The 52,771-nt window shown below is 74.9% G+C and carries 42 protein-coding genes and 1 pseudogene; 22 read left to right on the top strand and 21 right to left on the bottom strand.

Translation table 11 applies throughout. The features are described from left to right. A partial coding sequence (locus SM793_RS28285) for a glutamate racemase (RefSeq protein ID WP_320441124.1) occupies positions 1 to 779 on the bottom strand: 779 nt, incomplete at its 3' end. A gap of 57 nt (positions 780 to 836) precedes the next feature. Between SM793_RS28285 and SM793_RS28280 the strand changes: the two genes are divergently transcribed. Together SM793_RS28280 and SM793_RS28275 are read left to right on the top strand one after the other, a co-directional pair. Next, positions 837 to 1,979: a glycosyltransferase gene (locus SM793_RS28280; RefSeq protein WP_320441123.1), complete on the top strand. Its 1,143-nt coding sequence runs from the start codon at positions 837 to 839 to the stop codon at positions 1,977 to 1,979. Positions 1,980 to 2,071: 92 nt separating this feature from the next. Then, positions 2,072 to 2,818: a class I SAM-dependent methyltransferase gene (locus SM793_RS28275; RefSeq protein WP_320441122.1), complete on the top strand. Its 747-nt coding sequence runs from the start codon at positions 2,072 to 2,074 to the stop codon at positions 2,816 to 2,818. A gap of 104 nt (positions 2,819 to 2,922) precedes the next feature. Here the strand turns inward: SM793_RS28275 and SM793_RS28270 are convergent, their stop codons facing one another. The 6 genes from SM793_RS28270 to SM793_RS28245 form a co-directional block, all read right to left on the bottom strand. Then, positions 2,923 to 3,798, bottom strand: a complete 876-nt coding sequence (locus tag SM793_RS28270; protein ID WP_320441121.1) for an alpha/beta hydrolase — start codon at positions 3,796 to 3,798, stop codon at positions 2,923 to 2,925. Between the two features lie 45 nt (positions 3,799 to 3,843). After that, positions 3,844 to 5,043 (bottom strand): glycosyltransferase family 4 protein, encoded by a 1,200-nt coding sequence (locus SM793_RS28265; RefSeq protein ID WP_320441120.1) that lies wholly within the window; start codon positions 5,041 to 5,043, stop codon positions 3,844 to 3,846. A 3-nt stretch (positions 5,044 to 5,046) separates the two neighbouring features. Then, positions 5,047 to 6,246 carry an ABC transporter ATP-binding protein gene (locus SM793_RS28260; RefSeq protein ID WP_320441119.1) on the bottom strand — a complete coding sequence of 400 codons (1,200 nt, stop codon included), beginning with the start codon at positions 6,244 to 6,246 and terminating at the stop codon, positions 5,047 to 5,049. After that, the gene (locus SM793_RS28255; protein WP_320441118.1) at positions 6,236 to 7,150 is read right to left on the bottom strand and encodes an ABC transporter permease; all 915 of its coding nucleotides are present in this window, start codon (positions 7,148 to 7,150) and stop codon (positions 6,236 to 6,238) included. The genes SM793_RS28260 and SM793_RS28255 overlap by 11 nt, the downstream gene beginning before the upstream one ends. Before the next feature lie 218 nt (positions 7,151 to 7,368). Further along, positions 7,369 to 8,055, bottom strand: coding sequence for a thiol:disulfide interchange protein DsbA/DsbL (locus SM793_RS28250; RefSeq protein WP_320441117.1), 687 nt, complete (start codon positions 8,053 to 8,055; stop codon positions 7,369 to 7,371). Between the two features lie 104 nt (positions 8,056 to 8,159). After that, positions 8,160 to 9,374: a glycosyltransferase family 4 protein gene (locus SM793_RS28245; protein WP_320441116.1), complete on the bottom strand. Its 1,215-nt coding sequence runs from the start codon at positions 9,372 to 9,374 to the stop codon at positions 8,160 to 8,162. 350 nt (positions 9,375 to 9,724) lie between these two features. On the opposite strand from SM793_RS28245, the gene SM793_RS28240 reads away from it, so the two are divergent. The 10 genes from SM793_RS28240 to SM793_RS28195 all read left to right on the top strand — a co-directional run bounded on the left by SM793_RS28240 (position 9,725) and on the right by SM793_RS28195 (position 24,552). Continuing rightward, the gene (locus SM793_RS28240) at positions 9,725 to 10,855 is read left to right on the top strand and encodes a glycosyltransferase family 4 protein (RefSeq protein WP_320441115.1); all 1,131 of its coding nucleotides are present in this window, start codon (positions 9,725 to 9,727) and stop codon (positions 10,853 to 10,855) included. Between the two features lie 558 nt (positions 10,856 to 11,413). Next, positions 11,414 to 13,384 (top strand): hypothetical protein, encoded by a 1,971-nt coding sequence (locus tag SM793_RS28235; RefSeq protein ID WP_320441114.1) that lies wholly within the window; start codon positions 11,414 to 11,416, stop codon positions 13,382 to 13,384. Continuing rightward, positions 13,381 to 14,607, top strand: a complete 1,227-nt coding sequence (locus SM793_RS28230) for a glycosyltransferase (protein WP_320441113.1) — start codon at positions 13,381 to 13,383, stop codon at positions 14,605 to 14,607. Before SM793_RS28235 ends, SM793_RS28230 begins: the two co-directional genes overlap by 4 nt. Before the next feature lie 97 nt (positions 14,608 to 14,704). Further along, positions 14,705 to 15,778, top strand: coding sequence for a GNAT family N-acetyltransferase (locus tag SM793_RS28225; protein ID WP_320441112.1), 1,074 nt, complete (start codon positions 14,705 to 14,707; stop codon positions 15,776 to 15,778). After that, positions 15,778 to 17,430, top strand: a complete 1,653-nt coding sequence (locus SM793_RS28220; RefSeq protein WP_320441111.1) for a hypothetical protein — start codon at positions 15,778 to 15,780, stop codon at positions 17,428 to 17,430. The genes SM793_RS28225 and SM793_RS28220 overlap by 1 nt, the downstream gene beginning before the upstream one ends. After that, positions 17,427 to 18,620, top strand: coding sequence for a DegT/DnrJ/EryC1/StrS family aminotransferase (locus tag SM793_RS28215; RefSeq protein WP_320441110.1), 1,194 nt, complete (start codon positions 17,427 to 17,429; stop codon positions 18,618 to 18,620). Before SM793_RS28220 ends, SM793_RS28215 begins: the two co-directional genes overlap by 4 nt. A 137-nt stretch (positions 18,621 to 18,757) precedes the next feature. Then, entirely contained in the window at positions 18,758 to 19,219 is a 462-nt protein-coding gene (mscL, locus tag SM793_RS28210) for a large conductance mechanosensitive channel protein MscL (RefSeq protein ID WP_320441109.1), read from the top strand. Between the two features lie 537 nt (positions 19,220 to 19,756). After that, positions 19,757 to 20,560 carry a DUF6643 family protein gene (locus tag SM793_RS36510; RefSeq protein WP_413816052.1) on the top strand — a complete coding sequence of 268 codons (804 nt, stop codon included), beginning with the start codon at positions 19,757 to 19,759 and terminating at the stop codon, positions 20,558 to 20,560. A 319-nt stretch (positions 20,561 to 20,879) separates the two neighbouring features. Then, positions 20,880 to 21,758 (top strand): MOSC domain-containing protein, encoded by an 879-nt coding sequence (locus SM793_RS28200; RefSeq protein WP_320441108.1) that lies wholly within the window; start codon positions 20,880 to 20,882, stop codon positions 21,756 to 21,758. 394 nt (positions 21,759 to 22,152) lie between these two features. Next, positions 22,153 to 24,552 (top strand): right-handed parallel beta-helix repeat-containing protein, encoded by a 2,400-nt coding sequence (locus tag SM793_RS28195; RefSeq protein ID WP_320441107.1) that lies wholly within the window; start codon positions 22,153 to 22,155, stop codon positions 24,550 to 24,552. Positions 24,553 to 24,663: 111 nt separating this feature from the next. Here the strand turns inward: SM793_RS28195 and SM793_RS28190 are convergent, their stop codons facing one another. Together SM793_RS28190 and SM793_RS28185 are read right to left on the bottom strand one after the other, a co-directional pair. After that, positions 24,664 to 25,770, bottom strand: coding sequence for a PLP-dependent cysteine synthase family protein (locus tag SM793_RS28190; RefSeq protein ID WP_320441106.1), 1,107 nt, complete (start codon positions 25,768 to 25,770; stop codon positions 24,664 to 24,666). A gap of 163 nt (positions 25,771 to 25,933) precedes the next feature. Continuing rightward, entirely contained in the window at positions 25,934 to 27,112 is a 1,179-nt protein-coding gene (locus tag SM793_RS28185) for an ROK family protein (RefSeq protein WP_320441129.1), read from the bottom strand. Positions 27,113 to 27,228: 116 nt separating this feature from the next. On the opposite strand from SM793_RS28185, the gene SM793_RS28180 reads away from it, so the two are divergent. The 3 genes from SM793_RS28180 to SM793_RS28170 all read left to right on the top strand — a co-directional run bounded on the left by SM793_RS28180 (position 27,229) and on the right by SM793_RS28170 (position 30,584). Continuing rightward, complete coding sequence (locus SM793_RS28180; protein ID WP_413816051.1) at positions 27,229 to 28,479, top strand: MFS transporter; 1,251 nt, start codon at positions 27,229 to 27,231, stop codon at positions 28,477 to 28,479. Positions 28,480 to 28,569: 90 nt separating this feature from the next. Next, positions 28,570 to 29,148 carry a HutD family protein gene (locus tag SM793_RS28175; protein WP_320441105.1) on the top strand — a complete coding sequence of 193 codons (579 nt, stop codon included), beginning with the start codon at positions 28,570 to 28,572 and terminating at the stop codon, positions 29,146 to 29,148. A 335-nt stretch (positions 29,149 to 29,483) separates the two neighbouring features. Further along, positions 29,484 to 30,584: a phage tail sheath family protein gene (locus SM793_RS28170; protein WP_320441104.1), complete on the top strand. Its 1,101-nt coding sequence runs from the start codon at positions 29,484 to 29,486 to the stop codon at positions 30,582 to 30,584. Positions 30,585 to 30,754: 170 nt separating this feature from the next. Here SM793_RS28170 and SM793_RS28165 read toward each other — a convergent pair whose 3' ends face one another. Further along, complete coding sequence (locus SM793_RS28165; RefSeq protein ID WP_413816053.1) at positions 30,755 to 31,666, bottom strand: esterase/lipase family protein; 912 nt, start codon at positions 31,664 to 31,666, stop codon at positions 30,755 to 30,757. 225 nt (positions 31,667 to 31,891) lie between these two features. On the opposite strand from SM793_RS28165, the gene SM793_RS28160 reads away from it, so the two are divergent. Further along, entirely contained in the window at positions 31,892 to 33,199 is a 1,308-nt protein-coding gene (locus SM793_RS28160) for a helix-turn-helix domain-containing protein (RefSeq protein WP_320441103.1), read from the top strand. Here SM793_RS28160 and SM793_RS28155 read toward each other — a convergent pair. Further along, the gene (locus SM793_RS28155) at positions 33,196 to 33,738 is read right to left on the bottom strand and encodes a GNAT family protein (RefSeq protein ID WP_320441102.1); all 543 of its coding nucleotides are present in this window, start codon (positions 33,736 to 33,738) and stop codon (positions 33,196 to 33,198) included. The two genes, SM793_RS28160 and SM793_RS28155, sit on opposite strands and share 4 nt — an antisense overlap. Positions 33,739 to 33,877: 139 nt before the next feature. Then, positions 33,878 to 34,636 carry an acyltransferase gene (locus tag SM793_RS28150; RefSeq protein ID WP_320441101.1) on the bottom strand — a complete coding sequence of 253 codons (759 nt, stop codon included), beginning with the start codon at positions 34,634 to 34,636 and terminating at the stop codon, positions 33,878 to 33,880. A gap of 204 nt (positions 34,637 to 34,840) precedes the next feature. On the opposite strand from SM793_RS28150, the gene SM793_RS28145 reads away from it, so the two are divergent. Then, entirely contained in the window at positions 34,841 to 35,599 is a 759-nt protein-coding gene (locus SM793_RS28145) for a maleylpyruvate isomerase family mycothiol-dependent enzyme (protein WP_320441100.1), read from the top strand. Positions 35,600 to 35,627: 28 nt separating this feature from the next. Here SM793_RS28145 and SM793_RS28140 read toward each other — a convergent pair whose 3' ends face one another. Continuing rightward, a complete protein-coding gene (locus SM793_RS28140) occupies positions 35,628 to 36,401 on the bottom strand; it encodes an enoyl-CoA hydratase family protein (protein ID WP_320441126.1) in 774 nt (257 codons plus the stop codon). A 204-nt stretch (positions 36,402 to 36,605) separates the two neighbouring features. After that, a pseudogene (locus SM793_RS28135) lies at positions 36,606 to 37,085 on the bottom strand (Uma2 family endonuclease); the annotation flags it as partial. Between the two features lie 147 nt (positions 37,086 to 37,232). Between SM793_RS28135 and SM793_RS28130 the strand changes: the two are divergent. Next, positions 37,233 to 37,655, top strand: a complete 423-nt coding sequence (locus SM793_RS28130) for a RidA family protein (protein WP_320441099.1) — start codon at positions 37,233 to 37,235, stop codon at positions 37,653 to 37,655. 59 nt (positions 37,656 to 37,714) lie between these two features. On the opposite strand, the gene SM793_RS28125 is transcribed toward SM793_RS28130, so the two are convergent. Then, on the bottom strand, positions 37,715 to 39,076 hold the full coding sequence (locus tag SM793_RS28125; RefSeq protein ID WP_320441098.1) for an MFS transporter: 1,362 nt from the start codon (positions 39,074 to 39,076) through the stop codon (positions 37,715 to 37,717). Between the two features lie 100 nt (positions 39,077 to 39,176). On the opposite strand from SM793_RS28125, the gene SM793_RS28120 reads away from it, so the two are divergent. After that, positions 39,177 to 40,169 carry a helix-turn-helix domain-containing protein gene (locus SM793_RS28120; RefSeq protein ID WP_320441097.1) on the top strand — a complete coding sequence of 331 codons (993 nt, stop codon included), beginning with the start codon at positions 39,177 to 39,179 and terminating at the stop codon, positions 40,167 to 40,169. 259 nt (positions 40,170 to 40,428) lie between these two features. After that, the gene (locus SM793_RS28115) at positions 40,429 to 42,741 is read left to right on the top strand and encodes a glycosyl hydrolase family 18 protein (RefSeq protein WP_320441096.1); all 2,313 of its coding nucleotides are present in this window, start codon (positions 40,429 to 40,431) and stop codon (positions 42,739 to 42,741) included. A 103-nt stretch (positions 42,742 to 42,844) separates the two neighbouring features. Here SM793_RS28115 and SM793_RS28110 read toward each other — a convergent pair whose 3' ends face one another. Further along, positions 42,845 to 44,092 carry a geranylgeranyl reductase family protein gene (locus SM793_RS28110; RefSeq protein WP_413816050.1) on the bottom strand — a complete coding sequence of 416 codons (1,248 nt, stop codon included), beginning with the start codon at positions 44,090 to 44,092 and terminating at the stop codon, positions 42,845 to 42,847. 224 nt (positions 44,093 to 44,316) lie between these two features. Between SM793_RS28110 and SM793_RS28105 the strand changes: the two genes are divergently transcribed. Further along, a complete protein-coding gene (locus tag SM793_RS28105; RefSeq protein ID WP_320441095.1) occupies positions 44,317 to 45,681 on the top strand; it encodes a dipeptidase in 1,365 nt (454 codons plus the stop codon). 209 nt (positions 45,682 to 45,890) lie between these two features. Here SM793_RS28105 and SM793_RS28100 read toward each other — a convergent pair whose 3' ends face one another. Both SM793_RS28100 and SM793_RS28095 read right to left on the bottom strand, forming a co-directional pair. After that, a complete protein-coding gene (locus tag SM793_RS28100; protein ID WP_320441094.1) occupies positions 45,891 to 46,673 on the bottom strand; it encodes a DUF4184 family protein in 783 nt (260 codons plus the stop codon). A gap of 251 nt (positions 46,674 to 46,924) precedes the next feature. Further along, positions 46,925 to 47,992, bottom strand: a complete 1,068-nt coding sequence (locus SM793_RS28095; RefSeq protein WP_320441093.1) for an NUDIX hydrolase — start codon at positions 47,990 to 47,992, stop codon at positions 46,925 to 46,927. 414 nt (positions 47,993 to 48,406) lie between these two features. Between SM793_RS28095 and SM793_RS28090 the strand changes: the two genes are divergently transcribed. Beyond that, positions 48,407 to 49,426 (top strand): PfkB family carbohydrate kinase, encoded by a 1,020-nt coding sequence (locus SM793_RS28090; protein WP_320441092.1) that lies wholly within the window; start codon positions 48,407 to 48,409, stop codon positions 49,424 to 49,426. Between the two features lie 118 nt (positions 49,427 to 49,544). Here SM793_RS28090 and SM793_RS28085 read toward each other — a convergent pair whose 3' ends face one another. From SM793_RS28085 to SM793_RS28075, 3 genes are all read right to left on the bottom strand, one after another. Further along, positions 49,545 to 50,513 (bottom strand): C40 family peptidase, encoded by a 969-nt coding sequence (locus SM793_RS28085; RefSeq protein WP_320441091.1) that lies wholly within the window; start codon positions 50,511 to 50,513, stop codon positions 49,545 to 49,547. A 239-nt stretch (positions 50,514 to 50,752) separates the two neighbouring features. Beyond that, positions 50,753 to 52,177: an acyl-CoA synthetase gene (locus SM793_RS28080; RefSeq protein ID WP_320441090.1), complete on the bottom strand. Its 1,425-nt coding sequence runs from the start codon at positions 52,175 to 52,177 to the stop codon at positions 50,753 to 50,755. 267 nt (positions 52,178 to 52,444) lie between these two features. Next, the coding region (locus SM793_RS28075) for an electron transfer flavoprotein subunit alpha/FixB family protein (RefSeq protein ID WP_320441089.1) at positions 52,445 to 52,771 on the bottom strand (327 nt) is incomplete at its 5' end.

Below are 52,771 nucleotides of genomic sequence, written 5' to 3'. Positions count from 1 at the left end.
ACCGGGGTCGCGGCCGGGGTGGCGCCGAGGAGGGCCGTGCCGGGGTAGGCCATGGCGATGGCGGGGAGGGTGGTCGGAGTGCCGGCGTGGAGGACGGTGAGGGTGGCGTTGCCGCGGCGGGCGGGGTCGGCGACGCGGCGGAGGGCCTGGGCGACGACCGGTTCGGCGGAGCCGTGCAGGGTGAGCGAGGGCAGGGCGGTCGGTGCGACGGCGGCGCGGATGCGCTCGGCGACCAGTTCGTAGTGCGTGCAGCCGAGGACGAGGGCAGCCGTGCCGGCCGGGGTCCGGGCGGCGGCATCCGCGACGGCCGCGTCGATCGCCGCCTGGTCTCCGTGGTCCACGGCGTCGGCGAGCCCGGGGCAGGCCACCTCGGTGACGGCGGCGGTTCCGGCGAAGTCGCGGATCAGTCCGCGCTGGTACGCGCTGCCGGTGGTGGCCGGGGTGGCCCAGATGGCGACCGGGCCGCCGAGCGCGGCGGCCGGCTTGATCGCCGGGACGGTGGCGATGACCGGGAGCGCGGGCTCCAGTTCGGCGCGGAGGGCGGCGAGCGCGTGGACGGAGGCGGTGTTGCAGGCGATGATCAGCGCGTCCGGTTCGTACGCGGCGGCGGCGCGGGCGCAGCCGAGGGCGAGTTCGGTGATCTCCTCGGGCGTCCGGGGGCCCCAGGGCATCGAGGCGGGGTTGGAGGAGAGCACCAGATCGACGTCCGGGCGCATGGTCCGGAGTACGCCGGCGGCGGCCAGCAGGCCGATTCCCGAGTCCATCAGTGCGATCTTCACGCTTCAAGACTTTAGTCGATGGCCCGCCGCGGGCCCCTGGTGCGGCAGACTGCCCGGGTGACCGTCCTGCTGTGGATCGCCGTTCTCTCCCTGCTGGTCTGGCTCTGGCTGGCGGGCTGCCACGGGTTGTTCTGGCGTACCGATGTGCGTCTGCCGCCGCGCCGTCCGCCCGCGCGGTGGCCGCAGGTGGCGGTGGTGGTGCCGGCCCGGGACGAGGCGGAGGTGCTGCCGCTGTCCCTGCCGAGCCTGCTGGCGCAGAAGTACCCGGGGCGGGCGCGGGTGGTGCTGGTGGACGACCACAGCACGGACGGCACCGGTGCACTGGCGCGTTCGCTCGCCGGCCCGGGGGGCCTGGAGCTGACGGTGGCCTCTCCTCCCCCGCTGCCGCCGGGGTGGACGGGCAAGCTGTGGGCGGTGCGGCACGGGGTGGAGCTGGCGGGGGCGGACGCCGAGTACCTGCTGCTGACGGACGCGGACATCGCGCACGGCCCGGACTCGCTGGCCGGGTTGGTGGCGGCGGCGGAGGTGAACCGGCTGGACCTCGTGTCGCAGATGGCCCGGCTGCGGGTCGAGACGGGGTGGGAGCGGCTGATCGTGCCGGCCTTCGTGTACTTCTTCGCCCAGCTCTACCCGTTCCGGTGGAGCAACCGGCCCGGTTCCCGGACGGCGGCGGCGGCCGGCGGCTGCTCGCTGGTGCGGCGGGAGGCGCTGGAGCGGGCGGGCGGGGTGGCGGCGATCCGGGGCGCGGTCATCGACGACGTGTCCCTCGCCCGGGCGGTGAAGGCCGCCGGGGGCCGGACCTGGCTGGGTCTGGCCGAGCAGGTGGACAGCGTGCGCCCGTACCCGCGGCTGGCGCAGCTGTGGCGGATGGTGTCGCGCAGCGCGTACGCCCAGTTGCGGCATTCGCCGGTGCTGCTGCTGGGGACGGTGCTGGGGCTGGTGCTGGTGTACCTGGTGCCGCCGGCGGCGGTGCTGGCCGGGGTGGCGGCGGGTGCCTGGCCGGTGGCGGTGGCGGGCGGGGCGGCCTGGGCGCTGATGACGGGGACCTTCGTCCCGATGCTGCGCTACTACCGGCGGCCGGCGCCGGCCGCGCTGCTGCTGCCGTTCACGGCGGCGCTGTACCTGCTGATGACGGTCGACTCGGCGGTGCAGCACTGGCGCGGCCGGGGTGCCGCCTGGAAGGGCCGTACATACAAATAGTCGTACGGACGGCGCGTACCGGCCGTGCGTACGGGCCGTGCGTACCGGTAAAGACCGGGACGGGCCGGGGTCGGGTGGGCCACACTGTCCGGATGGACCGTCAGACGATCTCCCGGCTCGCCCACGCCCATCACCCGATCGCCGCGCCGCTCTCCGACGAGGCCGTGGCGGCGCTGCTGGAGCGGGCGCTCGGCCCGGAGGAGGAGGGGCGGGTGCTCGACCTCGGCTGCGGGCAGGGCGGCTGGCTGCTGCGGGCGCTGGCGGCGAGGCCGCGCCGGCGGGCGGTCGGGGTGGACCTGGACGCGGGCGCGCTGACCCGGGCCCGGGAGTCGGCGGAGGCGGCGGGGGTGCAGCGGCGGTTGGGGCTGCACCATCTCGATGCCCGGGAGTTCACCGATCGCGAGCCCTTCGGGCTGGTCCTGAACGTCGGCGCGACGCACGCCTTCGGTGGGCTGCTGCCGACGCTGGCCGCCGCCCGGGGGCATCTGGCGCCGGGCGGCCGGGTGCTGGTCGGCGAGGGGTTCTGGGAGCGCGAGCCCTCGTCGGCGGCGCTGGGCGGACTGGGTGCCGCCCGCGAGGAGTACGCGGACCTGGCCACCACCGTCGACCGGGTGGTGGCGGCCGGGTGGACGCCGGTGTTCGGCCATGTCAGCAGCCCGGCGGAGTGGGACGACTACGAGTTCTCCTGGACGGGCTCGCTGGCCGCCTGGGCGCTGGACCACCCGGGGCACCCGGACGCGGCGGACGCCCGGGCGGCGGCCGACCTGCACCGCGCCGAGTGGCTGCACGGCTACCGGGGGACGCTGGGCTTCGTCTCCCTGGTGCTGCGCCGGGACTGACGGCTGACTCAGCAGTCCTGCCACCTCAGCCGGTCCTGCCACCTCAGCCGGTCCTGCCGCCTCCGGTACTCCTGCCGCCTCTCCCGCTGCTCCTGCCCCGCCTGCTACTTCTGCGTGCGGGCGAGGAAGTCGTCGATCAGCGGGGCGATCTCGGGCAGCTTCTCCTCCAGCGCGAAGTGCCCGGTGTCGAAGACGTGGAGTTCGGCGTCGGGCAGGTCGCGCAGGTAGGCGCGGGCGCCGGGCTCGGTGAAGAACGGGTCGTTGCGGCCCCAGAGCACCAGGGCCGGCGGCCGGTGGGTGCGCAGCCAGTCCTGCCAGACGGGGTAGAGCTCGACGTTGCTGTGGTAGTCGAGGGCGAGTTCGACCTGGATGTCCTTGCGGCCGGGCAGGTCGAGGTGGTGCTGGTCGAGGGTCCAGCCGTCGGGGGCGACGAGTGAGGGGTCGCCGGTGCCGCCCTCGTACTGGGCCCGGGTGATCTCCTCGACGAGGATGGCGCGGGCGCGTTCGGCGGCGCCCTCGACACCGGGGCGGTTGGCGATGAACTCGCGGGCCTGCGCGGAGAGTCCCTCCTCGTAGGCGTTGCCGTTCTGGACGATCAGGCCGGTGATCCACTCGGGGTGGCGGGTGGCGAGCCGCAGGCCGACGGGGGCGCCGAAGTCGAAGACGTAGAGGGCGAAGCGGTCGAGGCCGAGGGCCCGGCAGAAGCCCTCGACGACGTCGGCCAGGGTGTCGAAGCGGTAGCGGAAGTCCTCGGGTGCGGGGCTGTCGCTGTGGCCGAAGCCCGGGTAGTCGGGGGCGATCAGGCGGTAGCGGGTGCCGAGCGCGTCGAAGAGCCGCCGGAACTGGTGGGAGGCGGACGGGAATCCGTGCAGCAGCAGGAGTACCGGGGCGTCGGCCGGTCCGGTCTCGCGGTAGAAGACGCGCAGGCCGTCGACGTCGACGTGGCGGTGGTGGATGTGCGGGATCGTCAGCTCACTCATGCTAACCATTAAACACCCATGTACCGGTTAGGGGAAGAGTTGGCGTCACCGCCCCAGCAGCCGCAGGGCGGTCGGTTTGGTGAACTCGTACCTGGTCATCTGCTCCAGGTCCCTCAGCCAGCCGACCGTCCGGCCCGGCCGGGCGAGCACCCGGGCGTAGAGCTCCTCGAAGGCGCCGGTGACGCTCTCCAGCGAGAACCGGCCGACCACCCACTCCCGCCCCCAGGCGCCCAGTTCGGCCCGGCGCACCGGATCGTCGAGCAGACCCCGCAGCTGGGCGGCCAGCGCCTCGGGCGCGCGCGAGCCGTCCCCGAAGCCGTACATGCAGCGCGAGGCGTGCGGTTCGACCAGCGGACCCGGCTCGTGCACGGCGGTGTACCCGGCGGCGCCGTGCACCACCACCGGCTTGCCGAAGGCGAGTCCGCGCAGGGCGGAGCCACCCATGCCGAGGACGATGTCCGCACCCTGGTAGGCGGGGCGCGGATCGGCGAGCTGCCCTGGGACCAGCACCGCCGGGCGGCCGAGGGCCCCGTTGACCGCGGCCGCGCGGACCCGCAGCGGCTCCAGGCTGGGGCCGCTGCCGACGATCACCAGCCGGACCCGGGGGTCGTCCAGGTGCCGGACGGCGTCCACGGTGAGCTCCGCGCCGGCGTCCTTCTCCAGCGCGGGGACCAGCCGGGTGACGATGGTCAGCAGCAGTTCCTCGTCCCCGATGCCGTGCCGGCGGCGGAACGCGGCGCCGTCGACCAGGCCGGGGGCGTCCGTGGCGGTGTTCACCGGCGGTTCGATCAGGCTGACGTCCCGGTGGCCGAAGGCCCGGCCGTCGCCCAGCAGCGCGCCCAGGCCCAGCACCAGGGGCTGGTGCCGGGGCAGGCCGCGCAGCATCCGGATCCCGTAGAAGGTGGTCACCACCGGGATCCGGCCGTAACGGCCGGGCCCGAAGTAGGAGTTGCGGGCCGCCCTGACCTCCCAGGCGTGCAGCAGCTGGCTGCCGTGCTCGGCGGCCAGCCGGCGCAGCCGGCGCCGGATCTCGGAGTGCGGGGTGTCGGGGCCGCCCGCCACCACCACGTCCAGGCCGTGGCCGGCCGCGACCTCGACCAACGGGGCCGGGCCGTCCACCCCTTGGGCGAACAGCACCGGGTCGTGGCCCCGGTCGCGCAGGGTGCGGGCGATGTCGACGGCGTTCAACTGGGCGCCGCCCAGGGCGAGGTTGTTGAGATGGACGAGCACCCGGACCGTTCTCACGCCTCACTCCTCCCAGTGGTGCGGGACGAACACCGGCGCGGCCAGCACGACGGCGCGCGGCGGGGAGTCCAGCATCGGCCCGAACACGTCGAACTGGCCGACCGAGTGCCAGCTCATCAGCGTGCCGCCGTCGGTCCGGCCGATGCTGTAGACGCCGGCCCAGAGCGTGTACCGGCCGCGCGGCAGCGGCAGCCGGGGGACCACGCAGGCGACCCGGCGGTCGCCGCCGGTGAGCCGGATCTCGTGGCTGATCTGGAAGATCGGGCTGGAGGTCCCCTCGCTGACCCCCAGGTGCAGGGTCGCGTCGCCCCGGTACTCGCCGCCCAGGGTCAGTTCGACCGTCATCGGCTCGTCGGTGGTCAGACTCTCCCGGTCCTCGCCGCGCACCTCGTGCTTGAGCAGTTGGAGCGGCTCGCCGGTGCGCCCACCCGCCTCGGACTGCGCCTCGATCGAGTCGCGGTAGCCGGCCATCGCGTCCTTGATCCCGGCGTCCACCCGGATCGATCCCTGCTCCAGCCAGATGCCGCGCCGGCAGATGGACTCCACCGCGGGCAGGTCGTGCGAGACGAAGACGATGGTGGTGCCCTGCTCGGCGACCTCGCGCATCCGGTCCAGGCAGCGCTGCTGGAACACCGCGTCGCCGACCGCCAGCACCTCGTCCACCAGCAGCACGTGCGGCTCCAGATAGGCGGCGACGGCGAAGCCGAGGCGCATCTGCATGCCCGAGGAGTAGAACTTCACCTGGCGGTCGATGGCGCCGCCGAGCCGGGCGAACTCCACGATGTCGTCGAAACGGGTGGCCACCTCGCGCCGGCGCAGGCCGAGCAGCGCGCCGAACAGGTAGACGTTCTCCCGGCCGGTCAGGTCCGGGTGGATGCCGGCCCGGATCTCGATCAGCGCGCCGATCCGGCCGCGCACGTCGATCACCCCGCCGTACGGGTACATCACCCGGGTCAGCATCTTGAGCAGGGTGGACTTGCCGGAGCCGTTGGAGCCGATCAGGCCGACCGACTCGCCCGGCTCGATGTGCATCGAGATGTCGCGCAGCGCCCAGCGCCAGTCCTCGCCCTTCTCCCCGCGCAGCCGTCGGGCCAGCGAGTCGACCTTGTCGCGCAGCAGCATCCGCTGCTGGTCGGCCTTGAAGCGCTTCCACACCTGGTCGGTGCGGATGGTCCCGAGCGGGAGGGTCCGGCTAGGCGACATCGGCGATCCCCGTCTCCAGCTTCTTGAACAGCAGGTAGCCGCCGACCAGGAACACCACCGAGGAGACCGCGGCGATCGTGGTGAGCGCGGCGTCCGGCGCCCGCCCGTACAGCAGGGCGTTGCGGTAGCCCTCGATCACGGCGCCGAGCGGGTTGACACCGACGTACAGCTCCTGGAGGCGCTCCGGGATCTGGGCCAGCGGGTAGGCGACGGGGGTGGCGAACACTCCCATCTGGGTGATGATCGGCAGCAGGTGGCGGACGTCGCGCAGGTACACCACGGCCACCGAGAGCACCAGGGCGATGCCGTAGGTGAAGGCGAACTGGATGCCGAGCAGCGGCACCACCCACAGGAAGGTCACGGCGGGGGCGGTCCAGAAGACCAGGAAGAGCAGGCCGAGCACCGCGGTGCCGATCAGCATGTCGACGGTGGCGACCAGCATCGTGGCGAGCGGGAACACCTCGCGCGGGCAGTACACCTTGTTCAGCAGGCTGAGGTTGTTGGCGAGGCTCAGCGCACCCTGGTTCATGGTGTTGCTGAAGAACTGCCAGACGATCAGGCCGACATAGGCGAACAGCGGGTACGCGGCGCCCCCGGTCTCGACGTGCACGGCGCGGCGGAAGACCAGGGTGAAGATGGCGCACAGCGCGAGCGGGGTGAGCACCGCCCAGGCGAAGCCGAGCACCGCCTGCTTGTACCGGGCCCGCAGGTCGCGCTCGGCGAGCGCGCGGACGAGTTCGCGGGCGGCCCACAGTTCGCGCGCCACCTGGGCCGGGCGGAGCCCCCGTTTGAAGATCAGCTCGGGCGGCGGCCCGTCGGCGGCCGACGGGCGTCGCCCCGGGGCCTGCGTTGTCTGGCTGTCGCGCTCGTCGACGAGCTGCGCGCGTTGTCCCCCCACGGACACCTGCCCTCTCCGGTACCGGCGGTATCGAGAAGTGGGCCCGTCACCACGGCTGTTGACGCCGTCGCGGTACGGCCCGGGCCCAACTCTGGCACAGAGTGTGGCCGCCGGGGGTCGGTTCGGTGAAGGTGATCGGGCCCATCCCGGCCGAGACCGAAAAGGGGCGGGCCGGCCGCAATGCGACCGGCCCGCCGTCGAAGGTGGGGAGAGGTGATGGGACGTCAGTACAGCTCGTGGGCGCGCGGGTGGCGCTGCTGCTCCTGGGTGACGAGGTGGTCCATCACCTCGGGCATCGCCTCGACGCCCCCGGCGTTGGTCGGCGAGGTGCGGTACTCGCCCTGGACCACCACGGTCGGCAGCTCGTTGATGCCGTAGCGGACGAACAGCGCGGCGGCCTCGTCCACGGCCCGCAGGGTGTCCTCGGAGCGGTAGGCCTCGCGGAAGCTCTGCTGGTCGACACCCTGGCGCAGGGCCCAGTCGGTGGCGGTGTCCTCGGTGGTGACGTCCTGCTCGTTGCTGTGGACCGCGCGGAAGGCGGCGGCCTGGAGGCGCTCGACCAGTCCCAGCCGCTCCAGCGTGTAGTAGAGGCGGGCGTGGCCGCGCTGGGCGGTCTCCTCGCGGCTGCCCTGCCAGATGGCCGGGACGCGGCGCAGGTCGACGTCGCCGCGATGCCGCTCGGTCCAGGCCTGGAGCGGCTGTTCGAGCTGCTGGGAGTGACCGCAGTCGTACCAGAAGAACTCGATCGCCTCGGTGCGGGCGCTCTCGCGCACCGGCTGCGGGTGGTCGAGGCGGACGTACTGGGCGCCCTCACGGGGCGACTGGTGGGTGACGGCGCCGGCCTGGACGGGGGATGCGGCGATCCCGGCGGCGACGGCGAGCAGCAGGGTGGTTCGGAGGATCGACTTCACACGGGGCAGTGTGGCGGTGACGGAGTGTCATCGGCCAGGTCGTCCCGGTGCGTCGGGCCGGGATTCGCCCGATCGGCGCACCCGGCCCGGCGCACCGGGACGCGTCAGCCGCGTCCGCCGTCGGGGTCCGCCTTCGCCGCACCGCCGGGCCGGGCAGGTCCGGCGGGTGCGGCAGGTCCGGCAGGTGCGGCAGGTCCGACCGCGCCGCCGCCTCCGCAGACCTCGGCGAACAGCCGCTGCCAGTCGTCGGCCACCACGTCGAGCTCGCAGTGGGCGAGCGCGTGCGCCCGGGCCGCGGCGCCGAGTCCGGCCCGGTCGCCGGCCAGCACCTTGGCCAGCGCCTCGGCGAGGGCCGGCGGGTCGTCGGGGGCGACCAGCGCGCCGGTGACGCCGTCGCGGACCACCGAGCCGACCCAGCCGACGTCCGTGGCCACCGCCGGAAGGCCGGCCAGGGCCGCCTCGATCAGCACCCCGGGCACGCCCTCGCTGTCGCTGCTGAGCAGGACGGCGTCGGCGGCCCGGTAGAGCGGGGCCGGGTCGGCGAGGGTGCCCAGGAAGTGGGCCCGGGCGGCGGCGGGGTGTCGTTCCAGGGCGGAGCGCTGCGGGCCGTCCCCGGCGACGGCGAGTCGGACGTCCGGAAGCCGGCCGAGGGCGTCGAGGGCGAGGTCCAGGCGCTTCTCGGGGGCGATCGCGCCGAGCCAGGCGACCAGCAGCCCGTCCGCGGGCAGGCCGAGCGCGTGCCGGGCGGCGCGGCGGTCGGCCTCGTCGGCGGCCGGCGGGTAGCGGTCGGCGGCGCGGGCGTTGGGGATGGTGCGGACCCGGGCGGCGGGCAGCCGGAAGCGTTCGACGAGCAGTTCCCCGGCCTCGTCGGCGAGGGCCGTGACGGCGGCGGCGCGGTGCAGCAGGGCGCCGGTGCGCAGCCGCCGGACCGGCCCCGCGGTCCAGTGCCGGGGGTCACCGATGGAGACGTAGACGAACGGGGTGCCCGTCCCGGCGAGGGCGAGGGCGCAGGCCGGAAGGGTGGCGGAGCCGTGGGCGACCACCAGGTCGGCGGTGCGGGCGGCGGTGCGCAGGGCGCCGAGGGTGCGCGGGTGGAGCCGGCCGGGGCCGAGCACGGCGGTGGCGCGGGTGTCGGGGGCGTCCGGGCGGGCGTCGGGGTGCGGGGCCAGGGCTCGCAGTGCGGAGGCCTGGCCCCGGCGGCGCAGTTCGCGGTGCAGGTCGCGGGCGAGGTTCTGGGCGCCGCGCCGGCGCGGGTCGGTGATGAGGTGAAGGATGCGGGGGCGGGTTCCGGGTGTCCTGACCGGTGTCGCTTCGGGCATGGCAACGACCTTGGCACAGCCTCCCGTCAGGGACGACCCCTTCGCGCAACCCGGCGGTGGCCCGTTGGTCGGCGTGCGGTCTCCGGGAGGGCGCCGGTCGGGAGCCGTCGTACGCCCCGCCGGTGGTGCACGCGCCCCGTTCCGCGCCGTCGGCCGCCCCCTGAGCGTTCGTCGGCGTCCGGTCCGCGGCGCCCGGCCGGCGGCGCACCCCGCCCCGGTGCCGGTCTGACCGAACCGCTGGCGGGCGCCGTCCGCGACCTGCGATGCTGAGCGGCAGTCAGGGCGCCCTCCCGGCACGGGAGACCGGGGGCGCCCCGGAGGGCGGGGGTTGGCCTGTGCATGTGCTCTATGTGATCGACAGCGTGAGCCGGGTCGGCGGGGCCGAGCAGGGCCTGGTGGCGATGACCCCTCAGCTGGTACGGGCCGGGGTGAAGCTCGACGTCGCGTACCTCAAGGACTCGCCCGGCGGCTTCCAGCCCGAGCTCACCTCGGCCGGGGCCGATGTGTTCGGGGTCGGCCGGCCCACCAGGGGAGGCACCGTCGCCGCGCTGCACCGGCTGGTCCGCGAGCGGCGGCCCGACCTCGTGCACACCACGCTCTACGAGTCGGACGTGCTGGGCCGGGCGGCCGCCCTGGCGGCCCGCACCCCGGTGGTGACCAGCCTGGTCAACGCGGCGTACGGGCCCGAGCACCGGAACGCGCGCGGGCTGAACCCATGGAAGGTGCGGGCCGCGCAGGCGGTGGACGCCACGACCGCGCAGGGCACCCGGCGCTTCCACGCGCTGACCCGGTACGTGGCCGGGGCGATGGCCCGGCGGCTGCGGGTGCCGTCGCAGCGGATCGACGTGGTGCCGCGCGGGCGCGACCCGCAGCTGCTCGGCTCGGTGACGCCGGACCGGCGGGCCGCCGTCCGGACGGCTCTCGACCTGCCGCAGGACGTGCCGGTGGTGCTGGCCGCGGCCCGGCAGCAGTACCAGAAGGGCCTCGACGTCCTGCTGGAGGCCTGGCCGGAGGTGCTGCGGGCGGAGCCGGAGGCGGTGCTGCTGCTGGCCGGCAGCGAGGGCGGCGAGAGCGGGCGGCTGCGGGCGCTGGCCGCGGCGACCCGCGGGGTGCGGTTCCTCGGGCCGCGCGACGACGTGTTCGACCTGATGGCGGCCTCGGACGCGTTCGCGGTGCCGTCCCGCTGGGAGGGGCTCGGCAGCGCGGCGATGGAGGCGATGGGCGTCGGGGTGCCGCTGGTGGCCGCCGATGTGCCGGCCCTGCGGGAGACGGTCGGGTCCGAGGACTACGCCCGGCTGGTGCTGCCGGAGCATCCGGCCGCCCTGGCGGCGGCGCTCACCGACACCCTGGAGGACCGGGCCTCGGCTCGGGTGCGGGCGAAGGCGGCGCGGGCCCGGTTCCTGACCTCGTTCACGCTGCACCAGGTGTCGGCGCAGATGGTGCGGTTCTACGAGCGCTCGCTGCGGCTGCGGACGGTCTGAGCGCACCCGGGCCCGGACGCTCCCGACCGGCCTGCGGCCCGAACGGCTCCGGCAGGCCCGGGGCCCGGGCCCGTCGGCGGCGCGCGCCCCGGCCCGGGTGCGGGCACCCCGCCGCCGACAGCCCGTTCTGTCCGGATCCGGACGGGTCGGCGGCCGGTGTACGCGATCTCCCGGACCAGTATCGCCAAAGCGGTTGCGCCGCACGTCGGGGCTCGGGAAGCATCGCCAGGGGATCCGGCGGGGGCGGCGGTCCGCGTGCGGCGCACGTGAGGTACCACCGGGCCGGACCACGCCGTGGGGAGTACGTCGTTCAGGACGTTGACCGCGAGTCGTCAGGGGGGCGGGTTGCGACATCGGCCGAGGGATCCCACCGTGCCAGCGAGGGTGTGCCGGTCGCACCCCTGGGCGTGACCCGCCCAGCGGTACCCGGACCCGACGTGCTTCCGGACCCGACGTGCTTCCGGACCCGCCGCGCTTCCGGACCCGACATGCTTCCGGACCGGGAGGCGACGGGCGCTGACAGCACCACCGCACCACGAACGCGAGGGGATCCAACCGGTGGAACCGGCAAACCACTTCACCGTCCTGCGGCGCTACTGGCGACTGCTCGCCGGCTGCACGCTCGCCGCGCTGGTCGTCGGCTGGCTGCTGACCCCGGCCGGTGACACGGTGGACAACGCCAGATGGAAGTGCAAGGTCGCGATCACCCCGGTCGCCGGCGCCGGTGACACCGTCCGGGCCGACCAGGTGCTGTCCTACGCCCAGGGCGCGGACGTCGCGGCGGCCGCCGCGAAACAGCTCGGCATCACCGACGCCTCCGAGGTGATCGCCCGCCGGACCGTCACCGCCGACAGCCCCCAGATGCTGACCATCGCCACCACCGGCCCCACCCAGCAGTCCTGCTCCGACCTGGCCACCGCCTACTCCGCCGCGATCATCAAGGGCTACAGCGACGAGTCGGCCCGCAGCGCCGCGGAGACGATCAAGAAGTTGCAGGCCCAGGCGGACGCCCAGCAGCAGCAGTTGAACGATATCCAGGCCCAGTACAACCGCTCCTCCCCCGCCGACCAGCCCAAGCTCCAGCCCAAGCTGACCGCCGCCAACACCTCGCTGACCGTCACCCTCACCACGATCAACAAGCTGGCCAACAGCGCCCAGACCGACGCCATCCAGCAGTGGGGCAGCATCGACGCCCGCCAGGGGGCCGGCAACCTGCTCTCCTCCCCCAGCCGCAGCGTGCGGCTCGGCCTGGCGGTGTTCCTCGGCCTGGCGCTCGGCGTGGTCGCGGCGCTCATGCTCAGCCGGATGGACACCCGGCTGCGCAGCCGCAACGCGGTCGAGGAGGCCTTCAACCTGCCGGTGATCGGGGAGGTGCCGCACCTGTCCCGCCGGCAGCGCCGGGTGCGCGAACCGCTGGTGCGCGCCCGGCCGTCCGACCCGGCCGCCGAGGCCTACCGCTCGCTGCGCTCCACCCTGCTGCTGACCGGCCCGGACTCACTGGCCCGACCGACCGGCGGCGAGGACCGGGATGCGGCGCGCACCGCCGCGCGCCCGCTCACCGAGCCCGCGCCGGTGGTCCTGGTCGCCTCCGGCGGCAGCCGCGACGGCCGGACCATCACCATCGCCAACCTGGCCGCCGCGCTCGCCGAGACCGGCCGCGGCGTCCTCGTCCTGGACTGCGACTTCCGCCACCCGCAGCTGCACCTCCACCTCGGCGTGGGCGACGGCCCCGGGATGGCCGAACTCCTCAGCGGTGAGCGGCTCGACGAGCTGGACGAACTGATCCGGCCGACCAATGTCGCCGGGGTCTCGCTGATCACCGGCGGCAACACCACCGCGTACCCGGCGGCGCTGGTGCTGCGGGCCGGCGATGTGCTGCGGCGCGCCCGGCGGCACGCGGACGTCATCCTGATCGACACCTCCCCGCTGCTGCACGCCAACGACGCCTACGACCTGGTGCAGCACGCGGACGCCGTGCTGGTCACCGTGCGCAGCGGCAATGTCACCCCGGAACAGGCCGACCGGGTGGCCGAGTTGCTCTCCCGGACCGGGGTGCCGGTGGCGGGCGTGGCCCTGCTCGGCACCTACGGCCCCGCCGGCCGGCGGCGGCGCGGGCCCGCGGGCGGCGCCGGGGCGTCCGGACCGGCCGGGCGGGGCGGGCAGCAGCCCCAGTCGCCGCAGCAGGCGGCGGCGCGCCGGTCCGGACCGGCACCGGAGCGGACGTCCGCCCCCGGGCCGGAACGGGCCGCCGAACCGCCCGGGGAGCGTGGCGGCGGGCGGACCACCCCCAGCTGGGCGCGGCGCGCGCCCGGGGAGGACCGTACCGCCGAGAGCCCGAGCGCCGGGTGGGCCGAGCACCGGCCGGGCGGCGTCGGCCCGAACGGCACCGGCCCGGGCAGCGCCAGTCCGAGCGGCACCGGCCCGGGCAGCACCGACCCGAACAGCACCGGCCCGGGCAGCACCAACGGCCACGGGCACGGCGGCGACCAGGGCGAACCGGCGCTGCTGCACGAGGCGGAGGAGCGATGAGCGGGCCATCGGACAAGTCGCCGCGAACAGCGGAGCAGGCGCAGGCGCAGGAGTCGGAGCCGGAACAGGCCCCGGAGCCCGGACCGGCGGACGCCCCCGCGCGGGTGCTCTGGCTGGCCAAGGGCCTCGGCCGCGGCGGCGCCGAGCAGCTGCTGCTCAACTGCGCCCGCCACGCCGACCGTTCGCGCTACCGGATCGAGGTCGCCTACGTCCTGCCGTGGAAGGACGCGCTCGCCCCGGCACTCACCGAGGCCGGAGTGACCGTGCACTGCCTGGGCGGCGTCCCCGGCACCCCGGGCCGGGCCGATCCGTGCTGGCCGCTGCGGCTGCGCCGGCTGCTCGCCGAGCGCCGGTACCACCTGGTGCACACCCACATGCCGGTACCGGCCGCCGCCGCCCGGCTGCTCGCCCCCACCCTGACCGGCCCCCGCCCGCGCCTGGTGCACACCGAGCACAACGTCTGGGAGCGCTACCGCCCGGCCACCCGCTGGGCCAACGCGCTCACCTACCGGCGCAACGACGCGGTGATCGCCGTCTCGCACGCCGTCGCCCGGACCGTCCCGCCCGGCCGGCGCCGCCCCGGCGAGTGGGTCACCGTGGTGCACCACGGCCCCGACCTGGCCGGAGCCCCCGGGGGGCCGGCCGCCCGGGCCGCCGCCCGCGCCGAACTCGGCCTGCCGGCCGAGGCGTTCGTCGTCGGCACGGTCGGCAACCTGACCCCGAAGAAGGACCAGGCGAGCCTGCTCGCCGCCCACGCGGACCTGCTGCGCCGCCACCCCCGGGCCCGGCTGGTGCTGATCGGCGCGGGACCACTGGAGAAGCAACTCCGCAGCCGGGCGGCCGAACTGGGCATAACCGACGCCGTCCTGATGACCGGGTCGCGCCCCGATGTGCCGCAACTGCTGCCCGCCCTGGACGTGTTCACCCTGAGCTCCCGCCAGGAGGGCCTGCCGGTCGCCCTGATGGAGGCGATGACCAGCGGCCTTCCCTCGGTGGTCACCCGGGTCGGCGGCATGCCCGAGGTGCTGGACGACGGCGAGCAGGGCTACCTCGTCCCGCCCGGCGACCCGTCCGCGCTGGCCGACGCGTTCGCCCGGCTGGCCGAGGATCCCGACCTGCGCTCCCGGCTCGCGACCGCCGCCCGGGAGCGCTCCGAGCGCTTCGACGTGGCGGGCGCCCAGCGCGCCGTCGAGGCGGTGTACGCACGGGTCCTGCGGCACTGAGCGGACATTCCGCACCCGGAGAACTCCGGAGCACCGACGTTTCCCCGTTGACCTCCGACCACCGACCACGACCACCGATGGGAGAGCGAGTCCGGACGTGAGCGCCCTGCCCGCCCCCGCCGAGCTGACCTTCCGCCCGCCGGCCGAACCCGACCTCCCCGCCGTGCTCGACCTGCTCACCGCCTCCCTGGCGGGTGGACCCACCGGCACCCGAACCGCCGAGTTCTTCGCCTGGAAGCACCTCCGCAACCCCTTCGGTGCCAGCCCCGGGCTGCTCGCCGAGACCGCCGACGGCCGGCTGGCCGGGATCCGCCTCTTCCTGCGCTGGCAGTGGCGGGCGGGCGGCGCGGACGGCCGCCCGGTCAACGCCGTCCGGCCCGTGGACACCGCCACCCACCCGGACTTCCAGGGTCGCGGCATCTTCCGCCGGCTCACCCTGGACCTGCTCGACCAGGTCGCCGGGGACACCGAGCTGGTGTTCAACACGCCCAACGGCAACAGCCTGCCCGGCTACCGGAAGATGGGCTGGCAGGAGCTGGGCCGGGTACCGGTCGCGGTCCGCGCCGTCCGCCCGGCCGCCTTCGCCAGGGGCGCGCGCGCCGCCCTCGCCCGCCGTCCGGCCGCCGACCGGACCGGCCCTCCGGACTGCCGACTGCCCACCGCCGCGGCCTGGTTGGCCGACGCGGCGGCGACCGGCTCGGACGGCCCGCTGGCCGAACTGCTGCGCGAACGCGCCGCCGCCGACGCCGCCGACCGCCGGCTCGCCGTCCACCGCACGCCGGAGTTCCTGCGCTGGCGGTACGGCGAGGCCCCCGGCCTGGACTACCGGGTGCTCACCGTGCACCGCGGCGAGGAGCTGACCGGCCTGGCCGTCGGCCGGCCCCGACGGCGCGGCCCGCTGGCCGAGTTCACCCTCGCCGACCTGGTGGTCCGCCCCGGCGACCGGGACAGCGCCGTCCGGCTGCTGCGCGCCGCCGCCCGCGAGTCCGGCTGCGACCACGTCGCCACCCACCTCTCCCCCGGCACCGAGGCCGCCGACGCGGCGCTGCGGGCCGGCTACCTGCGGGCCCCGCGCACCGGGATGACCCTCGCCGCCCGCACCCCGGCCGGCGCCACCCCGCTCACCCTGGCCGACTGGCGGTTCAGCCTCGGCGACCTGGAGGTGTTCTGATGGCGGGGCCGCCCGGCGAACCGGGCGCGGCGGGCCAGCCGGGCGCAGCGGGCGCAGTGGGTGAACCGGGCGGGACGGGCGCCGCGACGGCGGTGCTCCGGCGCGTCCCCTGGCCGTCCGCCCTCGCCGCCGCCCTGGTCACCGGCTACGTCACGCTCTTCGTGCTCGCCTCGGTGCACACCTCCTACGACACCTGGGGCGCGCTGCTGATCCTCCCGGCACTGATGGCGATCAGCACCCCGCTGCTGGCCCGGATCGCGGCCGCCAACCCGGAACGGGACGTCTTCCGGCTGCTGCTGCTGGCGATGACCGCCAAACTGCTCTGCGCCTTCCCCCGCTACCTGATGGCCTTCGTGCTGTACGGGGGCGCGGCCGACGCCAAGATGTACCACCAGAAGGGCAGCGAGCTCGCCGGCTACCTTGACCAGGCCGACCTGCTCGGCGGCGTCCACTACGACCTGGGCATGAAGGTCGCCGGCACCGGCTTCGTCATCATCGTCACCGGCATCGTGTACGCGATCACCGGCCCCTCGCTGATCGGCGGCTTCCTGGTCTTCTCCTGGCTGGGCTTCTGGGGCCTGCTGCTGTTCTGGCGGGCGCTGCAGATCGCCTTCCCGGAGGCGGACACCCGGAAGTACGCCAAGCTGGTCTTCTTCCTGCCCTCGCTGCTGTTCTGGCCCTCCAGCATCGGCAAGGACGCCTGGATGATGTTCTGTCTGGGCCTCACCACCTACGGCACGGCGCGGCTGCTGGACCGGCGGTTCGGCGCCTTCCTCTGCATCGCACTGGGCTCGGTGGGCACCGCGATGGTCCGCCCGCACGTCACCGCGCTGGCCGGGGCCGGGCTGATGGTCGCGTACGTACTGCGCCGGCGTCCGCGGCAGGTCAGCGCGCTGGGGCCGCTGCGCACCATCCTGACCGCCGTGGTGCTGGGCGCGATGGCGGTGCTGATGCTCCAGCAGGTCTCGACCTTCTTCGGCACCGACGGGACCGGCGGCGACGCCGTCAACCAGGTGCTCTCGGAGACCTCCAGACGCACCAGCCAGGGTAATTCGATGATCAACGCGACCGCGCCCGAGGACGCCTCGCCCCAGTTCAGCCTCAATCCGGCGGGGCTGCCGGTCGCGGTGGTCAGCGTGCTGTTCCGGCCGTTCCCGTTCGAGGCGTCCAACATCCAGAACCTGATCCAGTCGGTGGAGTGCTTCGCCCTGCTGGTGATGTTCGTCCGGGCCTGGCCCCGGCTGTCCCGGCTGCCCCGGCTGTTCGTGCAGCGCTCGTACGTGGCCTTCGCCGCCGTCTACACGCTGCTGTTCTGCTGGGCCTTCTCGACCATCAACAACATGGGCATCCTGTCCCGCGAACGGGTCCAGGTACTGCCGCTCGCCCTGGTGCTGCTGGTCCTCCCGGCCGCCACCGCGAGCCGGGGGAGCACCGCCGCCCGCCGGCCGCCACCGGTCTGGCGGGTCCCGCCCGGGCAGTGGGGCGCCCGGCGGACATCCGAGCCGCCGTCCTCCGCCGTCCCGCCGTCCACCGTGCCACCGCCGTCCACCGCCTCTCCGGCGTCCACCGTGGCACCGGCCTCCACCGCCCCACCACCGTCCACCGTGTCACCGTCACCGTCAACGTCCCAGGGGGGATCGACCGCGCCATGACCACCGACACCCTTGCCCTGCCCGCCGCCCTCGGCGGCACTCCCGCCTTCCCCGACGGGCTGCCGCTCACCCGGGTCCAGGTGCCCGACCGCGCCGCGCTGCTGGAGCGGCTCGGCACCGTGCTCGACAGCGGACAGCTCACCAACGGCCGTACCGTCGCCGAACTGGAGGAGTCCGCGGCCGCGCTGCTGGAGGTGCCGCACGTGGTGGCGGTCTCCAACTGCACGACCGGACTGATGCTGGTGCTCCAGGCCGCCGAGGTGGACGGCGGCCGGGCGGTGGTGATGCCCGGATTCACCTTCTCCGCCACCGCGCACGCCGCGCACTGGGCCGGCGGCACCCCGGTGTTCGCCGAGGCCCGTGAGCGGGACATCACCCTCGACCCGGAGGACGCCGCCGTCCGGCTGGCCGCCGCCGACCGCCCGGCCGCGCTCATGGCCACCCATGTCTACGGCACACCCTGCCAGGTCGAGCGCCTCCAGGAGGTCGCCGACGCCGCCGGGGTGCCGCTGGTGTACGACTCCGCGCACGGCTTCGGCAGCCGCCGCAAGGGCGTGCCGATCGGCAACTTCGGCTACGCCGAGGTGTTCTCGATGAGCCCCACCAAGGTCGCGGTGGCCGGCGAGGGCGGCCTGGTCGCCACCCGGGACGCCGCACTCGCCCGGCGGCTGCGCACCGCCCGCGACTACGGCAACCCGGGCGACTACGACACGCTGTTCCCGGGCCTGAACGCCCGGATGAGCGAGCTGCACGCCGCCGTCGGCCTCAACTGGCTGGCCGGACTGCCCGAGCGGGTGGCCCACCGGGGCGCACTGGTGGCCGAGTTCGCCGCCGTCACGGCCGGCCTCCCGGGGCTGCGGCTGGCACTGCCGGAGGAGGGGGACATCTCCACCTTCAAGGACCTCACGCTCATCCTGGACGCCGCCGCGTTCGGCCTCGACCCGCGCCAACTCGCCGATGCCCTGCGGGCGGAGGGGATCGACTCGCGGCGCTACTTCCACCCGCCGGTGCAGCGTCAGCGGGCCTACGCCCACCTCGGCCAGGCCGAGGGACTGCCGCTCACCGACCGGCTCGCCGACTCGGTGCTCACCGTGCCGCTGTGGTCCCAGATGGAGGCGCCGACGGTCCGCCGGATCGCCGAGGCGGTGGCCCGGATCCAGCCGTACGCGGAGCGTCTGCGCTCCGCCTGATCCGACCGCACCGGACCGCGTCGCCGTTACGCGGATCGGGTGAACGCGGTTGGACCGCGGGTGCCCCCGGTCGGCAGGATGTCCGGCCGGGGCCCGTGGTCCCGCCCCACCTTCCCCGTACGGATTTGGAGTTCCCGGTGCTCAAGGGATTCCGCAGCTTCCTGCTGCGTGGAAACGTCGTCGACCTGGCGGTCGGCATCGTGATCGGCGCGGCCTTCACGGCCGTGGTCACCGGGTTCGTGACGGCCTTCCTCACCCCGCTGATCGGGGTCGCGACCGGCGCGGTCGGCGACTTCACCCTGAAGACCTTCGACGTGGCCGGCACCCGGTTCCCGTACGGCGTCTTCATCAACGCGCTGATCAGCTTCCTGCTGGTCGCCGCGGTGATCTACTTCATCGTGGTGGTGCCGGTCGGCAAGCTCCAGGCGCGACTCGACGGTGACAAGCCGGCGCCGGTCGCCAAGGCGGACTGCCCGGAGTGCCTGAGCACGATCCCGGTCGCGGCGGTGCGCTGCTCGTTCTGCACCTCCGAGGTGGCCGGACTGCCGGGCTTCCCCGCCCAGAGCGGTGCCGCCCCCAGGCCGGCCCCGGTGCACTGAGCGGACGCGGACGGCAGCCCGGTGGCCGTTCGATGGCCACCGGGCGACGGCCCGGAGGCGGTCCGGCGGCAAGTCGGGGGCAAGTCGGGGGTGTTGCAGCGGCGTTCAGCGGCTCCGGCCGGACGCGAGCGGTGCCGGGCGGGCCGGACCCGGCCCCTGGCCGATCCCTGCCCATTCTCTGCCCGGTCCGGACAAACCCCGCGAAAGCTCTGATGGGGACTTTATCCCCGAAACATTCACGAGCCCCCGCCGCGCCGTCGGCGGGGGCTCGAATGCGCCGGTACACGCCCTGCCCGCAGAAGTTTCTTCGACAGTCCCCGAACCGTCCACCACCCCGTCACCGCACGGGGCTTCGGCGACCGCGTCCGGCCCCCGTTCGAGCCCTCGGAGCGGGCGGCGGGTGGCCGGAAGTCATCGCCAATTTGTCCGTTCTTACTACTTTCGAAACCTTTGTTCGGGCGAAGCTTGTGTAAACACTCGAACTGCTCCGCCTCCCAGTCTCCTCAGTGGGCTCGTTGTGGGCTTACCGTATGCCCCATGACCTCGCCCCGCTCCTACGACGGAGTCGGCTACCCCTCTCCGTCCTTCTCCTCCGGCACGCCCATCTACGACAGCCTCGTCGCAGAGCGCGGTGTCCCGCAGATCGCGCCCATCAATGTGCCGGCCGCCCTGCCGCCGGCCCTGTCGACCGGTTACGGATCCGGCCTCTCCGGCCAGTCCTACGAGAACCGGTACGGCTCCGGGTACGACAGTCCCGGTGGCAACCTCCCCGCCCTGCCGCCGGCCCGCCTCGCCCTGGGCCCCGGCCCGAGCAGCACCCCCTCCGGTCCGGCCACCACGTACATCCCGGCGCAGCCCGCCCCCGCGTACGCCGCCGCGCCCCAGCCGGCGGTCCCCGGGTACGGCGCTCCGCAGCCCTACCTGCCGGGGCAGCGCCCGCAGGCCCCGGGTCAGGGCTTCACCCAGGCCTCCACCGGCGGGTACCAGCCCTCCGGCGGCCAGAGCTTCGGCGGCCAGAACACCTTCGTCGGCGGCAACGGCGGACAGCAGACCTTCGGCGCGCAGCCGGCCGGTCAGCACGGCGCGGCCGGCCAGCCCCAGGGCGGCCCGCAGTCCTTCGGCGGTCAGCAGTCGTTCGGCGGCCAGCAGGGCTTCGGCGGCCAGGGCGGTCCGCAGGGCGGCTTCGGCGGCCCCGCCGACCAGTCCTTCGGCGGCGCCCAGCTGCGTCCGGCCGTCACGCCGGTCGCCCCGGTCCGCCCGATGCAGCCGCAGCGGCCCGGCCCGTACGGCGAGCACGGCCAGTACCAGCAGGGCTACCAGCCGCAGGCCCAGGGCTACTGACACCACCCCGGACCGGACCCCACCCGGCCCGGACCCGCACCACCTGAGCACCACCCGGCGCGCACCGAACGACGCCGGGCGTACGGAGAAACGGGTCATCCACGGACCGCCCGGAACGCCGCCCCACCCGGGCGGTCCGTGCGCGTTCGGGCAGCGTGTCGGGGCAGCCTGTCGCGGCACCGCCGCCGGCGCCTTCCGGCCGCACGGGTCCGGCCCCAAGTCCGGCCTCGGGTCCGCCTCGGGTGCGACCTCGGGTCCGGCCGCCGTCCGACCAGGACTCACCTGCGGACGGTTCGAACGGGGCTGGCAGGATGGAGCAATGCAGCTCACCGGACTCCACGTCTACCCCGTCAAGTCCATGTACCGCCTGAGCCCCGGAAGCGCCCAGGTCGAACCGTGGGGCCTGGCCGGCGACCGCCGCTGGATGCTCGCCGACGCCACCGGCCGCTTCGTCAGCCAACGCGAGAACGCCTCCCTCGGCCAGGTCCGCACCGAACTCACCGCGGCCGGCGCGCTCGTCCTCACCACTCCCGGCGGTTCCCGCGCCGAGATCGCCGCCCCCTCGGTCACGGTCGGCGACCGGCGCACCGAGGTCGAGGTCTGGGGCACCCGCTTCCACGCCGCCGAGGCCGCGAAGGAGGCCCAGCTGTGGATCGCCGAGCAGCTCGGCGACTACCGGCTGGTGCACCTGGACGACCCGCGCGCCCGGCCCGTCGACCCGGACTTCTCCTCGCCGGGCGACACCGTCTCGATGGCCGACGGCTTCCCGCTGCTGCTCACCACCACCGCCTCGCTGGCCGAGCTCAACGCCCTGATCGCCGCGGAGCAGCCGGACGGCCACGAGATCCTGCCGATGGAGCGGTTCCGCCCCAATGTGGTGGTCTCCGGGAGCGAGTCCTGGGCCGAGGACGGCTGGCGCCGGATCCGGATCGGCGGACTGACCTTCCGGGTGGTCAAGCCCTGCGGGCGCTGCGTGGTCACCACCACCGACCAGGAGAGCGGCGAGCGGCGCGGCCCGGAGCCGCTGCGCAGCCTGGCCCGGCACCACCGGCTGCTGAAGAAGGCCGCGTTCGGGCAGAACCTGATCCCGGAGCGGCCGGCGGGTGTCGAGGGCGACGTGCTGGGCACGCTGCGGCTCGGCGACGAGGTCGAGGTACTGGAGGACGGCATGCGGTGGCCGTCCGACCGACTGCTCTGACCGGCCTGGCCGTTCGGCCGCCGCGGGCGGCGGTCGGGCGGCGGTCGGGCGGCGGCCGGGAGGGGCGGCGCTCCCGGCGCACGGGGCGGGCGCCCATGCGCGCTTCCCGCACCCGCCGCTTTCCCGCAACAACTGCTCCCCCGGCACCCGGCCGGTTCCGCACCCGTGTCCCGGAACCGGAACTGTGCGCACTCGTTGAAGCATGTGGTGAACCCGCGACGGCCCCCGGCCCCGCCCGCCACCGAGCGGGGCCGAACGGCGGGAGCAGCCGTGCGGGCGCGCTACGGTGGGCGGACGACCCGCGCACCCCGTGCGCCGCGTCCGGGCGAACGGCGCCCGCGTGCGTCCGGTCCGCAGATCGCCGGCTCGATGAAGGTGGGGACAACGAACCGTCATGGCTGAGCACAGGGTCCGGGTCACTCAGGACAGCGCATCCCGCTGGCGGCGCCGCGCCGGCGAGTACGACACGCTCACCGAGGCCCTGGCGGCCGCCGAACCCGGCGACACGGTCACTGTGCGGTCGGGCACCTACCGGGAGAACGTGGTCGTGGACAAGGCGGTCACGATCGTCCCCGCCCAGGGCCCCGGCACCGTCCGGATCGACCCGCCCGGCGGCGTCCCGCTCACCGTGACGGCCTCGGCCACCGTCCAGGACCTGGTGATCGAGGGCAGCGAACGGTCCTCCCCCGCCGTGCTGGTGACCGGGGCGGACGCGGCCCCCTCCTTCACCGGCTGCCGGGTCGAGACCCGCTCCGCCGCCGGGATCGAGGTCACCGACGGCGCCCGGCCGACCCTCAGGGGCTGTGTGGTGGCCAATCCGGCCGGGCTCGGACTGCGGCTGCGCGGCCCCGGCACCGCGGCGGCGTTCGAGGACTGCGAGGTGTCCGCCGCCGGCCAGGCCGGACTCGCGGTGCTCGGCGGCGCGACCGCCGCGCTGGAGCGCTGCCGGGTCCACCACGCGACCGGCGCGGGCGTCCTGCTCTCCGACCCGGGCAGTGCCGCCGAGTTGACCGGCTGCGAAATCTACGAGATCCGCGGCAGCGGGGTACAGGCCGAGGCCCAGGCCGGCGGACGGCTGGTCGACTGCGACATCCACCGGGTCACCGGCAACGGGCTCACCCTCGACGGCGAGGCCGAACTCGTACTGACCGGCTGCCGGGTGCACGACCTGCCGGAGAACGCGGCCGACCTGCGCGGCCGGGCCCGGCTCAGCCTCGTCCACTCCACGGTGCGGGACTTCGGGCGCGGCGCGCTCTCGGTCTGGGACCAGGGCACCGAGGCGAGCGCGGAGTCCTGCGAGATCCACAGCTCGAACGGCGAGTACCCGGCGCTGTGGGTCAGCGACGGCGCCCGGCTCACCCTCACCGACTGCGCCCTGCACGACCTGCCGGACGCCCTGTTCGTCCTGGACCGCGACTCCGCCGCCGTCGCCGAGGGCTGCTCGTTCAGCCGGATCCGCAGCTCGGCGGTGTCCGTCAGCGGTGGCGCCACGGTGACGCTCAGCGGCTGCCGGGTGCAGGAGGCGGGCACCGGGCTGTGGTTCCGCGACCACGGCAGCGGGGGCGTGCTGACCAAGTGCGAGATCTCCGACGTGGCGACCGGGGTGATCGTCACCAAGGGCGCCGACCCGGTGTTCCGGGACTGCACCGTCCGGGCCGGCTCGGACGCCGGCGTCTACGTCTCCGCCCAGGGCCGGGGCACCTTCGAGGACTGCCGGGTCTCGCACGGCAAGGGCTTCGGCTTCCACATCATCGACGGCTGCCGCACGGTGCTGACGCGCTGCCGGGCCGAGCAGAACGAGCGGGCCGGCTTCGAATTCTCCGAACCCGGCCCGGTGGTGGAGGGCTGCACCTCGGACGACGTGGCGGCCACGCCGTCCCCGGCCACCGAGATCCCCGGCCCGCGCGCCCGACTCGCAGCTACCACCGGGTCCTTGGCCTCCGCCGCGCCGGCGGTGATCGGGCCGATCCCGGACTGCCGGCCCGCCGACGAGGCGCTGGCGGAGCTCGACGGGCTGGTCGGCCTGGCCACCGTCAAGCAGGAGGTCCGGACGCTGATCGACCTCATCTCGGTCGGCCGGCGGCGCCGGCAGGCCGGCCTCAAGGCGCCCTCGCTGCGCCGCCATCTGGTCTTCACCGGCGCCCCCGGCACCGGGAAGACGACGGTGGCACGGCTCTACGGCGAGATCCTCGCCTCGCTCGGGGTGCTCCAGCGCGGGCACCTGGTCGAGGTGGCCCGGGTGGACCTGGTCGGCGAGCACATCGGCTCCACCGCGATCCGCACCGCCGCCGCCTTCGACCGGGCCCGCGGCGGCGTGCTCTTCATCGACGAGGCGTACACGCTCGCACCCGAGGACGGCGCCCGCGACTTCGGCCGCGAGGCGATCGACACCCTGGTGAAGCTGATGGAGGACCACCGGGACGAGGTGGTGGTCATCGTGGCCGGCTACACCGCCGAGATGGAGCGGTTCCTGGGCGCCAACCCCGGGGTCTCCTCCCGCTTCTCCCGGACCGTCACCTTCCCCGACTACACGGCCGAGGAACTGCTGGAGATCGCCCGGGCCCAGTGCGCCGAGCACGAGTACGCGATGGCCGACGCCACCGCACTGGCGCTGCTGGAGCACTTCGCCGGCATCGAGCGCGGTCCGGCCTTCGGCAACGGCCGGGCCGCCCGCCAGGTCTTCGAGACCATGGTGGAGCGGCACGCCATGCGGGTGGCCCAGCTCGACGACCCGTCCACCGAGGACCTCCAGCTGCTCGTCCCCACCGACCTTCCCGCAGCCCGACTGCCGTAGCGCGGGCGGGCGGTGGGGGACGGGCGCCGCAGCGCCGCCGCGTCGCCGTGCCGCCGTGCCGCCGGTCAGCCCGTCCAGGTGCCGCCGGTCGGCCCGTCCGGGCGCCGCCGCTCAGCCCGTCCAGGCGCCGCCGGCCAGGAAGGACTCAAGACCGGCCCGGTAGGGCGCGATGTCGATGCGCTCCCCCGCCAGCCACTCGTCCGCGTAGTACTTGTCGAGGTAGCGGTCGCCCGGGTCGCAGAGCAGGGTGACCACGCTGCCGCGCTCCCCCGCCGCCCGCATCTCGGCGACGATCCGCAGCGCGCTCCACAGTCCGGTGCCGGTGGACGCGCCCGCCTTCCGGCCGAGCACCCCGTCCAGGACCCGGACGGCGGCGATCGAGGCGGCGTCCGGGACCTTCATCATCCGGTCGATCGCCCCGGGTACGAAGCTCGGCTCCATCCGGGGCCGGCCGATCCCCTCGATCCGCGAACCCCGGTCGCACACCGCGTCCGGGTCCTCCCGCACCCAGCCGTCGAAGAAACAGGAGTTCTCCGGGTCCGCGACGCAGATCCGGGTGTCGTACTGCATGTAGTGGACGTACCGGGCGATGGTCGCCGAGGTGCCGCCGGTCCCGGCGGTGGCCACGATCCAGGCCGGCTCGGGGTGCGGCTCCAGGCGCAGCTGGGCGAAGACCGACTCGGCGATGTTGTTGTTGCCGCGCCAGTCGGTGGCCCGCTCGGCGTAGGTGAACTGGTCCATGTAGTGGCCGCCGGTCTCCTCGGCGAGCCGGGTCGAAGCCTCGTACACCTCGTCGGGCCGGTCCACCAGGTGGCACTCGCCGCCGTGGAACTCGATCAGGTCGATCTTGGCCTGGCTGGTGGACTTGGCCATCACCGCGATGAACGGCACCCCGACGAGCTGGGCGAAGTACGCCTCGGAGACGGCGGTGGAGCCGCTGGACGCCTCGATGACCGGCTTGCCGGGGCGGATCCAGCCGTTGCAGAGCCCGTAGAGGAAGAGCGAGCGCGCCAGCCGGTGCTTGAGCGAGCCGGTGGGGTGGGTGGACTCGTCCTTGAGGTACAGGTCGATGCCCCATTCGGCGGGCAGGGGGAAGCGCAGCAGGTGGGTGTCGGCCGAGCGGTTCGCGTCCGCGTGGACCTTGCGGACCGCCTCCTTGAGCCAGCTCCGGTACTCCGGGTCGGTACGGTCGACGTCGACGGTCGGTTCGGTCCCCATGGCCTGCCACTCTCCTCGTGCGAGTTCTTCGAAGCCCCCCTCCGATGCGCTCACTACGAGTGTACGAGTGTCACGATAAGTGACATTATGCGAAGCCCCAGGCTCCGCTTATCGACCGCCGGGACCGACGGCCCAGGAGGGCGACAGGCACGCCGCCTGGCCCCTAGCCCGCCTGCACCGACTGCGGGTCGGCCAGGTACGGGCGCCAGCCGAGTTCCGCCGCCCCGGCCAGCGCGCTGTGCGCCAGCCCGGCGCCGACGATCGGCACCCGGCCGCTGCGCCCCCAGAGGCTGCGGTCGGCGACCACCGCCCGCAGCCGGTCCGGCGCGGCCTCCAGGAGGTCGCGGTGCAGCCCGCTGAGCACCACCCGGTCCGGGTTGAGGATGTTGGCGACCCCGGCGAGCCCGAGCCCGAGCCGGTCGATGACGTGCTCCACGGCCGCCCGGGCCCGCTCGTCGACGGCGGCGGACCGGCAGAGCTCACCGGCCTGGTCGAGCAGCGGCCGCCGCGGGTCCGGCGTCAGACCGGCGGCGGCGAACAGCGCGTCCGGGTCGGTCTCGGAGTTGAGGCAGCCCCGGTTGCCGCACTGGCAGGGGCGACCCTGCGGATCGACGGTCAGATGCCCGACCTCCAGGGCGAGTCCGGCGCTGCCGGTGTGCAGCCGCCCGTCGATGACCAGCGCGCCGCCGACCCCGCGATGGCCGGAGGTGACCAGCAGCAGGTGCCGGGCGCCCCGTCCGGCACCGTGCCGGTACTCGGCGAGGGCGGCCAGGTTGGCGTCGTTGGCGATCGAGGTGGGCAACGGGTCGAACGCCCCCGGGCCGTGGTCGGCGCGCCCGACCTCGACGTCGTACAGGTCCGCGACGGGGGTGCCGCTGGGCCAGGCGAAGTGCAGCGCGGCCAGTGCCGTGCCGTCCGGTTCGGTGACCGGGTTCGGCAGGGCGAGCGCCGTGCCGAGGCAGCGGCGGTCGGTGGCGCGGGCGAGTTCGGCGCCCGCCTGGGCCACCGCGCGCAGCATCCGCACCGGGTCGGTGGCGGCGGGCAGCGGCAGGTGGACCGGCGGGTCGAGCAGACCGCCGAGGCCGGCCAGGGTGACGCTCAGGCCGTCGGCGTGGATCTGCCCGGCGACCACCACGGGGCCCGCGGGGTCGATGGCGAGCCGGTGCGAGGGACGGCCCCGGCCGCCGCCGGCCGGGCGGGAGTCGACCGTGATCAGCCCGAGCGCCTCCAGTTCGGCGGTGACGGCGCCGGCGGTGGCCCGGGTGACGTCGAGCGCGCGGGTGAGGGCCGAGCGGGTCGGGGTCTGTCCGGTGTGGATCAGCTGGAGCGCCGGACCGAGCAGCGTCCGGCCGCGGTCGGGGGCCGCGCGGCGGTGGGCGTCGCGCTGCGCGTCCGGTTCGGCCCCGGTCCCGGGCTTCGGACTTGAAGGTGAGAGCTGCACGTCCCTATTCTTACTTTGTGCCGCTCCGAAACAAAATTCGTCCCCATGCCCCCGCCGACCGGCCGTCCCCCCAGTCTCGCAGCATCGCCGCCCGATCCCGCACCCTCCCCACGTCCGCCCTCTCCTCCTGGGGCGGCGCCCGGCTCGCCCTGACCGCCTTCTTCGCCGTCGACGGCCTGCTCTTCGCCGCCTGGGTCGTCCGGATCCCGGACATCCGCAACCAGGTCAGCGCCTCGCACGGGGCGCTCGGCCTCGCCCTGCTCTGTGTGTCGGCGGGCGCCGTGGCCACCATGCCGGCCGTGAGCCGGCTCTGCCTGCGCTACGGCTCCCGGCCGATCACCGTCGCCTCGCTCGCCCTGCTCGCGGTCGCCGTCCCGCTGCCCGCGCACACCCACTCGGTGCCCGCGCTCGGCGGCGTCCTGCTGCTCTTCGGCGCCGGCTACGGCGGGGCGAACGTCGCCATGAACAGCGCCGCCGTCGAGATCGTGAGCGAGCTCGGCCGCCCCGTCATGCCCAGCTTCCACGCCGGCTACAGCCTCGGCGGCCTGCTCGGCGCCGGTGCGGGCGGCCTGCTCGCCGGCACCCTGACGGCCGCCCAGTGGCTCGCGACCGCCGGACTGCTCGGCCTCGCGGTCACCGCGCTCGCGGGCGCCGCCCTGCTCCGCAGCCCCGCCGCACGACCGGTCGGCACCGCGTCCACCGCCGCTCCCTCCGGCGGCACCGCCGCCGGCGCCGGCCGCCTGCTGGTCCTGCTGCTCGGCCTCACCGCGTTCTGCACCGCGTACGGCGAGGGCGCCGTGGCCGACTGGACCACCGTGCACCTGACGGACGACGTCCACGCCGGCGCGCAGGTGGCCGCCGCCGGTTACGTGGCCTACGCGCTCGCCATGACCACCGGGCGGATCGGCGGCACCTGGCTGTCCGTACGGCTCGGCCAGCACCGGGTGATGCTGCTCGGCGGGTTCACCGCGGCGGCCGGGATGCTGCTGGCCGCGCTCGCCCCGCCGGTCCCGCTCGCCCTGGCCGGATTCGTGCTGGTCGGGCTCGGCCTGGCCAACCTCTTCCCGCTCGCCATCGCCCGGGCCGGCGCCGCCGGCGGCCCCCGGGGCGTCGCCCTCGCCTCCACGCTCGGGTACGGCGGCATGCTGATCGGCCCGCCGGTGATCGGCTTCCTGGCCGACGCGACCAGCCTGCCGCTCGCCCTCACCACGGTCGCGGTCGCGGCCGTCGTCGCCGCCCTGCTCCCGCTGGCGGTCCGGCGACACTGAACCGCCCACCCGCCATCCCCGCCCTGCGGGAACACCCGGTCCCCGCCGGGAGGCTCCCCCGTGCCGCCGGGCCCGTGCGAGGATCGCGCCATGACGAACAGCACCGGACCGGTCCAGCTCCTCCGCGCCGCCGAACGCCCGGCCACGGCCTGGCGCAACGGCGGCGGGGTGACCAGGGAGGTCGCCGGGTACCCGGCCGGTGCTGGGCTGGACGACTTCGAGTGGCGGGTCAGCCTCGCCGACGTCGCGGCGGCCGGCCCGTTCTCCGTCTTCCCCGGAGTGGACCGGGTGATCACCCTGGTCGAGGGCCCGGGGATGGCCCTGACCGTGGACGGCACCGAGCACGTCGTCGACGCGCCGTTCCGCCCGTTCGCGTTCCCGGGTGACGCGGCCACCGACTGCCGGCTGCTCGGCGGCCCGCTGGTCGACTTCAACGTGATGACCCGACGCGGCCGTGCCACCGCCGAGCTGACCCTCGCGACGGAGCGCCGACCGCTCACGGTCGCCGCGGACACCACCGTGCTGCTGGTCTGCCTGTCCGGCACCGCGACTCTCGACGCCACCGCCCTCGCCCGCTACGACGCCGCCCTCCTCACCACCCCCGCCACCCACACCCTCGCCCCCGCCGGCACCACCGCCGTGCTCACCCTGCGCGCCTCTGTCGGTTAGCGAACACCCGCTCCACCTCCCGCTCGTCGGCCCCTGGATCTCGGCCGCCCTCCACCCGCAGCTCAGGGTGAACGACAGGCCGGCGGTCAACGCCGCGCCCCGCTCCGGGCGCCGCCGGTGTCCCGCGCGGCTCCGTGCTCCCGAGGTGTGGTGCTGTTCCTCGTCCGGGTGATCCCACTACACCAACGGGTGCATGCCAGGGGCGGAGACGCGCAAGTTCGATCACCGACGGCAGCAGTCGCCATACGCTCGGTAAGACGGAGGTCGCCTCGGCCATACCCGTTGGCCCTGAGGCGTCGTCCGTTGTCCTGTCATGGTCTGGATGGAGTTGTTCGATGGCGGATTCAGTCAACTACCCCGGCGTCTCCCTGGGGGACGTCTCGTCGAGCCTGTCGGTGTCTTCCGGCGCGACCGCGGTGCCGCTGTTCATCGCCGACTTCGGTACGGCGTTCGAAGGTGTGGTCCGGGTCGACGGCTGGTCCGAACTCGCCGAGGCTGCCGGTGAGGGGGCCACCTCCGGGGAGAGCGGCGAAGTGCTGCGCGGGTACTTCGTGAACGGGGGCGGGGGCTGCTACCTGGCCAACACCGCCGGCACGACCCTGCAGAAGGTGCTGGCCTCGGCCGAGTCCTGCGGCGAGGTGACGATCCTGGTGCCGCTCGGCCTGTGGGACGGCGGCGCCGACGCGGCCGGCGAGACGGTCAGGGCGGTGACCGCCTACGCGGCCGCCCACCAGGCGATGGCCGTCCTGCACGCAGGCCGGGACCACACCGCCCGGGACGCTCGCGACGCGGCGAGGGCGTTCAAGCTGGACGCCGACCAGAGCGCGCACGCGGCCCTCTACCACCCGTGGCTGATCCCGCCCGGGGCCGGCGCTCAACCGGTGCCGCCCGTCGGCGCGGTCGCCGGGGTCTACTGCCGGGTCGATTGTGAGCGCGGTGTGTGGAAGGCGCCGGCGAACGTCATGGTGGACGGCGGTCTGCGCCCGTCCCAGGCGGTGACCGACACGGAGCAGGGCGACGCGCAGCCGGTCAACATCCTGCGCGAGTTCACGGGCCGGGGCACGAACGTCTGGGGCGCCCGCACCCTCGACGAGACCGACCCCCAGTGGAGGTTCATTCCGGTGCGGCGGCTGGCGGACACGGTGACGCGCGACCTGCAGAAAGCGCTCGCCCCGGTGGCGTTCGAGCCGAACAACCAGCCGATGTGGGAGAAGCTGCGGGCGGCGGCGGACAACTACCTGCACGGCATCTGGAGGCAGGGCGGCCTGCAGGGGAACTCGCCGCAGGAGGCCTACTTCGTCCAGATCGGCCGGGGCGTCACCATGACCGATGAGGACGTCACGGCGGGCAGGGTCGTCCTGAAGGTCGGCCTCGCCGCGGTACGCCCGGCCGAGTTCATCATCCTGACCATGACCGGGACCGCGGTTCAGGTCTGACAGCCCGAGGCTGCCATCGACGGCGGCGCCGCGCGGCCGAGTGTCCGTGCGGCCCGCACCGACACCCCGGCGCACCGGGCCGCCGCGCGGGAAGTCGGACGGACCGACGTCCCGCGCGGCGGCTCCCGGCGGGCGCGACCCCGCCGGGAGCCGCCCCGGTGGCGGCGGCCTCAGCCGCAGAGCACCGGCGTGGCACGGGCCGGGTCGAGTGCGTTGGTGACCAGGTGCAGCGCGGTGGGCGCGAAGGCGACGGCCACGTGCTCGGCGAGCGACAGCGGGCAGTGCGCCTGGACCACCTCGTTGTCCACGGCCGCCGCACCGGCGCCGCCCGCACCGTCCAGGAACTGGCTCCGGTAGGGCGTGACGACCTCGTCGTAGACCGTGGAGACCACGGTGTAGCGCACCCCCGGGACGGTGTCCGGCCTGGTGGCCATCCGCCGGTTGAAGTCGGAGCCGACCGCCTGGTCCCGGCAGGCCGCGCAGGCCGTGTAGACCAGTTCGGCGACGCGCGGGAAGTACGGGGCGAGGTTGGTGATGCCGTCCAGCGTGGTGCCGTGGTTGGACGGCGCGAGAGCGACCAGCTTGCCGACCTTGGCCGCGCCGCCGAGGAACTTCAGGTAGTAGTTCGGCAGCATGCCGCCCTGCGAGTGGCCCACGAGGTCGACCTCGGCCGCGCCGGTCGCCCCGCGCACCAGGTCGACGAAGCGGCCGAGTTGGGCCGCCGAGTCGGCGACCGGGCCGAGCCCGCCGATCGGCAGCAGCAGCCCGCTGCCGGACGAGGTGATGCCGGGCACCGTGCCGTAGTCCAGGGCGAAGACGCAGTAGCCCAGGCTCTTCAGCAGCGGCGAGAGCACCAGCCAGTTCTCGTACCGGTTGGCGAAGGTGCCGTGCACCAGGACCACCGGGTTCGGGTGGGCGGCGGTCGGCCGGCAGGTCCAGTCGTTGGCGCCGGGCGGCGAGGCCACCGTGTCACCGTCGGGCGGGAGTTCACCCGCGGCGGCCGGGGCCGGGACCACAGCCCGAGTGGAGGCGGTGGGGGCGGCGGCGGACGCGGTGGGGGTCGCGTCCGCCGCCCGTGCCACACCGGCGGGGGTGCCGGCGAGCAGCGCGCCGGCCAGGAGCGCCGCACCAGCAGCCCCAAGGGGCTTGCGGCGCAACGACCTTGCGGCGGAGCGGAGAAGTGGGGTTCTCAACGGTTGCCTCCGGAGCGGAAGTTTGTTACCAACAGGTAACCCGAGTGCCTCCATCCTGCGGTCGCCCCTCCGGCCTGGGCCTCGGACGGCTTCCAGACCTCGACGGAGTTCTCTGTGACCGGTCACAATCCACCCCCCACCGCCGCCGGTTGGCGGATCCCGGTGATCGGCGGCACCGCCGCCGACCAGCGGCTGCTGAGTGCCGTACCGGAGTTGGCCGAGGCCGTGGTCGCCGCGCTGCTGGACCGGGTGCCGGCCTACCGCCGCTTCCCCCGCGAACTGGCCACCGGCGAACTGGTCCCGGTCGCCGCCCGCCGGATCCGCGCCCTCGCCCACGCCGTCCGCACCGGACTGCCCGCCCCCGAGGGCGAGTTCGCCGCCGTCCGGGAGGCCGCCGCCCGGCGCGCCGAGGAGGGCGTGCCGCTGGACGCCGTGCTGTTCGCCCACCACCTCGGCCTGGAGGTCTGCTGGGAGCTGGTCACCCGGCACGCCGACGACGGTGACGCCGCCGACCTGCTGCTGCTCAACCGGCTGATGCTCAACCACCTGCGCCGGGCCGCCGCCGCGACCTGCGCCGGATACCTGGAGGAGGGCCGCGGCGACGCCGACGAACGGCGGGCCGCCCGAGGGGCCCTGGTCACCGCGCTGCTGGACGGCACACCCGTCGAGGCCGAGTCGGCGGCCACCCGGGCCGGGATCGGCCTGCCGCCCGCGTACGCGGTGCTGCGCCTCGCCGTCGCCGAGCATCCCGACGAGTGCTCCCCGGACGTCGACCGGGCGGTGGCGGGGCACCGCAAGCTGCGCCGGCTGCGCACCGAACTCGACCACGCCACCCGGCAGTCGGCGCTGTCCGCGCTCACCGCCGGCGGCGGTGTGGTGCTGGTCCCGTTGGAGCACGACCCGGAGGCCGTGCCCGAACAGGTCTGGGAGCGGCTGGCCGAGACCCTGCGGCGCATCGCGCGCGCGGCCGGCGTCGCCGTCCGGGCAGGCGGCTCGGCCTCGGTGCCCGCCGAGGTCCCGGCGGCGGCGGCGCTCGCGGCGGAGGTCCTCGAGGTCGCCCTGGCCGTCGGGCGGGCGCCCGGCCTGCACCGGCTGGACGACCTGCTGGTCGAGTACCAGCTCAGCCGGCCCAGCCGGGCCCGGTCGCGGCTCGCCTCACTGCTCGCCCCGCTGGACGAAGCGGGCGAGTTGCTCACCACCCTGCGGGTGCACCTCGCCGGCGGTCTCAGCAGACGCCACACGGCCCAGGTGCTCCATCTGCACCCCAACACCGTGGACTACCGGCTCCGCCGGATCGCCGTCCGCACCGGCCTGGACCCCACCCGGCCCGCCGACCTGCCCCGGATCACGGCCGCCCTCGCCGCCCGCGACGCCGAACGCGCCGCGGCGGGACAGGCCCCGGCCGCCCGGACCAGCCCCTAACCGCCGGGCCTGGCCTTCCAGTCCTGGACCAGCAGACCGAGCAGCACCTCGTCCAGGAACTCGCCCATCACCCAGGCCGCGGAGCGCAGCACGCCCTCCCGGACGAAGCCGTTGCCCTCGGCGGCGCGCAGCATCGCGGTGTTGTCCGCGAGGGTCTCGACCTGCAGCCGCCGCAGGCCGCGGACAACGAAGCCGTAGTGGCACAGCACCGCGACCGCCTCGGTGCCGTGGCCGCGGCCCCGGGCGGAGGGGCGCAGTCCGAGCCCGATGTGCGCGGAGCGGTTGTGGCTGTCGATACCCCACAGGTTCGCACTGCCGAGGAGCGCGCCGCCGTCGAGGTCCACCACGGAGAACGACACGATCGCGTCGTCCTTGCGGTCCAGTGAGACCCGGGACTCCTTCGAGCCGGGCGGGATCGGCCGCCACGGTGCGCTCTCGACCCGCGAGGAGTTGGCGACGTCGTCGTGGAGCTCGGTCAGCAGTACCGGGATGTCGTCCTCGTGCCGGGCCCGCAGCCCGATCTTCTCGCCTCGAAGCATGCGAGTTTCCTATCCGACCCCGCGGACCGGCGGCAACCGAATTAGGGCCTGCCTCCTGGATCCTGGCCACCCGGTCTCGGACCTCTGACCTCTAAGCTCGGACCTCAGAGCTCAGAGCTCGGGCCTCGGACCTCGGGCCTCAGACCTCGGACTCGCCCGGCAGCCGCAGGTCCCAGCCGGCCAGTGCCCGCAGCTGCGCGGCGGTCATGTCGTCGGGCAGCGCTCGCGGCGGCTCGTTGCGGAACGGCGGCTGCCAGCCCTCCTGCTGCGTCCAGCGGCGGACGACCTTGGCCGGCGCGCCCGCCACCACCGTGTGGTCGGGTACCTCGCCGCGCACCACCGAGCCGGCCGCGACGACCACGTTGCGGCCCAGCCGGGCACCCGGGAGGATCACCGCTCCGGTGCCGATCCAGCTGCCGGAGCCGATCTCCACCGGCTCGTTGCGCGGCCACTGCTTGCCGATCGGCAGGTCCGTCTCCCGGTACTCGTGCGCCTGGTCGGATATGTAGACGCCGGGACCGGTCCACACGTCGTCGCCCAGCACGATCGACTGGTGGCCGACGATGTGGCTGTCCCGGCCGATCACGCAGCCGCCGCCGATCCGCACGATCGGCTCGGGCCCGAGGTCCAGGCCGGGGAGGAAGCCCGCGCTGATGGTCACCCGTTCGCCGATGATCGAGAACGGGCCGATGGTGATCCACTGCTCGTTGAAGACCGCGCCGAGCGGGAAGCTCAGCTTCGTGCCCGCGCCCAGCTCGCCGAAGCGGTACGGCCCGGGGCTCTCGCCGGAGACCGCGCCGGCCCGCTGCACCCACTGCCAGCCCCGGTGGACGAGCCGCCCCGCCGCGCGCCGGCCGCCGGCCCGGGCGGCGCTGAACAGGGAACGCGTGATCGACATGCGCTCACGTTACCGGTCCGTACGGTCCGCCCGGCGCGGAGGCGGCCAAGGTCACACGGCCCGTCGCCGACCCGTCGCCATCCCGCCGCCACGCCGACCCACGCCGACCGCGCGCCGACCCCGCCCCGTCCGCCGCGACGCTTCCACCGGTCATCCCTGGGAACACATGTCCGAATGCCCGCCGTTGCTGCCAGAATCCCGATCATGGAGATCACCGCACACATCGACGCGCTGCGCCGCGAAGGCGGCCTGCTCGCGGACGCCGCCGCCCGCACCGGCCTCGACGCCCCCGTCCCGACCTGTCCCGACTGGCGACTGCGCGACCTGCTGCTGCACACCGGCCAGGTGCACCGCTGGGCGACGGCCCACGTCCGGGACGCGCTCAAGGCCCCGCTGGACGAGGACGGCGAACGGGCCCTGCTGATCCCCGCACCGGACGACGCCGGACTCGTCAACTGGTTCCGCGCGGGGCACACGGCACTGCTCGACGCGCTCACCGCCGCCCCGGCCGACCTGGACTGCTGGACCTTCATGCCCGCGCCGAGCCCGCTCGCGTTCTGGGCCCGCCGCCAGGCGCACGAGACCGCCGTGCACCGGATCGACGCCGACGCCGCGGCCGGCACCGAGGGCCCGTCGACCGATCCGGCACTCGCGCTGGACGGCATCGACGAGCTGCTGCGCGGCTTCATGTCCCGGGGCCGGACCGAGGTACGCGGCGAGCGGCCGCGCACGGTGCAGATCAGCGCCACGGACGGCCCCGGCCGCTGGCTGCTGACGGTCGGCCCGGACCCGCTGTCCGTCGCGCTCACCGAGGACCCGGCGGCCGATCTGACCCTCACCGGCCCGGCCCGGGACCTCTACCTGCTGCTCTGGAACCGGCTGCCCGCCGGGACCGGGAAGGTGGACCGCGCCGGGGACGAGACCCTGCTCGACCTCTGGCGCGAGTCGGCCCGCATCCGCTGAGCCGGATCCGGGTGTGCGGGGAGACGACCTACCGCACCCAGCGGGCGGGCCGCTTCTCCAGGAACGACCGCATGCCCTCCTGGGCCTCCTCCGAGCCGAACAGCCGCGCCGAGAGTTCGACCAGTTCGTCGGCGTCCCGCTCGAAGGAGCGCACCACCTCGGCGTTGGCGAGCCGCTTGGAGTGCGCGAGGCCCTGCGGCGAACCCAGCCGCAGGGCGTCCAGCAGCTCCTTGAGCGCGACCTCGGCCGCCTCCGGCGCGTCGGCCGCCCGGGTGACCAGACCGATCCTGGCGGCCTCGGCCGCGTCGAACACCTCGCCGGTCAGGTAGTAGCGGGAGGCCGCGCGCGGGTCCAGCTTGGGGCGCAGCGGCAGCGAGATCACGGCCGGCGCGAGGCCGAGCCTGACCTCGGTGAACGCGAAGGTGGCGGCCGGTCCGGCGATCGCCAGATCGGCCGCGCCCACCAGCCCCAGCCCGCCGGCCCGGACGTGCCCGTCGATGACGGCGATCACCGGCTTGGCGCAGTCCACGATCGCCCGCTGGAGGTCGACCAGCCCGCGCGGCCCGACCGTCGGGTCCGCCCCGGTCGCCTCCGAGAGGTCCGCCCCGGCGCAGAACACCTTGCCCGCGTGCGTCAGCACCACCGCGCGCACCTCCGGATCAGCAGCCGCTCCGGCGAGCCCGGCGGTCAGCTCGGCCATCAGCCGGCGGGAGAGCGCGTTGCGGTTGTGCGGCGAGTCGAGGGTCAGCGTGGTGACGGCGTCCTCGGTGGCGACCCGGACGAAGGGCGCTTCACTGGTCATCGGTACGGTCCTGCTTTCCGGCTGAGGGTGGGTCGGAACGGGGCCGCGGCCACGGGTGGGCGGCGGCGCCCGGACGACTCTGACATGCCCACCCTCCGCTCGGCCAGGCTTCCCGGCGCCCGGATGTCCCCTGCCGGTGACACCCCGGGCCGCTCGGAGCCGGGACGTGTCGAGGTCGAGGTCGAACGGCTCGGGCAGCCGGACGGGCGTCCCGAAGGCGTGCGGTCCGTCCTCGACCGCGTAGCCGAGCCGGGTCGGCCCGCTGAACACCGTGCAGGCGCGGTCCTGCCGGTCGACCAGGAGGTAGATCGGCGCCCCGTACTGGCTGTACCGGCGACGCTTCACCGTCCGGTCCGTCTCCCCGTTCGAGGGCGAGGTGACCTCCACCACCAGCAGTGTCCGGTCCGGAAGCAGGGCGCCCTCGGTCTTCGCCGCCAGGCCCGCCGGTACGACCGCGAGGTCGGGGACGAACCAGTTCTCCGATCCGGGCAGGTCGAGATTTCCCGCTCCGGACACCAGCCCCAGCTCTTCCAGGCGCGGCGTCAACTGCCGACGGACGACCTCGGCGGCGCTCTCGTGCGCCCAGCTCGGCCGCATCGGCGTGATGACTCCGTCGATGATTTCGGCGCGGTCGCCTGCGACATGCTGAATCGCGTACTTCAGCGCCCGTTCGGGATCCGTCACGGTGCTGTAGTCGCCGGGCAGTCGGGGGGCTGTGCTCACGGAGCGGCCTCCTTCTCCAACTGCCGTTCTCGTCACGCCGGGTGCACCTGAAGAATACCCTCCGTGAAAGCCGTGGTGCGATGATCGACTGTCGGCCACGATGGGCGCATGACCACGGAATCACAGCGCCACAGCACCGGCCTCACCCACATCACCGAGCCGCCCGGGGTCGCTCCCGGCACCGGCTACACCCAGGTGGTGTCGGCCACCGGGCGGCTGGTGGCGGTGTCGGGGCAGGTCGCCTTCGACGAGCAGCGGCGGCTGGTCGGGGCGGGCGACCCCGAGGCGCAGGCGCGGCAGATCTTCGAGAACCTGCGCCGCTGCCTGGCGGCGGCGGGCGCGGACTTCTCGCACGTCGTCAAGCTGACGTACTTCCTGACCGACATCGCGCACCTGGACGCCGTCCGCAAGGCGCGGAACGAGGCCCTCGGTGAGCTGCCGCCGCCGGCCAGCTCGGCGATGCAGGTCGCGGCGCTGTTCCTGCCGGAGGTGCTGATCGAGATCGAGGCTTTCGCGGTGGTCCCGGAGTAGCCGACCGCCGCCCGTTCCCGACCGCCGCCCGTCCTCGACCGCGTCACACCGGAACCGCGTCACGCCGGAACCGCGCCGCGCCGCCGGGCCCACCGGACGGCGGGGCCCATCGCGAGGCCGGCGCCGGCGAGCAGCGCGCCGAGGGCGGCCCAGCCCGCCAGGCCGTGGCCGATGACGGCGGTCGAGACGACGGCCGGGCCGATCATCAACGCGGCGGACATGCCCGCGTTGAAGACGCCCTGGTAGGCGCCGTGCGCGTGCTCGCCGGCCAGGTCGTAGCTGAGCGCCCAGGTGCCGGCCTGGCTCAGGACCTCGCCGACCGCCTGGAGCGCCACGCCGACCAGGACCACCACCGCGGCCAGCGCGGCGGGCGTGCCGTGGGCGAGGCCGAGGACCAGGCAGGAGGCGGCCAGGATCAGCCCGGCACGTCCACAGGCGCGGGCGGCGGCGACCGGGTGCTCGATGCCCCGGGTCGCGCGGACCTGGAACGCGATGACCAGCACGGTGTTGACGATCAGGGTGCCGGCCACGGTGATCCGGGGCGCGTCGGTCTGCTGGACGATCCACAGCGGCACCCCGACCTCCAGCATCGCGAACTGCAGGGCGAGCACCGAGCCGAGCGCGGTCACCACCAGGAACGGCCCGTCCCGCAGCGCCGGGTTGCGCCGCCTCCCCCCGGCCGCGCCCGCCTCGACGGCCTGGTCCGCCCTACCCGCACCGGCAGCGGCAGCGGCAGCGGCACCCGACCCCCCGGGCACCCGCAGCCGCTGGAACAGCACCGCGACGGCCAGGTACGAGGAGGCGTCCGCCAGGATCGCCGTCAGATAACCGGCCCGCGAGTCCACCTGGAGCGCGATCGCGCCGACCCCGGTGCCGAGGCACAGCCCGACGTTGGTCACCACCCGCAGGTAGGCCCGGCCCGCCACCCGCTTGTCGGCGGGCAGCACCTGCGCGTACAGGGCGTTGCGGACGGCGGCCCCGCCCCGATCGGCGGCGGAGACCAGGCAGGCGAGGGCCACGAACGCCGGGTAGCCGTCCACCAGGGTGTACCCGGCGGTGCCGAGGCCGGTGAGGGAGACCAGCGTGACCAGGACCGGCCTGGCCCCCCAGCGGTCGGCGGCGCGCCCGGCGGGGACGCTGGCGAGCACCCCGCAGAGCCCGGCGGCGGTGAGCGCGAAACCGAGCCGACCGGCGCTCAGGCCGAGGAAGCGGGTGAAGAACAGCACTCCGACCGAGAGCGAGAGGCCGCTGCCGACCGTGTTGAGCAGGGTGATCCGGGCGAGCCGGCGCACGGTCGGGTCGGGGTGCAGCAGGCGCGACGCCCCGGGCGTGGGCAGGTCGGAACTCGGCGCGGCGGTCGCCGCCGGTGGGGTGGTCATGCCCACGATCACACCCCGGCGCCGCCACTCGGCAGTACTCATTTAGGCTCAACCTAAAAGCAGCAGCGCACCGGCGGGCGACGGCAGCAGCAGGCAGCGGCAGCCGGCGGGACGGACGGACGGGGAGAGGGGCAGGGGTCGGGTGCACCGGTTCAAGCTCGGCCTGGCGGACCTCGCCACCACCTGGTTCGCCTGCTCCCCCGTCCAGGAGGCGGCGCTCAGCCTGCGGATGTGGACCCACCCCGGGCACTACCACCTCCAGTCCGCCGCCTTCGGGCGACTGCGCCCCGCCTTCGAACGGCTGGACTCCGCGCTGCTGCTCTCCCTGGTCGCCGCGAACCGCTGGATCCCGGACTTCCTGACGCCCCGCCCGGCCACCCCGTGGCCGGACTTCCGCACCGAGCTGGCCGCCGTCCGGGCACTGCCGCCCGAGCAGCTGCGGCCCGAGCTGGAACAGACCTTCCTGCCCCACCGCCAGCCGCTGCCCCCGCTGCTCGCGGCGGGCCTGGCCGATCCGGCCCGGCTGCTGGCGCGGATCGCCGACGCCCTGGAGGAGTACTGGGAGTGCTGCCTGGCGCCGGGCTGGTGGCCGCAGGCCAGGACGGTGCTGGAGGCGGACCTGGTCTACCGCTCCCGGGTGCTGGCGCAGCAGGGCGCGGCCGCGCTGTTCGCCGACCTGGACCACCGGCTGCGCTGGACGGACGGGGTGCTGTCGGTCGACCGCCGCTGGAAGGAGTGGGACGAGGAGATCACGGTGGACGGGCGCGGGCTGGTCCTGGTGCCGACCTTCTTCGCCCGGGGTGCGGTCACGATGATCAGCAACGACCGGGCACCGCAGATCAGTTACCCGGCCAGGGGGCAGGCGGGGATGGCCGCGCCGCCGGCGCCGGTGACTCCGGGCGCACTGGATCAGCTGCTCGGCGCGCCGAAGGCCCGGCTGCTAACGCTGCTGGCCGAGCCGGCCAGCACCACCGACCTCGCCTACCGGCTGGGGGTGACGCCGGGCGCGGTCAGCCAGCACCTGGGGGTGCTGCACCGGACCGGGCTGGTGAACCGGGCGCGGCACGGCCGTTCGGTGCTGTACAGCCGCAGCCCGCTCGGCGACGAGCTGTCCGGCCAACCGCGCCGCGGCTGACGGACGGGTGCGGCTGACGGACGGGTGCGGACTCGCACCGCACGGCCCGTGACCAGCGCTCCCAACTCACCATTGGTACAGACCTGTTGACGCATTGGTCCAGTCCTCCTACAGTGCCTCCAGGCTGCGTCCCCCACGACGCGGGCACCGGTCGACCACGCACCGCCCCACCACCCGACCGGGTACCACCCAGCTCCACCGGGCTCCACCCGCACGGTTCTGCGCCACCCTGTCCAACCCCACAGTCACAGGGAGAACCATGTCCGTCCGATCCCGCACACGCCGAGACCAGGCGCGCCGCACCCGCCGCAGACTGCTGGCGCTGCTCTCCGTCCTGCTCCTCCCGATCGCCGCGATCACCGCCCTGGCGACCCCCGCCAACGCGGCCGGCAAGCTCACCGCCGCCTTCACCACCGAGAACAACGGCTCCTGGTGGAAGGGCACTTACATCGTCCGCAACGACAACGCCGCCGCCGTCAACGGCTGGACCCTGGAGTTCGACCTCCCGGCCGGCGTCACCATCCAGAACAGCTACAACGGGACCGCGACGGTCAACGGCCGCCACGTCACCGCCGTCGCCGCGTTCTACAACGCCAACGTCCCGGCGGGGAGGACCACCGAGCCGTACAGCTTCTGGTTCGTCGCCAACGGCCAGGTCGGCACGCCGACCGGCTGCCGGATCAACGGCGACAAGTGCGACGGCAGTTCGGACGTCCTGCCGTCCGCCCCGGGCACCCCCGCGGTGACCGACGCGACGGCCCACACGCTCGCACTGAAGTGGCCCGCCGCGACCGGCGGCGACTTCCCGGTGGCCTCCTACGACGTGCTGAACGGCAGCACCGTGGTCGGCGGCAGCACCACCACCGACGCCGTGGTCACCAACCTCACCCCGGCGACCAGTTACACCCTGACCGTCCGCGCCAAGGACACCCGCGGCAACACCGGCCCGCTGAGCGCGTCGGTCACGGCCGCCACCTTCGACCCGGCGACCGACCCGACGCCACCCACCGCGCCCACCAACCTCCGCACCACCGCGGTGGGTTCGAGCGAGGTGACGCTCGCCTGGAACGCCGCCACCGACAATCTGAAGGTCGCCGCGTACGACGTCTACCAGGACGGCGCCCTGGTCCGCACGGTCACCGGCTCCACCCTGACCGCCACCGTCGGCAGCCTCTCCCCGTCCACCTCCTACACCTTCACCGTCAAGGCCAGGGACGGCGCGGACAACGCCTCCCCCGCCACCGCGCCGTTGAAGGTCACCACCTCCGACCTGGTCGGCGCCGGCAAGTACGCCCGGGTCGGCTACTTCACCCAGTGGGGCATCTACGGCCGCCAGTACTTCGTCAAGAACCTCGACACCTCGGGCAGCGCGGCCAAGCTCGACGTCATCAACTACGCCTTCGAGAACATCGACCCGGTCAACCTGACCTGCATGGCGGGCGTCACCAAGGGCACCACCGCCGATCCGCAGGACCCGGACCAGGGCACCGGCGCGGGCGACGCCGACGCCGACTACGCCCGCCCGATGAGCGCCGCCCAGTCGATCGACGGCGTGGCGGACGACGGCTGGGGCAAACTGCGCGGCAACTTCAACCAGTTGAAGAAGCTCAAGGCGAAGTACCCGAACCTCAAGATCGTCGTCTCGCTGGGCGGCTGGACGTACTCCAAGTACTTCTCCGACGCGGCCGCCACCGACGCGTCCCGGCAGAAGCTCGTCAAGTCCTGCCTCGACGTGTGGATCAAGGGCAATCTGCCGCTCTACAACGGCGCGGGCGGCGACGGCGTCGCGGCCGGGATCTTCGACGGCATCGACCTCGACTGGGAGTGGCCCGGCTCGCCCGACGGCCATGCCGGCAACCACTACAGCGCCAACGACAAGGGCAACCTGACCCTGCTGCTGGCCGAGTTCCGCAAGCAGCTGGACGCCCTGGGCGGCTCGCACAAGCTGCTGACCGCCTTCACCCCGGCCGACCCGGTGAAGATCAACCAGGGCTGGGACCTCTCGAAGATCTTCAACTACCTCGACATCGCCAACGTCCAGGGCTACGACTTCCACGGCGCGGGCAGCGACAACTCGTGGGAGCCCAACCGCACCGGCCACCAGGGCAACCTCTACCAGGACGCCCAGGACCCGTACGCCAACCACTTCAGCGTCGACGCGGCGGTCAAGCCCTACCTCGACGCCGGGGTCAACCCGCGCAAGCTCACCATCGGCCTGGCGTTCTACGGCCGGGGCTGGCAGGGCGTCGCCGACGGCGGCGTCAAGGGCGAGTGGCAGAGCGCGACCGGCGCAGCCCCCGGCCAGTTCGCCGAGGAGGCCGGCACCCGCGGCTACAACAACCTGATCACCACCTTCCCCAACCTGTCCGTCCACCACGACGAACAGTCCGTCGCGACCTACGGTTACACCGGCGCCGGCGGCCAGTGGTGGACCTTCGACGACGCCTGGTCGATCGGCAAGAAGACGGCCTACCTGAAATCGAAGGGCCTGCTCGGCGCGATGATCTGGGAGATGACCGGCGACACCCCCGGCGGCACCCTGATCACGGCGATCGACAACGGCCTCAAGTAGCACGTCGGATCGGCGTACACGGGGTTCGAGCACCGACCCCGCGTACGCCGGGTCCGAGCACGCCGGGTTCGGCGGGTACCCGCCCGCCGGACCCGGCGTCACCTCAGCGCGAGGCCAGGGCCGCGAGGCGGCGGGCCGAGCGGTACTGGCGGATCACCTGGGCGAAGGTGGTGTGCCCCTGGGTGGTACGGGCGAACGCCCGCCAGGCCGGGTCGACCAGGCAGACCGCCGCGTGGAACAGGTACGGCCGGCGCTCGAAGGCGGTCAGCATCTGCTTGCCCGCCCGCATCTCCACCCCGAGGCCGGCCTTGATCGCGAAGGCGTAGTTCAGCGCCTCCCGCCGGACCTCCGCGGCCGTGCCCGCCTCGGCCACCTTGACCGCCCACTCCCCGGCCAGCCGGCCCGAGCGCAGCGCGTACGAGATGCCCTCCCGGGTCCACGGCTCCAGCAGCCCGGCCGCGTCCCCGGCGACCAGCACCCGGCCGCGCGACAGCGGCGAGTCCTCGGCCCGGCAGCGGGTCAGATGCCCGGACTCCACGCTCGGACGGAATCCCGCGAGGCCCAACTGCCGGATGTAGTCGGCCAGGTACTGCTTGGTCCGCTCGCCGTCCCCGCGCGCCGAGATCACCCCGACGGTCAGGCTGCTGGACTCGGTCTTCGGGAACACCCAGCCGTAACTGCCGGGCAGCGGCCCCCAGTCGAGGTGGATCCGGCCGGCCCAGGCCGCGGCCACCTCGGCCGGGACGGGGATCTCCGCCTCCAGACCGAGGTCGATCTGGTCGAAGGAGACACCCACGTGCCGGCCGATCCGGCTCGCGCTGCCGTCCGCGCCGACCACCGCGCGGGCCTCGAAGCTGCGCCCGTCGGCGGCCGTGACCAGCGCCGTACGGTGCCCGCCGCCGCGCTGCTCGACCCCGGTGACGGTCACTCCGGTGACCAGCACCGCGCCGGCCTGCTTGGCCGCCTGCACCAGGCGCAGGTCGAACTCGTCCCGGTTGACCAGGCCGAACAGCATCCGCTTGGAACGCCGGGTCCGGGTGAACCGGCCGCCGTACGCGAAGGTGACGGCGTGCACCCGGTCCTGGAGCGGCAGCTTGAAGTCCGGCGGCAGGCTGTCCCGGGACGGGCCGATGATGCCGCCGCCGCAGGTCTTGTACCGGGGGTGCTCGGCCTTGTCGAGCAGCAGCACGCGCCGGCCCTGGGCCGCGGCGGCGTGCGCGGCGGAGGAGCCGGCCGGCCCGGCACCGACCACGACGACGTCCCAGACGCCGTCCAACGGGTCCGGCCGGTCCGGCCCGGCGGCCTCGGCGTCGAGCGGGCTACGAGAATCGGGGCTTCCGGAGTCAGTCACGGGCAACAATCCTATGCGGCCGCCCCCGCCGGCGTCGGCAGCACCGCACCGAACGCGCGAACGAATCGTGGCCGCACCGGCCCTCCCGCCCGCGCGGGCGGTGCCGGCCACCGCTCCCCCAGGGGCCGTCCGTTCGTGTCCGCCTATGATCGGAGTCACCCCCCGTCAACGCCGTTCGCCCGGAACACCCCCCGGACGGACCACCCCTACCCGGAGCACACCCGATGCCGCAGCAGCCCCTGGCCGACGCCGTCCGGTCCCTGATGGACCGCGCCCGCACCGACCTCGCCGAACTGGTCGCCTTCCCGTCGGTCGCCGATCCGCGTCAGTTCCCGGTCGAGGAGTGCGAGAAGGCCGCCCGCTGGGTCGCCGACGCCTTCGCCGCCGAGGGCCTGACCGGGGTCCGACTGCTCGACACCCCGGACGGCACCCAGTCCGTCTACGCCGAGCTGCCCGGCCCGGCCGGCGCTCCGACCGTCCTGCTCTACTCGCACTACGACGTCCAGCCGCCGCTGGCCGAGGACGAGTGGCTGAGCCCCGCCTTCGAGCTCACCGAGCGCGACGGCCGCTGGTACGGGCGCGGCGCCGCCGACTGCAAGGGCAACATCCTGATGCACCTGACGGCCCTTCGGGCCCTGCGACGGGCGGACGGCGGCTACCCGGTCGGGTTGAAGATCATCGTCGAGGGCTCGGAGGAGCAGGGCACCGGCGGCCTGGAGCGGTACGCCGAGGCCCACCCCGAGCTGCTCGCCGCCGACGCCATCGTGATCGGCGACACCGGCAACTTCGCGGCCGGCCTGCCCACCGTCACCGCCTCGCTGCGCGGCATGACCGTGGTCGACGTGTCGGTCCGCACCCTCGCGGGCAACCTGCACTCCGGCGCGTTCGGCGGCGCCGCGCCGGACGCCCTCCAGGCCCTGGTCAAGGTGCTCGCCTCGCTGCACGACGAGCACGGCGACGTCGCCGTGGCCGGCCTGGCCACCGATCAGACCTGGACCGGCGTGCAGTACCCGGACGAGCAGTTCCGCGCCGACGCCAAGGTGCTGGACGGGGTCGCGCTCACCGGCACCGGCACCGTCGCCGACCGGCTGTGGGCCCGTCCCTCGGTCACCGTCCTCGGCATCGACGCCCCGCCGGTGGTCGGCGCCACCTCCTCCGTGCAGGCCTTCGCCAAGGCCTCGGTCAGCCTGCGCGTCCCGCCGGGCACCGACACCGGCGCCGCCCAGGAGGCGCTGGTCGCCCACCTGGAGGCCCAGGTGCCGTTCGGCGCGCGGATCACGGTCGAGCGCCAGGGCAACGGCTCCCCGTTCCGCGCCGACACCTCCGGTCCGGCCTACGAGGCGATGGGCGAGGCGATGGCCGAGGCCTTCGGCACCCCGATGGTCGCCTCCGGCGAGGGCGGCTCGATCCCGCTCTGCAACACCCTGCGCACGCTCTACCCGGAGGCCGAGATCGTGCTGATCGGCGTCGAGGAGCCGACCACCCAGATCCACGCGGTCAACGAGAGCGTCGACCCGCTGGAGCTGGAGCGGATGGCCCTCACCGAGGCGCTCTTCCTGCGCCGCTACGCGGAGCTGCGTTCGGTCTGACCCCGGCTGCGCGGGCCGCGCCGTCCACCACGGCGGCGCGGCCCGCGTCACACCCCGGCATGCCCTCCCCGCGCGCCTGCTCCGCGCTGCCGCACGCCCGCGCGTCCCGATGTCGGCGCGCCCCGCTCACACGCTCCGCACCACCCCGTTCCACCTGTGCGCCGCCGGCCGCCACCTCCGCGCCGCCCGTGCCCCGGCCGCTCCGGCCGTCAGTCGCGCGCACCCCGGACCCCCGCCACCGCGGCCCGGGCCAGCGCCCACCCGACCGCGCCGACCGCGAGTCCGGCCCCCGCCCCGAAGCACAGCTCCCCCACCAGCCCGCGCCGCAGCGGAACGAGCCGGTGCACCACCCCCGCCGCGGTGGCCGCGCCCAGTACCGCCGCGCCGGCCCGCCGGGCCCGGCCGGACAGTTCGACGGCCGGCCGGACCGGCTCCACCGACCGGACCGCCCGCACCGCGTACCCCGCCACGGCGGCCAGCGCGGGGGCCGAGGTGCCGTACTGCAGCACCTCGCACAGCGGCGGCCCGCCCGCGACCGGCCGCCCCAGCACCGGGAACAGCCGGACCCCGGCCCGGTCGTGGTGGGTGAAGGCGTCCCAGCCGACGTGGCTCGCCGCGCCGACCGCCGCCGAGGCCGCGAACCAGGCGAGGTCGGCCCGGGTCGGCCGCCCCCGGCCGGACCGGCGGACCGTCAGCGCCTCGGCCGCGCCGGACCACGGCGGCGGCAGCAGCGCCACCAGCGGCCCGCGCACCAGCCCGTGCCAGCCCGCCACCAGCCCGGCCGCGAGCGCCACGTCCACCGTCGGCACCCCCCACCAACGGTGGGTCACCGCGCCGTACCGGTAGACCCCGGGCAGCAGCGACTCGGCGAAGAACGGCACATCCGGCGCCATCGAGCCGGCGACCAGCGCGGACGCGACCAGCGGTCCGCGCTCCCCCGCCGCACGCAGCAGAGGCAGGACGGCGGCCGGGTGACTCAGGGTGAACGGCATGGCCCCATCCTGCCGCCCCCGGCCACGGCCGCCGCACCCGCCCCGCACGGCCCGCCCCGCCCACGCCGCCACCGCCGGGCACCAGGGGCCGGACGCCGGAGCGGCCGGCCCGGCCGAGGACGCCGGACCGACCGCACCACCGACCCGACGGGCACTACGGACCCGCTGGACCCGCCGGACCGGCGGACCGCCGGACCGCCGGACCCGGCCACCCTTACTACGGGACCGCCCCGGGCCGGGCGCCGGTCCGCTCAGGCCGCGTCCGCCGTCGACGCCAGCCCCACCCCCGCCCGCCTCCCGGCCTCCAGGTAGCGCAGCTCCCCGCAGCGGCGGGCGTCCAGCGCCGCGGCGAGCCGCCGGTACCGCCCGGGCGGCAGCAGCCCGGAGGCCTCCTCCAGGCTGACGAAGCGCCAGCTCCGCAGCTCGTCCTGCTGGAGCAGCAGCCCCTGCCGGGCGGTGGCGTCCAGCAGGCCGCCGTCGTAGACCAGGCGCAGCCCGCCCCGGCGCGGGCCGGTGCGCGGCTCCCAGTCCACGGCGAGCAGTCGTAGCGCGGCCGGGTCCAGCCGGAGGCCGAGTTCCTCGGCGGTCTCCCGCAGCGCGGCGTCGGTCGGCGCCTCGCCGCGTTCGACCACTCCGCCGGGGAACTCCCAGTCCGGCTTGTAGACCGGGTCGACGAGCAGGACCCGGTCCTGCTCGTCGAAGAACAGGACGGCGGAGGCCACGGTGTCCCCGGTGGGATCGGGGCTCTGCACGATCGGACAGCGGGCCGACCCGTCGCCCACCAGCTGGGCGAGTCTGGCGGCGGTCTCGCGCGGGGTGAGTCCGGAGGTGTCGACGAGCCGGGCGTCCCGGCGCAGCCAGCGGCGGGCGGCGAGGTAGCGGGGCACGTGCTCCAGGCACCACTGCCGGATCCGTTCGCTGCGCTCGGGGTCCTCGGGTACCTCCTCACGTTGGGCAATGCGCGCACGCAGGATCGTTTCTTCTGGGTCCAGGACGAGGTGGTGCACCGCGATGCCGTGGGAGGCCAGTGCACCGAAGATCTCGTCCCGGTAGTCCTCCCGCAGCAGCGTCATCGGGACCACCAGCGGCCCGGGCACCTCACCGAGCAGCGCCGCCGCCGTCTCGGGGACGAGCCGCCGCCAGGCCGGCAGCTCCTGGAAGTCCGACACCGCCGCCATCCGGTCGGCCGGCAGCATCGCCCGCAACCCGAAGCCGACCAGCTCGGGATCGAACAGCATGCTGCCGGGCAGCAGCTCCACCAACTCGCGACAGGCGCTCGTCTTGCCCGCCCCGAACGTGCCATTGACCCAGACGATCACTAACGTCCCCTGTTTCTCGACCTCCCCCGGTGCCGTTCGCACCGGGCGGCGCCCCCGTCAGCCGAACCAGCGCCACCCGAGGTGGTACCCGCGCCGCGCCGTTCCCCATCCTCCACGTCGGCCCGGCTCATGGCGGTTCCCGGTTCCGTTTGACAGCGGCATGTGCCCAGGTCAGAGGGCCTACCACAGGGCCGGTGCAACCCTCGCCGCGCCGGAGCGCGCACCCCCGGACACCGGAGTCCGACAGCAGGACGCGCGCCCCCTCCGCACCTCGTACACCCCACCGTCCGTACACCCCACGGTCCTTACGCTCCACGGTCCTTACGCTCCACGGTCCTTACGCTCCACCGTGCGCGGGGCCGCCGACCCGGGACCGCGCTTGCCCATCGGCGGCCGAACGCATAGAGAGGAACGATGACCGCACCCAGCACGCCCGGCCGCGTCGTGGCCATCGGCTCCGTGAACATCGACCGCATCCTGCGCTGCCCCGTCCTCCCCGCCCCCGGGGAGACCGTCCTCGCGGCCGGCTCCGCCCAGGGCTTCGGCGGCAAGGGCGCCAACCAGGCCGTGGCCGCGGCCGCCATGGGCGCGCCGACCTGCCTGGTGGCCCGCGTCGGCGCCGACCCCGAGGGCCGGGCCGCACTGGACGACCTCCGGGCGGCCGGAGTGGCGACCGACGCCGTACGCACCGACCCGGACGCGCCCACCGGGCTGGCCGTCGTCCTGGTCGACCCGGCCGGGGAGAACAGCATCGTGGTCGTCCCCGGCGCCAATGCCCGGCTCACCGGTGCCGAGGTCGCGCAGGTCCTCGCCGGCCTCGCCCTGACCTCCGCGGACACCGTCCTGACCAGTGGCGAGGTGCCCGAGGAGTGCATCCGCGCGACGGCCGCCGCACTGCCCGCCGGGCCGCGCTGGATCCACAACGCGGCGCCCGCGGGCGTTCTGCCGGACTGGTCCGGCCCGGGTCTGCGCCGCCCGCTCCTGGTCGCCAACGCCGTCGAGGCCGCCCAGCTCACCGGCCGGTCCGCCGCCGACGCCGCCACGACCACCGGCGACACCGCGACCACCGGCGACACCGGGACCACCGGCACCGCGACCACCCACGGCACCGGGAACGGCACCGCCACGACGGCCACCGCGCTGGCGGCGCTCGGCGACGGGGCGGTGGTCACCCTCGGCGCGGCGGGCGCCCTGGTCGCGGCGGGCGGCGCGCTCCACCACGTCCCCGCCCCCGAGGTGGCCGTCGTCGACACCACCGGCGCCGGCGACGTGTTCTGCGGCGCCCTCGCCGCCCGGCTGGCGCAGGGCGCGTCCCTCCCCGAGGCCGCCGCCACCGCCGTCGCGGCCGGCGCCTTCGCGGTCACCGCCCTGGGCGCCCGCGGCGCCCTTCCCCGACCGGCCGACTTCACCGGCCCGGCCGCCGGGCCCTCCTGATCGCCCCCGCCCCACCCACGGACCGGCTCACGGACCGGCACCCCGAAGGCCGGCACCCACGGACCGGCGCCCGGACCACCGTGGTCCGGGCGCCGGTCCGGGCCGACACGAGCAGGGCTCAGGGCCGCCCCATGTGGGTCGGGTAGTAGCCGCTGCTGATCCCCGAGATCCGGATCAGCGTGCCGGGCCGGGCGGCCTCCACGTACTGGTTGTTGCCCAGGTAGATCGCCACGTGGTGGATGCCCCGGGCGGAGCCGTCGTCCGACCAGAACAGCAGGTCCCCCCGCCGCAGCTGGGAGGCCGTCACCGGTGTGGTGGCCGCGTACTGGTCGTTGGCGACCCGGGGCAGCTCGATGTCGCCGCTCCGGAAGGCCTGCTGGACGAGGCCCGAGCAGTCGTAGCCGTCCGGACCGTTGCCGGCCGTCCTGAACGGCTTGCCCAGCTGCGCCAGCGCGAACCGCACCGCCGCCTCGACGTCACCGTCCGCCGCCGGGGCCACCGCGTCGGCCGAGGAACCGGACCCCGTGGCGGAGGTGGAGGAGGCCGGGGCCGAGCCGGAGGACGTGTCCGAGCCGCCGGTCCGCGCGAGGTAGACGTCGTAGTGCGTCGTCCAGCGCCACTGGCCCTGGCTGTTCTTGAACCAGTACCGCGAACCGTCCCACCCCTGGGTGATGCCCCCGGACGGGACGGCCGTCGCCGACGCCGAGGCGGCCGGGGCCGGGGCCGGGGCCGGGGCCGGGGCCGGGGCGGTGCCCGAGGCCGAGCCGCCGGTCCGCGCCAGGTAGACGTCGTAGTGCGTCGTCCAGCGCCAGTGCCCCTGGCTGTCCTTGAACCAGTACCGCGAACCGTCCCACCCGGCGTGGGCCGGCGCCGGCTCGGCCGCCGCCGTCCCCGCACCGGTGCCGAGGCCGATCACGCCGGCTCCGGCAGCGATCACGGCCACCATGCCTATCCCCCGGCGGACCCGCGCGGCCCGCGAGAGGCGGGAGCGGTCGGCGCCGCGCGCCGGCCGGGGGGAGGTGGCGGCAGCGGGCTGCCCGGTCGCGTCGTCGGCGGCACCCGGTGCGCCGGTGTTGACGGTCGTCATGCTGCTGTCTTCCTTCGCTGATCACGCTGATCGCGCCGATCGCCTCGGTCGCGCTGAACGCTGGTCACCCATCGCTGGTCACCCATCGCTGGACGCGGTCCGCGGGTCCCGAGGGACTCGGTCCGCACCGTTTGTCACGTTAGGCATGCGTCCGGTCACAGCGCGCAGTGGAGTGCGCCAAAGGAAGGCTCACGGAAGGTGAGCGACCGTCACCCGGCCCCGCACCGGGTGACCGCCCGTCACCCGTGTGCCGAGTCCGCCAGCAACTGCTTCTTCAGCACCTTTCCCAGGGCGTTCCTGGGCAGTTCGGACACCAGCACCACCCGTCGGGGCCGCTTGTGGACCGAGAGCCGCGACGCCACGAAGTCCGTCAGCTGTTCACCCGTCACGGGACCGTCCGGCACCACGTACGCCACGATCGCCTGGCCGAGGTCCGCGTCGGGCGCGCCGATGACAGCGGCGTCGGCCACGGCCGGGTGATCGCGCAGGGCCGCCTCCACCTCGCCGGCCCCGATCCGGTACCCGCCGCTCTTGATCAGGTCGACGGAGGCCCGCCCCACGATCCGGTGGAAGCCGTCGGCTCCGATCACCGCGACGTCCCCGGTCCGGAACCAGCCGTCGGCGGTCCACGCCTCGGCGTCGGCGTCCGGCCGGTTGAGGTACCCCCGGAACAGCGTGGGTCCGGCCACCTGGAGTTCGCCGACGCTCTCGCCGTCCTGCGGAACGGGCCCACCGTCCTCCCCGACCAGCCGGGTGCGCACCCCGGCCACCGGCAGGCCCACGCTGCCCGGACGGCGCTCCCCGTCGGCCCGGGTGGAGACGGTGATCAGCGATTCGGTCATGCCGTACCGCTCGATCGGGGCGTGGCCGGTCAGCGCGGCGAGTCGTTCGAACACGGGGACGGGCAGCGGTGCGCTCCCGGAGACCAGCAGCCGGGCGGAGGCGAGCCGGGCGGCCGCCTCCTGATCCGCCGCCAGCCGGGACCAGACGGTCGGCACGCCGAAGTAGAGGCTGCCGCCCGCGGCCGCGTACCCGGCGGGGGTGGGCCGGCCGGTGTGCACCAGCCGGCTGCCGGTGCGCAGCGCGCCGAGCACGCCGAGCACCAGCCCGTGCACATGGAACAGCGGCAGGCCGTGCACCAGGGTGTCCTCGGCGGTCCACTGCCAGGCGTCGGCGAGCGCGTCGAGGTCGGCGGCGACGGCGGAGCGGTCGATCACCGCCCCCTTGGGCGCGCCGGTGGTCCCGGAGGTGTAGAGCACGAAGGCGGTCGCCGCCGGGTCCGGCTCGGCGTACGTAGTGGCGGAGCACTCGCGCAGGTCGACCGGCAGCCCGGCGACACCGGCGTCCGCCGGCAGGGTGTCACCGGCGGCGTGCGCCAGCAGGGCGGCACCGGAGTCGCGCAGGATGTGCGCGCGCTCCTTGGGCCCGGAGTCGGGCGGCAGCGGGACGACGGGGACCCCGGCGAGCAGGCCGCCGACGACCGCGACCACCGTCTCGGCGGTGGACCGGGCGAGCACCGCGAGGGCGGGGGCGCCCGCCACCCGGTCGGCGACGGCCGTGGCCGCGCCGAGCAGCCGCTCGCGGGAGAGCCCCGGTCCGTCGGAGATCCGCAGTGCGTCGGCGGAGTCGCCGGAGCCGCCCCGAAGCGCCGTCAAGAGTGTCATGCGTCTGCCCTCGCCCCTGTCCACGGTGGGCCGGATGCCCACGGTCCGCTGGGCGCCGGGCCCAAGGGTCCGCATGGGTCACGGAATCCGCGGAATCCACAGAGCCCGCGGAGTCCACGGGGATCCGCGACCGGCGCCGCCGACCGACTCTACGACCCGGGGGCCGCCACCCGGGGGCCAGGGCGAACGACGGCGCGGGGGCGCCCCGGGAGTTCCCGGGCGCGCCCCCGCGCCGTCACCTGCCGTCAGGTCGGGGCCAGGAGGATGTCAGGCCTTGCGGGCCTTCACCTCACCGGTGAGCTGCGGCAGGACCTCGAACAGGTCGCCGACCACGCCGTAGTCGACGAGCTCGAAGATCGGGGCCTCGGGGTCCTTGTTGACGGCCACGATGGTCTTCGAGGTCTGCATGCCGGCCCGGTGCTGGATCGCGCCGGAGATGCCCGCCGCGATGTACAGCTGCGGGGAGACCTGCTTGCCGGTCTGGCCGACCTGGCTGCTGTGCGGGTACCAGCCGGCGTCGACGGCGGCGCGCGAGGCACCGACGGCCGCGCCCAGCGCGTCGGCGAGCTCCTCGACCACGCCGAAGCCCTCGGC

It is taken from the genome of Kitasatospora purpeofusca (assembly GCF_034043715.1).
Lineage (GTDB): Bacteria > Actinomycetota > Actinomycetes > Streptomycetales > Streptomycetaceae > Kitasatospora > Kitasatospora purpeofusca_A.
Note: the sequence above shows the minus strand (reverse complement) of the source record. Positions and strands in the feature narration are given on the sequence as shown.

What these genes read in the sequence shown, in the direction of transcription:
- SM793_RS28275 (WP_320441122.1), top strand. Translation starts at nt 2,072, where the DNA reads ATGGACCGTCAGACGATCTCCCGGCTCGCCCACGCCCATCACCCGATC.
- SM793_RS28270 (WP_320441121.1), bottom strand. Translation starts at nt 3,798, where the DNA reads ATGAGTGAGCTGACGATCCCGCACATCCACCACCGCCACGTCGACGTC.
- SM793_RS28260 (WP_320441119.1), bottom strand. Translation starts at nt 6,246, where the DNA reads ATGTCGCCTAGCCGGACCCTCCCGCTCGGGACCATCCGCACCGACCAG.
- SM793_RS28245 (WP_320441116.1), bottom strand. Translation starts at nt 9,374, where the DNA reads ATGCCCGAAGCGACACCGGTCAGGACACCCGGAACCCGCCCCCGCATC.
- SM793_RS28230 (WP_320441113.1), top strand. Translation starts at nt 13,381, where the DNA reads ATGAGCGGGCCATCGGACAAGTCGCCGCGAACAGCGGAGCAGGCGCAG.
- SM793_RS28220 (WP_320441111.1), top strand. Translation starts at nt 15,778, where the DNA reads ATGGCGGGGCCGCCCGGCGAACCGGGCGCGGCGGGCCAGCCGGGCGCA.
- SM793_RS28215 (WP_320441110.1), top strand. Translation starts at nt 17,427, where the DNA reads ATGACCACCGACACCCTTGCCCTGCCCGCCGCCCTCGGCGGCACTCCC.
- SM793_RS36510 (WP_413816052.1), top strand. Translation starts at nt 19,757, where the DNA reads ATGACCTCGCCCCGCTCCTACGACGGAGTCGGCTACCCCTCTCCGTCC.
- SM793_RS28200 (WP_320441108.1), top strand. Translation starts at nt 20,880, where the DNA reads ATGCAGCTCACCGGACTCCACGTCTACCCCGTCAAGTCCATGTACCGC.
- SM793_RS28195 (WP_320441107.1), top strand. Translation starts at nt 22,153, where the DNA reads ATGGCTGAGCACAGGGTCCGGGTCACTCAGGACAGCGCATCCCGCTGG.
- SM793_RS28190 (WP_320441106.1), bottom strand. Translation starts at nt 25,770, where the DNA reads ATGGGGACCGAACCGACCGTCGACGTCGACCGTACCGACCCGGAGTAC.
- SM793_RS28175 (WP_320441105.1), top strand. Translation starts at nt 28,570, where the DNA reads ATGACGAACAGCACCGGACCGGTCCAGCTCCTCCGCGCCGCCGAACGC.
- SM793_RS28170 (WP_320441104.1), top strand. Translation starts at nt 29,484, where the DNA reads ATGGCGGATTCAGTCAACTACCCCGGCGTCTCCCTGGGGGACGTCTCG.
- SM793_RS28155 (WP_320441102.1), bottom strand. Translation starts at nt 33,738, where the DNA reads ATGCTTCGAGGCGAGAAGATCGGGCTGCGGGCCCGGCACGAGGACGAC.
- SM793_RS28150 (WP_320441101.1), bottom strand. Translation starts at nt 34,636, where the DNA reads ATGTCGATCACGCGTTCCCTGTTCAGCGCCGCCCGGGCCGGCGGCCGG.
- SM793_RS28145 (WP_320441100.1), top strand. Translation starts at nt 34,841, where the DNA reads ATGGAGATCACCGCACACATCGACGCGCTGCGCCGCGAAGGCGGCCTG.
- SM793_RS28140 (WP_320441126.1), bottom strand. Translation starts at nt 36,401, where the DNA reads ATGACCAGTGAAGCGCCCTTCGTCCGGGTCGCCACCGAGGACGCCGTC.
- SM793_RS28130 (WP_320441099.1), top strand. Translation starts at nt 37,233, where the DNA reads ATGACCACGGAATCACAGCGCCACAGCACCGGCCTCACCCACATCACC.
- SM793_RS28125 (WP_320441098.1), bottom strand. Translation starts at nt 39,076, where the DNA reads ATGAGTACTGCCGAGTGGCGGCGCCGGGGTGTGATCGTGGGCATGACC.
- SM793_RS28115 (WP_320441096.1), top strand. Translation starts at nt 40,429, where the DNA reads ATGTCCGTCCGATCCCGCACACGCCGAGACCAGGCGCGCCGCACCCGC.
- SM793_RS28105 (WP_320441095.1), top strand. Translation starts at nt 44,317, where the DNA reads ATGCCGCAGCAGCCCCTGGCCGACGCCGTCCGGTCCCTGATGGACCGC.
- SM793_RS28100 (WP_320441094.1), bottom strand. Translation starts at nt 46,673, where the DNA reads ATGCCGTTCACCCTGAGTCACCCGGCCGCCGTCCTGCCTCTGCTGCGT.
- SM793_RS28090 (WP_320441092.1), top strand. Translation starts at nt 48,407, where the DNA reads ATGACCGCACCCAGCACGCCCGGCCGCGTCGTGGCCATCGGCTCCGTG.
- SM793_RS28085 (WP_320441091.1), bottom strand. Translation starts at nt 50,513, where the DNA reads ATGACGACCGTCAACACCGGCGCACCGGGTGCCGCCGACGACGCGACC.
- SM793_RS28080 (WP_320441090.1), bottom strand. Translation starts at nt 52,177, where the DNA reads ATGACACTCTTGACGGCGCTTCGGGGCGGCTCCGGCGACTCCGCCGAC.